Annotated in this window: 51 protein-coding genes (1 of these 51 running past the window's edge); 30 read left to right on the top strand and 21 right to left on the bottom strand. The window is 52.4% G+C overall.

Going from position 1 to position 57671, the window contains the following annotated elements:
- Positions 1–311: 311 nt before the first annotated feature.
- Entirely contained in the window at positions 312–1145 is an 834-nt protein-coding gene (locus ACTS3T_RS08365; RefSeq protein WP_377963667.1) for a GDSL-type esterase/lipase family protein, read from the bottom strand.
- A gap of 425 nt (positions 1146–1570) precedes the next feature.
- Here ACTS3T_RS08365 and ACTS3T_RS08370 point away from each other — a divergent pair, with 425 nt between their 5' ends.
- Positions 1571–1726 (top strand): hypothetical protein, encoded by a 156-nt coding sequence (locus ACTS3T_RS08370; RefSeq protein ID WP_377963665.1) that lies wholly within the window; start codon positions 1571–1573, stop codon positions 1724–1726.
- A gap of 251 nt (positions 1727–1977) precedes the next feature.
- Here ACTS3T_RS08370 and ACTS3T_RS08375 read toward each other — a convergent pair whose 3' ends face one another.
- Genes ACTS3T_RS08375 through ACTS3T_RS08400 form a run of 6 tightly spaced genes read right to left on the bottom strand, consistent with a single transcriptional unit; the run spans position 1978 to position 8477 of the window.
- Positions 1978–4080 carry an ATP-binding protein gene (locus ACTS3T_RS08375; protein WP_377963663.1) on the bottom strand — a complete coding sequence of 701 codons (2103 nt, stop codon included), beginning with the start codon at positions 4078–4080 and terminating at the stop codon, positions 1978–1980.
- A 4-nt stretch (positions 4081–4084) separates the two neighbouring features.
- Positions 4085–4312 carry a hypothetical protein gene (locus ACTS3T_RS08380; RefSeq protein WP_377963661.1) on the bottom strand — a complete coding sequence of 76 codons (228 nt, stop codon included), beginning with the start codon at positions 4310–4312 and terminating at the stop codon, positions 4085–4087.
- Positions 4313–4322: 10 nt separating this feature from the next.
- Positions 4323–5591 (bottom strand): Pvc16 family protein, encoded by a 1269-nt coding sequence (locus ACTS3T_RS08385; RefSeq protein ID WP_377963659.1) that lies wholly within the window; start codon positions 5589–5591, stop codon positions 4323–4325.
- Positions 5584–6582 (bottom strand): SEC-C metal-binding domain-containing protein, encoded by a 999-nt coding sequence (locus tag ACTS3T_RS08390; protein ID WP_377963657.1) that lies wholly within the window; start codon positions 6580–6582, stop codon positions 5584–5586. The genes ACTS3T_RS08385 and ACTS3T_RS08390 overlap by 8 nt, the downstream gene beginning before the upstream one ends.
- 25 nt (positions 6583–6607) lie before the next feature.
- Complete coding sequence (locus ACTS3T_RS08395) at positions 6608–7309, bottom strand: response regulator (RefSeq protein WP_377963655.1); 702 nt, start codon at positions 7307–7309, stop codon at positions 6608–6610.
- Positions 7310–7367: 58 nt separating this feature from the next.
- Positions 7368–8477 carry a sensor histidine kinase gene (locus ACTS3T_RS08400; RefSeq protein ID WP_377963654.1) on the bottom strand — a complete coding sequence of 370 codons (1110 nt, stop codon included), beginning with the start codon at positions 8475–8477 and terminating at the stop codon, positions 7368–7370.
- 430 nt (positions 8478–8907) lie between these two features.
- On the opposite strand from ACTS3T_RS08400, the gene ACTS3T_RS08405 reads away from it, so the two are divergent.
- From ACTS3T_RS08405 to ACTS3T_RS08475, 15 genes are all read left to right on the top strand, one after another.
- Positions 8908–9471 (top strand): Pvc16 family protein, encoded by a 564-nt coding sequence (locus ACTS3T_RS08405; RefSeq protein WP_377963652.1) that lies wholly within the window; start codon positions 8908–8910, stop codon positions 9469–9471.
- A gap of 62 nt (positions 9472–9533) precedes the next feature.
- Positions 9534–11243, top strand: coding sequence for a phage tail sheath family protein (locus tag ACTS3T_RS08410; RefSeq protein ID WP_377963650.1), 1710 nt, complete (start codon positions 9534–9536; stop codon positions 11241–11243).
- A gap of 134 nt (positions 11244–11377) precedes the next feature.
- Positions 11378–11851, top strand: coding sequence for a phage tail protein (locus ACTS3T_RS08415; protein ID WP_377963648.1), 474 nt, complete (start codon positions 11378–11380; stop codon positions 11849–11851).
- A gap of 44 nt (positions 11852–11895) precedes the next feature.
- On the top strand, positions 11896–12378 hold the full coding sequence (locus ACTS3T_RS08420) for a phage tail protein (RefSeq protein ID WP_377963646.1): 483 nt from the start codon (positions 11896–11898) through the stop codon (positions 12376–12378).
- Between the two features lie 82 nt (positions 12379–12460).
- Positions 12461–12952 (top strand): phage tail protein, encoded by a 492-nt coding sequence (locus tag ACTS3T_RS08425; protein WP_377963644.1) that lies wholly within the window; start codon positions 12461–12463, stop codon positions 12950–12952.
- Between the two features lie 10 nt (positions 12953–12962).
- Positions 12963–13307, top strand: a complete 345-nt coding sequence (locus ACTS3T_RS08430; RefSeq protein WP_377963642.1) for a hypothetical protein — start codon at positions 12963–12965, stop codon at positions 13305–13307.
- A gap of 50 nt (positions 13308–13357) precedes the next feature.
- Entirely contained in the window at positions 13358–13738 is a 381-nt protein-coding gene (locus tag ACTS3T_RS08435; RefSeq protein WP_377963640.1) for a phage tail assembly protein, read from the top strand.
- Positions 13735–13890 carry a DUF6760 family protein gene (locus ACTS3T_RS08440; protein WP_462934910.1) on the top strand — a complete coding sequence of 52 codons (156 nt, stop codon included), beginning with the start codon at positions 13735–13737 and terminating at the stop codon, positions 13888–13890. Before ACTS3T_RS08435 ends, ACTS3T_RS08440 begins: the two co-directional genes overlap by 4 nt.
- Before the next feature lie 22 nt (positions 13891–13912).
- The gene (locus tag ACTS3T_RS08445) at positions 13913–15616 is read left to right on the top strand and encodes a CHASE2 domain-containing protein (protein ID WP_377963638.1); all 1704 of its coding nucleotides are present in this window, start codon (positions 13913–13915) and stop codon (positions 15614–15616) included.
- Positions 15617–15731: 115 nt separating this feature from the next.
- Positions 15732–16010 (top strand): hypothetical protein, encoded by a 279-nt coding sequence (locus ACTS3T_RS08450; RefSeq protein WP_377963637.1) that lies wholly within the window; start codon positions 15732–15734, stop codon positions 16008–16010.
- Between the two features lie 5 nt (positions 16011–16015).
- Complete coding sequence (locus tag ACTS3T_RS08455) at positions 16016–16537, top strand: phage tail protein (protein WP_377963635.1); 522 nt, start codon at positions 16016–16018, stop codon at positions 16535–16537.
- Between the two features lie 54 nt (positions 16538–16591).
- Positions 16592–20692, top strand: coding sequence for a DNA polymerase III subunit gamma/tau domain-containing protein (locus ACTS3T_RS08460; RefSeq protein ID WP_462934907.1), 4101 nt, complete (start codon positions 16592–16594; stop codon positions 20690–20692).
- Between the two features lie 30 nt (positions 20693–20722).
- Positions 20723–21247 (top strand): CIS tube protein, encoded by a 525-nt coding sequence (locus ACTS3T_RS08465; RefSeq protein WP_377963631.1) that lies wholly within the window; start codon positions 20723–20725, stop codon positions 21245–21247.
- An 18-nt stretch (positions 21248–21265) separates the two neighbouring features.
- Complete coding sequence (locus ACTS3T_RS08470) at positions 21266–23125, top strand: VgrG-related protein (RefSeq protein WP_462934908.1); 1860 nt, start codon at positions 21266–21268, stop codon at positions 23123–23125.
- Positions 23126–23258: 133 nt separating this feature from the next.
- The gene (locus ACTS3T_RS08475) at positions 23259–23651 is read left to right on the top strand and encodes a DUF4280 domain-containing protein (RefSeq protein WP_377963627.1); all 393 of its coding nucleotides are present in this window, start codon (positions 23259–23261) and stop codon (positions 23649–23651) included.
- Here the strand turns inward: ACTS3T_RS08475 and ACTS3T_RS08480 are convergent, their stop codons facing one another.
- On the bottom strand, positions 23652–23975 hold the full coding sequence (locus ACTS3T_RS08480; RefSeq protein WP_377963625.1) for a hypothetical protein: 324 nt from the start codon (positions 23973–23975) through the stop codon (positions 23652–23654).
- A 170-nt stretch (positions 23976–24145) separates the two neighbouring features.
- Here ACTS3T_RS08480 and ACTS3T_RS08485 point away from each other — a divergent pair, with 170 nt between their 5' ends.
- From ACTS3T_RS08485 to ACTS3T_RS08520, 8 genes are all read left to right on the top strand, one after another.
- Complete coding sequence (locus ACTS3T_RS08485) at positions 24146–24565, top strand: GPW/gp25 family protein (protein ID WP_377963623.1); 420 nt, start codon at positions 24146–24148, stop codon at positions 24563–24565.
- Positions 24566–24591: 26 nt separating this feature from the next.
- Positions 24592–26787, top strand: coding sequence for a putative baseplate assembly protein (locus ACTS3T_RS08490; protein WP_377963621.1), 2196 nt, complete (start codon positions 24592–24594; stop codon positions 26785–26787).
- Between the two features lie 9 nt (positions 26788–26796).
- Positions 26797–27855, top strand: coding sequence for a phage tail protein (locus ACTS3T_RS08495; RefSeq protein WP_377963619.1), 1059 nt, complete (start codon positions 26797–26799; stop codon positions 27853–27855).
- Positions 27856–27912: 57 nt separating this feature from the next.
- A complete protein-coding gene (locus ACTS3T_RS08500) occupies positions 27913–29325 on the top strand; it encodes a DUF4159 domain-containing protein (RefSeq protein WP_377963617.1) in 1413 nt (470 codons plus the stop codon).
- A complete protein-coding gene (locus ACTS3T_RS08505; protein WP_377963615.1) occupies positions 29322–31571 on the top strand; it encodes a hypothetical protein in 2250 nt (749 codons plus the stop codon). Before ACTS3T_RS08500 ends, ACTS3T_RS08505 begins: the two co-directional genes overlap by 4 nt.
- A 46-nt stretch (positions 31572–31617) precedes the next feature.
- Entirely contained in the window at positions 31618–34416 is a 2799-nt protein-coding gene (locus tag ACTS3T_RS08510; protein ID WP_377963613.1) for a COG1470 family protein, read from the top strand.
- A gap of 171 nt (positions 34417–34587) precedes the next feature.
- Positions 34588–35013: a hypothetical protein gene (locus tag ACTS3T_RS08515; protein WP_462934909.1), complete on the top strand. Its 426-nt coding sequence runs from the start codon at positions 34588–34590 to the stop codon at positions 35011–35013.
- A gap of 34 nt (positions 35014–35047) precedes the next feature.
- Entirely contained in the window at positions 35048–35563 is a 516-nt protein-coding gene (locus ACTS3T_RS08520; RefSeq protein ID WP_377963052.1) for a hypothetical protein, read from the top strand.
- A gap of 224 nt (positions 35564–35787) precedes the next feature.
- On the opposite strand, the gene ACTS3T_RS08525 is transcribed toward ACTS3T_RS08520, so the two are convergent.
- Positions 35788–37248, bottom strand: a complete 1461-nt coding sequence (locus ACTS3T_RS08525; RefSeq protein ID WP_377963054.1) for a DUF697 domain-containing protein — start codon at positions 37246–37248, stop codon at positions 35788–35790.
- A complete protein-coding gene (locus ACTS3T_RS08530; RefSeq protein ID WP_377963056.1) occupies positions 37245–38759 on the bottom strand; it encodes a slr1306 family protein in 1515 nt (504 codons plus the stop codon). The genes ACTS3T_RS08525 and ACTS3T_RS08530 overlap by 4 nt, the downstream gene beginning before the upstream one ends.
- A gap of 213 nt (positions 38760–38972) precedes the next feature.
- Between ACTS3T_RS08530 and ACTS3T_RS08535 the strand changes: the two genes are divergently transcribed.
- Positions 38973–39629, top strand: a complete 657-nt coding sequence (locus tag ACTS3T_RS08535) for a ParA family protein (protein WP_377963058.1) — start codon at positions 38973–38975, stop codon at positions 39627–39629.
- Positions 39626–40261, top strand: coding sequence for a hypothetical protein (locus ACTS3T_RS08540; protein WP_377963060.1), 636 nt, complete (start codon positions 39626–39628; stop codon positions 40259–40261). The genes ACTS3T_RS08535 and ACTS3T_RS08540 overlap by 4 nt, the downstream gene beginning before the upstream one ends.
- 6 nt (positions 40262–40267) lie before the next feature.
- Here ACTS3T_RS08540 and ACTS3T_RS08545 read toward each other — a convergent pair whose 3' ends face one another.
- From ACTS3T_RS08545 to ACTS3T_RS08555, 3 genes are all read right to left on the bottom strand, one after another.
- On the bottom strand, positions 40268–41422 hold the full coding sequence (locus ACTS3T_RS08545) for a SpoIID/LytB domain-containing protein (protein WP_377963062.1): 1155 nt from the start codon (positions 41420–41422) through the stop codon (positions 40268–40270).
- A 214-nt stretch (positions 41423–41636) separates the two neighbouring features.
- On the bottom strand, positions 41637–42998 hold the full coding sequence (gene tftA / locus ACTS3T_RS08550; RefSeq protein WP_377963064.1) for a hormogonium tapered terminus morphoprotein TftA: 1362 nt from the start codon (positions 42996–42998) through the stop codon (positions 41637–41639).
- A gap of 426 nt (positions 42999–43424) precedes the next feature.
- Entirely contained in the window at positions 43425–45074 is a 1650-nt protein-coding gene (locus ACTS3T_RS08555; RefSeq protein ID WP_377963066.1) for a CAP domain-containing protein, read from the bottom strand.
- A 221-nt stretch (positions 45075–45295) separates the two neighbouring features.
- Here ACTS3T_RS08555 and ACTS3T_RS08560 point away from each other — a divergent pair, with 221 nt between their 5' ends.
- On the top strand, positions 45296–45469 hold the full coding sequence (locus ACTS3T_RS08560; RefSeq protein ID WP_377963068.1) for a hypothetical protein: 174 nt from the start codon (positions 45296–45298) through the stop codon (positions 45467–45469).
- A 104-nt stretch (positions 45470–45573) separates the two neighbouring features.
- Here ACTS3T_RS08560 and ACTS3T_RS08565 read toward each other — a convergent pair whose 3' ends face one another.
- Positions 45574–46806, bottom strand: coding sequence for a dihydroorotase (locus ACTS3T_RS08565; RefSeq protein ID WP_377963070.1), 1233 nt, complete (start codon positions 46804–46806; stop codon positions 45574–45576).
- A gap of 6 nt (positions 46807–46812) precedes the next feature.
- Positions 46813–48180 (bottom strand): histidine phosphatase family protein, encoded by a 1368-nt coding sequence (locus tag ACTS3T_RS08570; RefSeq protein WP_377963110.1) that lies wholly within the window; start codon positions 48178–48180, stop codon positions 46813–46815.
- A 170-nt stretch (positions 48181–48350) separates the two neighbouring features.
- Between ACTS3T_RS08570 and ACTS3T_RS08575 the strand changes: the two genes are divergently transcribed.
- The 3 genes from ACTS3T_RS08575 to ACTS3T_RS08585 all read left to right on the top strand — a co-directional run bounded on the left by ACTS3T_RS08575 (position 48351) and on the right by ACTS3T_RS08585 (position 52838).
- A complete protein-coding gene (locus ACTS3T_RS08575) occupies positions 48351–49880 on the top strand; it encodes a CPBP family intramembrane glutamic endopeptidase (RefSeq protein WP_377963072.1) in 1530 nt (509 codons plus the stop codon).
- An 86-nt stretch (positions 49881–49966) separates the two neighbouring features.
- Positions 49967–50284, top strand: coding sequence for a hypothetical protein (locus ACTS3T_RS08580; RefSeq protein ID WP_377963074.1), 318 nt, complete (start codon positions 49967–49969; stop codon positions 50282–50284).
- Positions 50285–50444: 160 nt separating this feature from the next.
- A complete protein-coding gene (locus ACTS3T_RS08585) occupies positions 50445–52838 on the top strand; it encodes a heavy metal translocating P-type ATPase (protein WP_377963076.1) in 2394 nt (797 codons plus the stop codon).
- On the opposite strand, the gene ACTS3T_RS08590 is transcribed toward ACTS3T_RS08585, so the two are convergent.
- The 6 genes from ACTS3T_RS08590 to ACTS3T_RS08615 form a co-directional block, all read right to left on the bottom strand.
- Positions 52835–54160, bottom strand: coding sequence for a PhoH family protein (locus ACTS3T_RS08590; RefSeq protein WP_377963078.1), 1326 nt, complete (start codon positions 54158–54160; stop codon positions 52835–52837). The genes ACTS3T_RS08585 and ACTS3T_RS08590 overlap by 4 nt on opposite strands.
- Before the next feature lie 90 nt (positions 54161–54250).
- Positions 54251–54736 (bottom strand): class I SAM-dependent methyltransferase, encoded by a 486-nt coding sequence (locus tag ACTS3T_RS08595; RefSeq protein ID WP_377963080.1) that lies wholly within the window; start codon positions 54734–54736, stop codon positions 54251–54253.
- Between the two features lies 1 nt (position 54737).
- A complete protein-coding gene (locus tag ACTS3T_RS08600; protein ID WP_377963082.1) occupies positions 54738–56783 on the bottom strand; it encodes a ribonuclease catalytic domain-containing protein in 2046 nt (681 codons plus the stop codon).
- Positions 56784–56825: 42 nt separating this feature from the next.
- On the bottom strand, positions 56826–57041 hold the full coding sequence (gene rpsR, locus ACTS3T_RS08605) for a 30S ribosomal protein S18 (protein WP_377963084.1): 216 nt from the start codon (positions 57039–57041) through the stop codon (positions 56826–56828).
- A 14-nt stretch (positions 57042–57055) separates the two neighbouring features.
- A complete protein-coding gene (rpmG, locus tag ACTS3T_RS08610) occupies positions 57056–57244 on the bottom strand; it encodes a 50S ribosomal protein L33 (RefSeq protein ID WP_377963086.1) in 189 nt (62 codons plus the stop codon).
- 43 nt (positions 57245–57287) lie between these two features.
- A protein-coding gene (locus ACTS3T_RS08615) for an RDD family protein (RefSeq protein WP_377963088.1) crosses the window boundary here: on the bottom strand, positions 57288–57671 show its 3' portion. 141 nt of this gene lie beyond the right edge of the window; the window shows 384 of its 525 coding nt (coding positions 142–525); its start codon lies off the right edge, out of view; the stop codon is at positions 57288–57290.

Here is a 57671-nt window from a genome sequence, read left to right on the forward strand (position 1 = left end):
GCCAGCGAGCGGGGGGGAGGGGGGGGGAGGAGGGGGTGGGGGAGAGAGGAGGGGGGGGGTGGGGGAGATAGGGGAGATAGGGGAAGGGTTTGGTTTTTAGGTAGTTCTGGTTTAATGTTTGAAGCGCTCTGGAGTCTGTGGCGGGACTTGGGCATATCCGAATTGTTGTGTGTCAGAGTGGGCAACTTATCCACGCATTCTCTTGAGCTTAAAACGCAACCCGAAGGATCACACTCAAAAACCCACTCCCCCCATCCTCCTATCTCCCCTCTCCCCCCCTTATCTCCCCTATCTCCCCGCACCCCCACTCCTCACTCTCGCAACTGCCCGTAGAGGGCGATCGCCGTACGCCACACTAAATAGCCCTGGTCGTTTAAATGCAGGCCATCGGTGGTCAAGTCGGGGCGTAGTCGGCCTTCGGTATCGGCAAAGAGGGGATAAAGATTGAGGTAGTCGGCATTGTTGTCAGCGGCGATTTCTGCCAGGTTTTGGTTCAGCTCTCGTATGCGGCTATTGGGTAACACCAAAAGGCGATCGCGTCCTTGCCAGGTGGATTGTTCGGCACTGTGCGGCAAAATCGACTGGACAATGATTTGCGTTTGCGGATGTGCCCAGCGCAGATACTCAACAAGCTGGCGATAATTGCTGAGGATTTCGGCGTCTTGTTTGCCCCAAATTAAGTCGTTGATGCCAATCATTAAAAAAATTACCTGGGGCTGAGTGCGATCGAGCAAATTAGCTCGCTCTAGCAAGCCTGCGGTCGTCTCGCCAGAAATGCCTTGGTTGAGCCAGGTTTGGTCAGAGGGCAGCAACTCTAAGGGAAACCAAAGACTGATCGAATCTCCTAGCAGCACCGCCAAGTTTTCTGGCTGTTGCAGGGCGATCGCATCTGCTTCTTGCGCCAGCAATGACACCCACTGCTGATAGTTAAGCTGTTGGCGTTCGCCAAGCTGTGGCTCAAAAGGTGTCTCAGCGGCAGTATCTACGACTGAGGCATTGGCTTGGGGTAAAACAGGTGGGCGATCGCTAGGCGGCGAGGAATGGCGCGATAACAGCAAGACAGCAACAAACAATAGCCCGTTTATCGACAAAGATAGAACGGCCCAAGCTGGCACGGCTGGCAATAGTCGAAAAAAATCCCGCACAGCGATCACGAAGGGGGGGACGGCTCAGATCTTAAACGGATTTAACCGATTCAGTACAGAGCCACTGCAAAAACTTTGGCAAAAATTTTGACACCCTGTCTTTTGAATTTGATTAGGCGATCGTGGTAACGTCCTGCTTATCACTGAAGCTGACTTCAGTGCTCTAAAGGTTGCGCCTCTGTCGGTTTCCGCAGAGGCTTTTTCGTGACGTCTATTAAGAAATCTCTTTTTTCAATCGGAGTAAATCAACTTATCCGAACAAGATTGAAGTTTAGCCGACTTCGCAAAATTCTTCGTTCAAAGTTTCTAAGCTTTAAACAGATACTGTTCTTGCTATTGAGTGTTCGCCGCTGAAAGGCCAGTTTTAACCTCAATTGGCACGCTCTAGCTAGGGCTGATAGCTTATCTTTTAGGAGCTAAGAATTATGAAAAATATGGTCTGGACACCCAACGCAGAAAAAGACCAAAAGGCTAACCAGTATTTAGAAGAAATCAATCACGCTCCTTACGAAGTTATTTTCGCAATGGGGATTGCCCTTTTTTGTCTATTTACATTGATCGTGTTAGTAGGTATTTTCTAGGCCGCTGTCAATCAAGCAATCCCCCTTTCCGGCGGCTAAGGCGGCGAGGTTTTGCCACTCTATAGCTGTAGCCATTAGGGTTAAGTCTCTTAAACTGCTGAAAGCCGCTAGCGGTGGAAGAAAAGGTCTTCTTGCCTTTTGCGGCAAGAGGATTGAGCGGCTGTAAGCATTCTGCTTCGATCAACTAACTCCGCACCTGTAGCGCCCCCTGCATGGCGGTTGGCATACATTATTCATCATGCAGAAAAAGATTAAGCCTCTGATTTGGGTAGCCAGCCTTTAATTTCAGCATCTGTTAAGGGGCGCTCTAACTTGATATATTCTGCCTGTGACGCTTGCAAAATATGATGCATCTGAACGGGTTCGTCAGCGTCCGCTGCTAAAAAAGCGGCGTTGAGGGCAATATTGCGGATATTACCGCCTGAGACGCTGAGTTTGGCCAACTTGTCATACAGCAAATCTTGCAACGGTGTTTGCGGCGGAAAGATGCGTCGCCAAATTTCGGCTCGCTGCTTGGCATCGGGAAAGGGAAACTGCACAATGAAGCGAATGCGACGCAGAAATGCTTGATCTAACGAGCTTTTGAGGTTAGTCGTGAGAATCGCTAAACCTCGATACGCTTCAATTCGCTGGAGTAAGTAGGCAACTTCCATATTGGCGTAGCGATCGTGCGAATCTTTGACCTCCGATCGCTTACCAAAAAGGGCATCAGCCTCATCAAACAGCAAAATAGCGCCTCCTGTTTCTGCCGCATCAAAAATCCGACGCAGATTTTTTTCGGTTTCACCAATGTATTTGCTAACAACGGTGCTGAGATCAACCCGGTAGAGATCTAGCTTTAGGTCATTGGCTAAAACTTCTGCTGCCAGCGTTTTGCCCGTGCCGCTAGGCCCTGCAAACAAGGTGCTAATCCCTAAACCCCGGCTCCCTTTGCGACCAAACCCCCAGTGTTCATAAACTTTAGTGCGTTGACGCACATGAGCTGCGATTGTGTGCAGCACTTGCAGTTCCTTTTCTGGCAGCACCAGATCTAGCCAGTCGGCGCTGGGGGGAATGGCCTGGGCTAGTTCGTCTAAGCGGGGACGCGCCTGGGTTAAACAGGCTTCCCAAAGCAGGGCAGGTAGCCGAGCGGGGTTGCTGTCTTCTGGGGGATGGGTGGCGGTGTCTGGGCTGGAAAGGGAGGCGATTTTGGTCGTTGCGGGCGGGTGTTTCCAGCCGTTTTCTGCTGCTTCTATGCGGCCAGCGCCGAGTAAGCGCTTTGTCCTTTCGCAGGCAGACTGAATGCTAGCAGGCGACAAATTGAAATAGGTCACCAGCATGTCAATATGACCGTTGAGTTCGGTGGCCGTTTTACCTAAATGGAGTTGCCAGAGGGCACGCTGCTCTTGATGGGTAGGGGCGGCGATGGAGAAGGTAATCAGCGATCGCTGACGCTGAGCACGGCGATCGCGGCTGAGCACAATGACCGGACACTGGAGGCTATCGATCAGACGATGAATGGCACTGTTTTGCTGGGTTGCCCCTGCTTCTACCGTACTATCGGCGCTGCTAAGGGCACTACAGTCAAGCACCAAAATGCTATCGGTCAAGAGGGCTTCTCGCTCACAAAGCACCTTAATCAGATTGAATTGCCCCAGTTCAGTCGGTAACACGTCTGCTGCAATCAACAGCCCTTGCCGTTGCATTTGGCGACAAGCCGCTAGGGCGATGGCGCGTTGGGTCGTCTCATCGCTACCGTAGAGCTGAATTGCTGGTGCCTGTTTATCGGTAGCTTGCCAGCCGACATAAGCCACTTGCTCGGCGATCGCCTGATAAGAAGGGGGCAAAGCTTCAAATTCTGTACCTATCGCTTCTAGCGGCGTCAAAATTCCCTTGAGCCGCATATCTGTATATTTGATGCCCAAAAGAAAATGCAAAATCCGTTCGTCGATGCGCAAGGGGCTGTAAGTGAGGGCATTGCCGCCGCCAACTTCAACGATGTGCCAATAGCGGAGAGCGCTTTCGGGAGTCAGCGCCCACCAATGGGGTGACGGAAAAATCGACAGTGCCAGACTGTAGGTGGGATAGCCTTGTTGAGGGTCACCTTGCACAGAAGCGCACAAGGGCATCACCACCGGATTTAGCTCAACCCCTGCGCAGAGCAAAAGAATATCTCGCTCGAAACGAGACAAGCCGAACAGGGAGCAAAGCTGATCGAGGGCAGTAGCTGGCTGTAGGGAAGGGGGATCCGCAGGAATCTCAGTGGCTTCAGCCGGACGAGCCTTACGTTCTAAATAGGCGATCACCTGAGCGATCGCTTGCATCAGGTAGCGGTGATTAGCTTCGCGCCAGCGCTCTAGTGAAGTGGCCGTCATTCACTTATCCCGCCACACCTCGAATTAAGTCTTGCAAATAAACCAGCGCTTCCGGCGGTGGCAACAGCACAACCTTACCCTGCCGCAAAATTTCATACTGGCCGCGATGGTAGCCATGCCCAGCAATTAACCCCATCTCTACAGCCTGATTGCCCAATTCAGTCAACTGGTTAACGCTCATCCCTTCTAGCTCTAGGTTGAGCCGCTGCTTAATGTAGTCATCTTGTACCATGTGTGCATCCTCAACGAATTGTAATTCTGGGGCCAATAAACCAATTTTCGGTGGGGCTACCGGGGGTGTTGTCAATTTCAAGCTGACTTTCAGCCCCGTCAATCTGCAAGCGAACCAGATAATCGCCCGCTTCTACTTCTTTAAAGGGAATCGCGATCGCCTGACTTTCTGTCGTTCGCGGATCGGCCTCAAAGGAATAGTCTCTAGGTGCTTCAGTAGACCACTCGTTGAGAAAAACAACCACTCGCTGCTCGGCTCCCACCGTCAAGTTCACCTCAATCCAAAGACGACCCGAACGCGGTTCATCAATAGGGTCTTCGACCACTTCTACCTCCACCTGCGTGACTACCGGGCGCAGCACAAAAGGAGCCGCATTAGACTCTACCCCCCGTCGAGGGCTTTGCCCACGCGTCGTTGCTGGCGGATGAAACACCTGGAGGCTCTGCACACCTGCTCGAATCGCAGCCATGGGTACATCTGCCAAAGCCAGTTGAATTTCGGTGGCGGTGACTTGAGTGGGCGTCACGTTGACACCGCACACTCTAACCTGAGTAGCCTCGTCACCCTTGAGATTTTTGCCACGCAGAATTAAATTGCTATCGAGCAAAATTGGGTCGTAGCGCCCGCTAGCAGCTAGCACCTGTTCTACGGCTGGCTGGTTGAAATAGGGAGCCAAACTACCCGTCCGGCGATCGCGCACGGGTAACGCCCGCCGCGCCGTTCTGTCGCCTTCAATCAGCACTACCATCACTTTGTAGGCAATTGATAGAACATAGGGCGTTTGGAAGAAAACGGTCCAGCTTTTAGACAAATCTTCCAGGTTGAGATCCAGCGGCATAACGGTAATTTGCTGGATCTGATCGGCCAAGCGCGAATCTTGTAAAAAGCTCAGGGTAGAATCTTCGCAAGCATCGCGGATAATTTCCGCCGGAATCATACGGTAATCATTGAGGGTGCTGACCACGCTGCCCAACAACCGTTGAGGCGCTAATTCAGTGTCGTTGCCATAAAAGCTCAGCATGTAATACAAATCTAGAGCCGCCTGCCGCTTTACCGGGTTTCCCCGACTGCGAAACGGAGTGGCATCAATATTGTTGAGGGCTGGATTGGTGATGATTTGATAGAGAAAAATATTAACACCCGTTTCCGGGGTGCCGTTGCCGATGTCGCTAGGACGCACGGTTGTTACCCGCGCACCTTCTACATCTAGCTGTACAGCCGCTTGCAGCGTTCTTTGTAGCGTTGCGGTAACGGTAGCGATCGCCAGATAATTACTCATAATCTCCAAAAGAACCGTGACAAGACTCAAACCTCCGCCCCGATCCGCAAGGGCAAGGCTGGTCTGAGGCAACCTGGGCGAACAGGGTATTAAAACGAGGCAGTCGATCAAAGTACCCGTGGGGCGGTGTCTTGTCTGTCAGTAAATGGGGGGGGTGGGCAAAACTGCATAACCAGGTATGGCTGGTCTGTAGCGTCGCGGCCAGTGGCTCGATCGCTGGGGCAAAAGGATACACCTGGCTTAACTGCTGGGCTTGGGCTTGCAGCTCTGATAGCGATCGCTCATCTGTCTGAAACCCTAGCAAAATTGTGTTGCCATTTGCCAAAGCGCAAACATAGCTTTGAGAAAATACCTGGCTAAACGTATAAACCTTGTCAGCCAAATAGGGATCGAGAGCGGGCAGGTTAACGGCGATCGCCCCCGCTGCGCTCAACCGTCTCTGGCAAAGCTGATAAAAGTCCGCTGTTGCTAGAGCATAGGGGGTATAGCCATTACCCAAAGCCACATTCACCAAAATTAAATCATAGGCATCTGTTGCTGCCGTTAAATAAGCCCGTCCATCTGCCAAATGCAGCCGCAGCCGCTCATCAGGCCGCAAGCCAAAAAACTGCTGGCTCACCTGCAAGAGCAAAGGTTCAATCTCAGCGCACTCAAGCGTCACCGTTGGCAAGCTCCGATGCAACACAAATGCCAATCGGCCTCCCCCTAGCCCAGCCAGATAGATCCGACGCGGCTGTGGAACGCCGACTAGCCCAAGCAGTAAAGCTTGGGTAGACACGGCGGTAAGCTGAAAAGGTTGCTCAAGATCCCACTCTGACTGCAGCAGTTGAGACGATAAACTGCTTTGATCCAGCAATACTAGCTGAATGCGCGACCCCCTTTTAATCACCTGCACCAAATGCACCCCGCTTGGCTCACACAGCAGCGTCCCCTGTGGCTGAGCTTGCAGCCATTTTAGGGTGTGATCCAGGTCAGAATGGGCGGCAAGCATGGGCAAACAGTCAAACCTCAACGTGTTAGGCGGCGACCAACCCAAGCTTTAGCGCTTTTACAATCGCCTGAGTCCGGCTGCTAACCTCAAGCTTTTCAAAAATTCCTGTGAGGTGGGCTTTAACGGTAGCGACTGTGATGTGTAGACGTTTAGCGATCGCGTCGTTAGAGGCACCTTGCACCAGCCAGTGCAGCACCTCTTGCTCACGCTCAGTCAGGTGAACAGTCGCTTTCGCCAGCATCGTCCGCCCGCTGTAAAAGTGAAATAGCCGAAAGAAGCGAGTAGCCACCTCAGCCGAAAGATAAATCTGATCCTGCATAACAGTGGCGATCGCCTGCGAGAGTTGGTGGGCCAGCCGATCCTTAAAAACATAACCACAAGCCCCAGCCTGCATCGCCCGAAACACCCACTCATCTTCTTGATGAGCCGACAAGACCAGCACCCGGCTGGGTTGTCTGAGCTGCCGCTGCTGCACCAGAAATGTAACCCCGTCATTTTGAGTCAGCTCCATGTCGAGCAAGACCAGTTGGGGCTGCTGCTCTTGTACCAGTTGCAAGCCTTGCTCAACCGACGCCGCGTGGCCGACTACGCAGCAAGAGAGGGAGCCGGTTGTGTGATAAAAACCCAACAGCGTTTCTAATCCATGTCGGAACTGATGATTATCATCAACCAGCAAAACAGAAATCTTCTGTGTGGCTGGCTTGGGCAAACACTCTACTGACATCATCCCCAATGGCTCCCAATGATCTGACTGTGTGTATAAGGGTCATCGTCGCAGGCAACATTTATGGTAGTCGTGGCAGGCTAATACAAAATTGTGCTCCTCCTGACGGTAAGTTATCAGCCCAAATACGTCCCTGGTGCTGTTGGACAATTTGACGCGCGATCGCAAGTCCTAGCCCAGTACCACCGCTGCGTCGCGAATAAAAGGGTTTAAATATTTCTTTCAAATCCAGCTCAGACAATCCCGTGCCTTGGTCACAAATCTCAATCAAAATTTCCCGCTGAAAGTCTGCCCAGCAGCAAGTGATCGTGCCTGAGCAAGGACTAAAGTAAATGGCATTACTCAATAAATTGTGAAAAACCTGCTTCATCTGCCAGGCGTCCATTTCAATTGCTAGCGCCGCTTCCGGATAAACAACGGCTAACTGCTTTTGCTCAATCCAGGGTTTTAGCCCTTCTAAGCTCTCTTCTAAAAGCTGCCGCACATCCTGCTCCTGCATCTCAAGCTGGGCGGCTCGACTATACTGCCGCATTTGCTTGAGGCTGTGGCCAATCTCAGCAATTGTGATCTGAATTTGCCGTACCTGCTGCTGCTGCTCTGGTTGGCTCAAACTTTGATAGAGCAAATCTGCATACAGCCCCACCAAAGCCAGCGGATTACGCAGTTGATGTTCAGTGCGCTGGAGCATCTCTTGCAAAAGCTGTAGCTGAGACGACTGAGGCGCTGGCTGGCGCTGTAAAGCCCAAGCCAGCAAACGAGTCTGCTGTTCGATACAAAACTGTTGCAACCCCGTCAATGGGTGCTTAGCCCAAACCAACAAATAGTGAGGCGAATCCGGTGCATAACCGCAGAAATAAGTGACCAGTTCAGTTTGCGGCAAATCTAACTGGCTAACCTGCATCGGCACAAATGGCATTTGCAGCCAATCTTCTGACTCCAGATAAGCTAGCGTTGCCGCGTCAAAACAGCATTCTCCTTGCCAGTAGCGAGCCACCGCTTGATAGTCACCAGCCACTCCTCCTCGAAAAATGCCCCATATCGCCACCACAGGAAGCTGATCAAACAGCTGATCCACAAATTGCTGACAGATAGTTTCTAAGTCGGCTGGCTCACGACTGAGATCGAGTAAGGGAAGGGCTGAAAGTAAAGTGTTTTTAACCTGAGACTGCATTGCGATCGCAAATTGTTAAGAAATGGAAAATTCTTGAAAAAATTGCCAGTTCAGCAGCTTGAGTCAGTGAAAAAGATTGATTGGGCTAGCAATGAAGAGAATGGCTTGCTATCAAGAAAAAATGCTAAACCTGCCTTTGCTAGAGAACTGAACGCTTCTTGGCTCCTGATTAAACGCTAAAAACATCCAGCATTTAACGAAATTTAAAGAGCCAGATAGAACCATAGATTAGTTACTTGAGATGAGCCTATTCTATTCACACCTCGTAATCTGCCACACGGACTTTATACAAAGACTTCACAATAAACAAGCGATAAAACCGGGAAAAACTCGGGATTTTTACCAAGCCTTGAAATCTCGACCAAAGTCTAATGACCAAGTTCTGGCCCGCTGCCTAAGGTTAGGATGTGTTTCGACGCCCTAACGCCTTATGATTCCGGCTGTCGCCCAGACACTTGCGGAGGTTCTTACCAGTCGAACTTCCCTCATCAGCAAGGAACAAATTTATTTCAACCATCCCCAGGTTAATCAAGACGCCTGCCCTGCTGTTAGTCTCTATTGCTATCACATTCAGCCGGGAGGCAGAGAATCTGCGGCTCAGTCTAGTTTGGCTGAATTCGAAGGGGGTCTTTATCAATGGCTTGACCTGCTTTTTCTGATCAGCGTTTCAGATTTTACGGCGTTAGGAGAGCAGCGGTTGCTCTCAGAGATTCTACTGCTGTTTTTAGACTGCCCATATTTACCAGAGGAGGCGTTAACGTCTCAACTGCGAGGGCGGGCTTCGATGCCAATCCAGGTATCGACTAAGAGCGTTCTGGATGCTATCACGCTGTGGAAAGCGCTTGGCGTGCCTTTGCGTCCGGCGGTTCATCTGACGGTTACTGTCCCTTTAGGGCAGCGATCACCCATCTCGTATAGCGCATCACAGGCGATCGCAGAGGTGACACCCCGCCCGGGTAGCCCCTTACCAGAACCTTTAATTCTGGTTCCTTAACCATTGCCAGCAATGGACTTGTACCGCTTATTAAACCCACTGGGTCAGGAGGATAGGAAAGCATGGCATTAGATTATTTTGCCCCTGGGGTCTACGTCGAAGAGGTTGATCGTGGTAGTCGCCCTATTGAAGGCGTCAGCATGAGTGTAGCCGGGTTTATCGGCTTCACCGAAGACGTTCGGGGTGATGCTGAACTCTTCAAACCCATGATGGTGACAAACTGGAGCCAGTACCTAGAGTATTTCTCCAGACCAGCCTCCGATGGATTTACCGATTTTGACGCTTACTTACCCTTTGCGGTACAAGGCTGGTTTCAAAATGGTGGCGGACGTTGCTGGGTCGTTAGTATCGGCACCAAGCTTCCGGGTTCGCAACCCCCTTCAGCCGAAGAAACCGCTACCAAGGTGCTGACGCCTGGTGGCAAGCCCTCTTTGAGCTTTAACCTACAATTGCCAGAAGGCGGTAGTGCGCCAGCTTTACCTGCAAGCAGCGACAGCCGCATCCTGATTCAGGTGACTGAAAGCACCCCCAAGCTTGAAGAAGATCCAGATGAAGACTCTGTGCTACCGCTAGATACAGGAGAATTTTTTACCGTTAGCGTGCAGCAGGGAGGCCAAGAAGTTGAACGCTACGAACACCTGACGATGAATCCTGAGGTCGATACCGCGATCGCTGACTATGCGATAACCGCACTAGAGGAATCAGAATATATTCAAATCGCTGATATCTCGCAAAACGGCCAGCCCCTCTCGCGACGACCTGCCAACGGTTATTACGAAGTCGCTCCACCGCCTTACATTGCCCCACCCGATCGCCTGCCCCGCGACGTGCAAGGCATGCGTGACGATCGCGAAGGGTTACAAGGTCTTTTTGAAATTGATGAAGTCGCCATGGTGGCTTGCCCTGACCTGATGCGAGCCTATCAAGAAGGGCTGCTCGACCTCGATCAGGTACACGGCATCATGGAAATGATGCTAACGCTGTGCGAAAACTCTTTCCCTGGCCCCGCCTACCGCATGGCTGTTTTAGATTTGCCCCCCGTTAAGCTCGGCAAAAATGACAATCAGGCAGTGCCCCCGCAAGAGCAAAAGCCCCAGCACGCTGCTCAATGGCTTAGAACCTTTAACCGTCGTTCCATGTTTGGGGCGCTTTACTATCCCTGGATCCAGGTTGCCAATCCCCGCAATGGCGGTCGCCCCCTGATGGTGCCTCCCTGCGGACATATGATGGGTATCTGGTGCCGCACCGATGAGTCGCGTGGCGTTTTCAAGGCTCCAGCCAACGAAACTCCTAGAGGGGTGACTGGTTTAGCCTACGAAACCAACATGCGAGAGCAAGAACTGCTCAACCCGTTGGGCATCAACTGTATCCGCAACTTTGCTAATTACAATCGGGGTATCAAAGTGTGGGGCGCTCGTACCCTGGTTGAACCCGACAATATTCAGTGGCGCTATATCAGTGTGCGCCGTTTGCTGAGCTACATTGAAAAATCCATCGAAATTGGTACCCAGTGGGTTGTCTTCGAACCCAACGACATGGATCTGTGGGAGCGGGTAAAGCGTACGGTTAGCAACTTCTTAGAGCGCTTATGGCGAGAAGGAGCTTTATTTGGCGGTGCCCCCTCCGAGGCGTTTTATGTGAAGTGTGACGGCGAACTCAACACCCATGAAACGATGATGATGGGTCGTCTATACGTTGAAGTAGGTGTTTGCCCTGTCCGTCCGGCTGAATTTGTCATCTTCCGCATTAGCCAGTGGGCACCCAACCAATAAGTAGCCAATTTGTCTAGCGGCTGTATCGCCCTTGGGCGTGATACACCAACCCCTTGATAACGGTGCGTTTGGCACCCGCCTGACGCACCTTACGACTCAATTTGACCTGTCGCTGTGCCTGAGGAGCAGTAACTATGGCTGAACTAAGACCGATCCCAACTAGTCGATTCTACGTAGAATTTGACGGCCTCACCGAAAAAATGATCAAAAGCGTCACTGAGGTTACTTTTACCGGGCAAACGGCTGGTCACGAAAAGCCGCTGGCCTCAACTAAAAGTGGCAAAACCATGTGGCAGTCTACTTCAGCAGGCTTTGAAGAGAATCCTAACTTCACGATTGAAACCTTTCTCTGTGAGGGTGACCTCGACTGGTATAACTGGATGAAGGCAACGATGCCCAAGAGTGAAGGGGGCGACGGTAAGTGGTCTGAAAACCGCAAAAATGGCTCCATTGTCGGTTACGACGCGGGTGACCAGGAAATTTTGCGCTGGAACATTACCAACGCCTGGATCAAATCCTATAAAGTTTCTGACCTCGCGGCTGATAGCAAAGACTTAGCGACTGAAACGTTTGAAATGGTTTGCGAACAAATCAACCGCACCAAGTAATTAAACGTTAGCCAAAAGCCTAAATCAATGATAGGAGCGCTGCCATGCCAGACAGTAATGATTTCAATGTATTAGCTTGCTCTAAGTTTTATGTATCTTTTGATGGCCTTGAAGATCTGTTAGTCAAAAAAGTTAGCGGCATCGAAATCAAATTGGCGACCGCCGGAGATACGAAGCCCTTTGGCGTTAGCAAAGGCGGCAAGAGCACCATGCAAGCTACCGTAACGGGTATCGAAAACGGCAAAATCACTATTGAATATGTGGATACCGTCGAAGACGATCGCCTGATGAAATGGTACGAAGACTTTCACTCTGAGCCGATTAAGGGAGGGGGGTCAGCCGCTAAAGGTCAGCTCAAAACAGGTTCAATTGTGCTTTATAACCAGGGGGGCGATGAAGCGGCTCGCTGGGACTTGACCGGCGTGGCTCCTGCTAGCTACAAGTCTTCTAAATTTGAAGCGGGGGCAACTGATCTGGCGACCGAAACCGTTGAGATTGTCTATCACTCTATCCACCGCGTTAAGTAAGCGTTTTTGGTCGCGCTGCTGGATGGGCACAGCTATGTGCGCCATCTAACAACCCAAAAGTAGTTGAGGTAGAGGTGTTGTTGTGGCTGAAGACAAATCCTACGAAGTAATTGCGTCTTCGCGCTTTTATCTTGAAATTCATCTAGATGGTAGTGACGATCGCATCGATGGCTACTTTATGGATTGTCAAGGCTTCAAGCGATCGCAAGAAGTCGTCGAACTCTGTGAAGTCACACCGCAGAAGTGGGGAAAAAATGGTACGCCGCGTGGACGCATGGTACGGGTAAAAATGCCCGGTAACATGAAGAGTGAAAACATCATCTTGAAACGGGGCATGACCCTTTCTAAGGCGATGTGGGATTGGTTTACAGCGGTTGAAGCCGGAAAGTGGTCAGAGCAGCGACGCGACGGCGATCTCACCCTTTACGATCAAGCGGCGGAAGAGTCGGTTCGTTTCCGTTTTAGCGGTGCTTGGCCCGTTAGTTATAAAATTTCGGATGTGAAGGCCGATAGCAAAGAGTTTGAAATTGAGGAAGTTGAGCTATCGGTAGACGAATTTAAGCGGGTAAAGTAGGGAGCCTACCATGCAGACGGAGTTTGAATTCATGCTGCCCAAGGGCTATCTGGATGCAGAGGGTAATGTGCATCGTAAAGGCATTATGCGGTTAGCCACAGCAATGGATGAAATTACACCGCTGCGAGATGTTCGCGTGAAGTCAAATCCAGCCTATGCCACCGTCATCATCTTAGCCCGTGTGATTACCCAGCTAGGTGCCCTTGAAGAGGTGAATCCCACCGTTATTGAGCGTTTGTTTGCCTGCGATCTTAACTATTTGCAGAAATTTTATCGCCACATTAACGAGTTAGAAGAATCCGATCCCCCTGAGGCGGCTTCCTCAGAAGCTGCTGCCCTCACTGTTGAAACGTGATGTTTCGGCATACTCTCTTTAACCAGCCGCTTTAGCCCAATTTTGCCAAGATGGTGTCATTTCCAGCGTTAGTCACTGAGTTTGAATTCACCCTGCCCAGAGGGCTAATAGATGAAACTGGGCAAGTCCATCGGCAGGGAAAAATGCGCTTAGCAACTGGACGAGATGAGCTAGCTGCACAACGCGATCGCCGCACGGTTGACTATCCCGGTTACCTGAGCTTGGTACTGCTCTCACAGGTGATTACTCAATTGGGCACCCTTACCCTGCTCGTGCCTGAGCAACTGGAAAATCTGTTTACTCAAGATTTGGCCTACTTAAAGGAGTTTTATAACCGCGTCAATCAACAGGGTAACGCTCAGATTCCGGCTCAGTGTCCGCAGTGTGGTACTGCATTTGAGGTGGAATTGGTTTTGTCGGGGGAGTCATAAGCTACCCCTCTAATCAGCTCTACGAGGAGGTAGCCTACATTGCCCTACACTTTCACTGGTCTTTGGCAGAAATTTTAAGTTTGGTCAACAGCGATCGCCGTCGTTGGGTCACTGAAATTCAGACCCTCCGGCAGCAGTTAGCCCAAGGGTAGCAGGGCCATAGAGGAGAGCACAATGGCGTTTCGATTTTTGCGACAGCAGGCCACCCAAGCCTTCAGCAGTCCTGTCATCATTACCAGCTTGGTGATTACGGGCGGGGTCATACTGATGCGCTTTTTTGGCGTCATTGAAGGAATTGAACTGGGTGCTTACGATCGCTTCATCCGTTGGAAACCGGATGAAGGTCTCGACGAGCGGTTACTGGTTGTTGGTATCACCGAAGAAGATATTCAACAGCGTCAGGAACTTCCCATTCACGACGGCACGCTAGCAGATTTGCTCGTGAAGCTAGAAAGCTATGAACCCCGTGTCATTGGGGTAGACGTTGGGCGCGATATTCCGCAAGGCCCTGCGGCAGGACGCGATCGCATGTTAGAAGTCATGCAAGGCAATGAAAATATTATTGTGGCGTGTCTTCTGAGCAATCCGGCTTTTCCGGGCGTTCCCCCCCCAGAGGGCATAGCTGATACCCAAGTGGGGTTTGCCGAACTACCGCAAGATCCGGGGGGCGTCGTCCGCCGCAGCATTTTACTGTCTGTTCCTTACGAACTCGAAGATTCGCCTGTCAAACCGCACTACTGCAATACGCCCAATATTCCTCTGGGTGAAGACTTTCCCCTACCGCAAGAATCTCTGGCCTTTTTGCTCTCGTTAATTTACCTCGAAGGCGAAGGCATTGTTGCTGACCAGACCGAGTATGGCGAAGTCCTTTTAGGCGATACCGTGCTATCGCCTATTAGCCTCACCTTTGGAGGATATGCGTACTCCGATGCTGGTTATGACTTAATGCTCAACTACCGTTCAGCCCGTAACGCGGTGGAGCAGGTAAGTTTATCTGACGTTTTAAACGATCAGGTGGATCCTGACTTAATTCGCGATCGCATTGTGCTGATTGGCTATACCTCCCAGGTCGAAAAAGACGTTTTTGTCACGCCTTATTTGGCGGCTCAAGAAAACCTGCGAGAAATGACTGGCGTTGTTATCCACGCCCAAGCCGCCAGCCAAATTATTAGCGCTGTTTTAGACGGTCGCCCTTTGATTTGGGCTTTACCAGAACTGGTGGAAATTTTATGGATTTGGGCTTGGGCGCTGCTGGGTGGTCTGATCGCTATCTGGACGCAGCGATCTTGGCAATTCTTTTTGGCTGAAGGGGCAGCCGTGGTGATCGGGGTTGGACTGGCCTACCTGCTGTTTTTACAAGGCGGTTGGCTACCCATCATTCCTTCAACGCTGGTGCTAGTGTGTACCGCTTTAGCCACTAAATTAGTCGAGCAAGCCACCAAAGGCGGCTATACCCAGGCGATTTATGAGCAAATTAAAGAGCAACTTCGCGGTCGCAGCGAAGATAGCCACAAACGCCGACGTATTGACTATTTAGAAGATTTGGTGCAGCGAGCTAGAGCCATTCGTCAAGGGGGCGATACGGCTGAACTAGCTGAAGCAGAGTCGGCCACTACTCTACCGCTAGACCTGCAAAATCCGCAGATGCAGGCAATCTACGAGCAAATTAAGGCTCAAGCTGAAGCTGATCTGCTGCAAGAGCAGCCCGTTACCCCAGCTACTGCCCCCAGCGTACTAAAAGAAAAGCGGATTCACGATTTGCTGAGCCGTGCCCAAGCGTTGCGGACACCTGCTTCGCCGCCGCCTTCAGCCCCCACTGAAGCAGCAGCCCCAGCCGCTGAATCGATGACCTCAACCGATGACAGAAACGAGATTTGAAGATCTTGGGCGAAGGGTTGATCGCCAATCGCTTCTAAGCTTTTGCTACAGCCCGATTTCCGGAATCTGGGCTTAGGCTAGGGTAGAAGTAGTCAAACTATGTAGGAAACGTGCAGTGCCCCAGGCTGACTTAGGCTCACTCAAGCACCAGATGCAATCGGCCAAACAGGAAGCGATGCCGACGACTTACTCTGCTTCAGGGCCGTCTGGTTTAGCGGTGCCGCTGTCTGTGCACAATTCCTTATCAGATTCTGATCAAAATGCGATCGCCCAGTTAGCGGCAGATTTGCTCGAAGATCCCTGGGCGATCGAGCAACTGAGCCAGCGAGTTTTTGAGCTACTGCAAACAGAGTTGTACTATGCCCAAGAACGGAGTCGGGGTTATGGGAGGTAACAGACATGTCATCAGATGATCCGATTTATGAGCTGAACTATGTCAGCGCCAATCGTTTCTATGTAGAGATGGACAGCAGCCTCAGCGCTTCTTTCAGCGAATGCTCCGGCTTGGATGTACAAGTCGATAAAGAAACCTACTTTGAAGGGGGCGTCAACGAACAGCAGCGCATCTTCCTCAAACAGGCGAAATTTGGCGATCTGACTTTGAAGCGGGGCATTACCGACGATCTAACCTTTTGGAACTGGATCAACTCAGTTTTGCAGCCTGGAAAAGCAGAACGGCGCAACATCAACATTTTGGTATTTAACCAGGCTGGGGAAACCATGCAGGCTTGGACGCTTATTGGGGCGATACCTGTCGGCTGGAAAACGCCGTCATTGCAGGCAAGCGGAAATTCTGTCGCCATTGAAGAACTAACGCTTGCTTACGAAGGGTTGAAGGTCGTTGCCAAATCGGGCGGGGGTGGCCCTCAAACGGGGATTAAACGTGATAACACTGGCTATTTTTCGGCTTCTAATTCTTAAGGTTGAAATCACAGTTCAACCTTGAACCTTGACGCGAACAACCTTGATTGAGCTATGGCTGATTCTGCCGCAACTCCCGAATATCCAACTGAGAACGAAGGGATACCCCAACCGCTGGGGAGTCAGCCGCTATTGCCTGCCGCACCGCTGGGTCAGTCTGCTCCTAATTTGCAGTTTATGGTGCCATTGGGAGCGCGATCGCTTTCTATTCTTGATCCGTCAATTTTTCAAATTACTGGCTTAGGGTCTAGTCGCTATTTGCAAGCCTACCGAGATTGGCCGTTCCAACCAACTCAGCCCTTAACGGCTAGTCCGGCTCCTACCTCGTCAGTTGCCGCATCAAGTGCTTTGCCGAAGCAGCATACGCCAGAACCCTTAGCGGCTCCGGTTTCAGAAAGTAGCGCTATTTCAGACGCCCTTGATGCCCTGGCAGGCAGCGAACCAACCTGGGCAGCAGAACCCCCCACCCCCGATTTGGCTGCACCAGCTACGTCAGACGCTCTGACCGCAGACGATAGCTCAGGTTTTCTCCCTCTACAGCGATCGCCTGCCACACCCTCTACAGGCAATGCCGCCGATCGCGTTGCTCAATCCCCGGCGATTTCTCCCCTTAATCCCCCGGTTGCCGCACCCCCGCCTGACCTACCAGCCGCGACGCAACCACCGCCAAAGCTGATGCAGCGATCGCCTCAGCCAGCCGCTAATCCCCCCCCGCCTGCCAGCGTCGTTAGCCGCTCTGAGCCTGTCGCTAGCTCCGCTCCCCAAAACAGCGAGCCTACCCATCAGCAACCGCGATCGCCTCAGCCCAGCCCCAACTTATCGTCAACACCCGCAACTCAATTGGCGGCTGAGTCTGCCGCTGTGCCCGCTGAGTCTTCCCCTTCGCCAGCCGCAGACCTGTTACGTCAGCCTGCCAACGCCCTTCAGCGACAGGTCACGTCAGCCTCAGCCAATGAAATTGAACCAGCCACTGCCATTGACGCTGAAACTCTACAACAACAGCAGACCGATCTACCCCAACCCTCAAGTTCACCCTCAGCCTCGCCCGCTGAAACAGCGCCAGTTTTATCTGGCAGTACTGGTGGGCAACCAGCGGACTCAAATCAGGCTTTGCCGCCTGCTTTAGAAACCACAGAAACTACAGCGGCTGGGTTCGTTGCTCAGGCAGAAGATGCGATCGCGGCTGACGGGCTCCAGCGCCAACCTTCAGAACCAAACGCCGCTTCTGACGCTACCGCTATTGCCCAACCTGCCAACCTGCCCGCCGATAGTGTCCAACCCAGCCGCCAAGCAACCTCGACTCAGCAGCCAGCTCAGCCAACTACGCCACCGCAGACCCTTGAGGCGAAGCCGTCTTTATCGCCAGCTTTAAGCACACCTGACTCAGCGATCGCCCCTGAACTGCCAACAGCCACCACCGTCAGCGACCATATTGCCCCTGCCACACAAGGGCGATCGCCTGCTCTAGCAGACGCCCCCTTATCACCAGAGGCACCGCCATCGCCCCCCGATTTATCTGCTCAAGCGGATCTACAACGCCAGGTAGAGCCTCCTACAGCTACCTCAGATGACCTAACACCATCGAGTAAAGCTAGCCCAGCCGCACCCGACGCTAAGGCTGAAACGGTGACGGCATCAGATGTGGCTAAACCTACAGCGCCAACCCAACCTCCGGCGAACTCTCCGGCTCCAGCGCCGCTGACCGCCTTACCCACTAGCTGGCTGGCAATGTCGGCCTCTACTCCAGCAGACACCGTTGCCGATACCGAAAGCAGCCGTGACAGTGAGCCTGATGATTCGGTGACAGATTTCTCGTCGGCTCAGCCACCTGAAATTCAAGCCGCCGCTGCTCCAACATTGGACACCCCCGCAACCAGCCAAGCATCGGCTTCATCCCCCTCCCGCCCCGAAGCAGCCACCGAACCCACGTCCCCTTCAGAGGCGATCGCCCCAGCAACTCCCTCAGCCCCATCTGACAACAAAGTTTCCCATTCTCTACAGACTCCCTCAGAGGCGATCGCCCCAGTAACCCCTTCAGCCGCTCCATCCGGTGCCCCCCCTCAAGCTGACACCACGGCTGAAACCATCCTGCAAGCTGCGCCCTCATCTGCTTTAGAGCCTGAGCCAAATGCTGATGCATCCTTCGCTTCGGCTTCTACGTCCCGGCTTCCCAGCCAGCCCCCTCTGCAAAACATCCATCGAGATCTAGAAACGCCAAAGCAGGAAACTGCTGAGATAACGCCTGCGGCTGATTTAGCAGTTCAAGCTAATTCTGATTCTGATCTTCAATCAGAACAGCACACCGACGTTCTCAAGCAAGCTAATTCTGCCGCTGCTTCGGCAACTGCAAACCTACAGCGTTCAGCTTCGCCAGTGGCCAAAACAACGGCGGCAGAAAAGACGGCTGTACCGCCTGAGGTTGCTCACGGCGGCGGATCGACCGTCCAACCAGACCCTGACGCCGCTGATGCCGTAGCGCCTGATTTAGAAAATCGCGCTAGCCTTGACCCTTCACCGTCCTCTGTGCCAGCCACCCCTCGTTGGGAAATCGAACAGCCTACCTTGCTACAACGAGCAGCCGCAAATCGGGCTTTAAGAGCCCACACGCTAGCCAAACAAGCAGGGGCTGAATCTTCAACGCCTAAACCTTTAACTCAAGCTGACGCCACCATCGTTCAGCCTTCGGCCTTTGGTGCAGCAAACCAGGGAGCGCGATCGCCCCTCCCAGCCGCCGCTGCAGCCGAATTGACAGATACAGGTGCAGATGTAAATGCAGAGGTAGATGCAGTTACAGAAGTCTCTTCCAAGCCAGCCGCAGAGAAAACACGCCCAGACATTAGCCGTAAAGCAGAACTTGAGGGAACCGCCGCTTCAGGGCTACCCGCCCCCCCGCCTGCCTCTACGCCCGCACCAGCCTCATTCACAGAGCAAGCAGATCGCCTCTCCTTGCCGCCCCAAGCTGACGCTGCCGATTCGCCCACGCGGGTAAACCCAACTCCCGCATCCTCCTTGGCTGAGCAATCATTGAGGACAGATTCGCCTGCTTCAGATTCGCCTGCGACCAAGGCGACTTCTGACTTGCCAGCCGCATTGCCCCATGGCACCAGCCCGTCGGAGACGATAGCAAACCCGACTTCAGATCTGCCCGCTTTGCAAGCCAAGGCCGATCCGATTGCTTCAGATTCGCCTGCGACCGAGGCGACTTCTGACTTGCCAGCCGCATTGCCCCGTAGCATCAGTCCGTCGGAGACGATAGCAAACCCGACTTCAGATCTGCCCGCTTTGCAAGCCAAGGCCGATCTGCCTGAAGCAGCAGACTTGGTAGCAGAGCCTGCCTCCCCTGTTTCTAACGACTCTACAGGTCTAACATCTCCCCCAGTCACTTCTCCCGCGATCGCGGCTCCACCCGCCGATCTGCAAACGGCTCCAGCGACCAAGGCTGAAACGAGCCACTTGCCTAAAGCCACCAACTCAGCCGCTACGACAGCCGCCCCCCCTCAGCCCAGCCCTTGGCCTCAACTGCCACAAGTGCTACAACCTTTGACCGCGCTAGATAACCTCAGCACCCTGGCGGTACCACCGTCTCCACCCCAGCCTCTACTACCAGAATCGGCGCAGACGCGATCGCCCTTGGCAGCAGGCTATACCCCTTTGCTCAGCTGTCAGTCAACTACAACCGATAGTTCAGCCAACAGTGCGACTTTGAGGCTACAGCCCCAATTAGAAAGCGAAGCGGCTTCCCTTGCCCAACCGTCAGACACAGCCACCGTTGCTGGAGACTGGAGCAGTATTGCTGAGCTACTGCAGATGAGTCGTCCTGCGCCTCAGCCGCAACCCGCAGCAGCGATCGCCAGTTCGGCTAATCTGCAAGCATCAGCCTACGCAGATTTGCGTCCTTTTGAAAATGAGCGATCGCAGTCTTCGGTTCAGGCTACCCCTGCCGCTATGCTTACAACTAGCCCGCCACAAACGATTCAAGCTTTTCAAGAACCCTCCTCAAACAGTCAAACCACTGCGGCTCCCGAAGGAACGCCATCTGACTCAACCTCAGCCGCTAATATCGAAAAGCTGGCTCAAGCCGTTTACCACCGACTGAGACAGCGCATCGCCCTAGAGCGAGAACGACGCGGTGGCCATTATTCAGGACGATTCTAATCACATTCAACGGGTAAGAGGCTTTCATCTATGACAACACTCTCTAAAGCCAAATTAATCGCTGTTGATGGCGGTGAAGATATCGAATTTATGTTCAATCCCAATCAGCTAGACTTCAGTCGTAGCATCAGCCTTGAACAAGCTGCTGGAGCGCGGACTGAACAGGGCGAAAACAAAACTAGCTTTAAGCACCCTAATCCTTACTCACTAAAAATCAGCAACATTATTCTTGATACTTACGAAAAAGGGACAAACGTGCTGGACTTGCTGCAAAAATTTACCAAAGCAGTTGAGTTTTCAGAAGGGGGTGAAGGTCAAAATAAGCGGCCTCCCATCTATCTATTTACCTGGGGTGACCAAAATTATCTGCGTTGCTTTGTCAAAGATTTGAGCTTTAAACTTTCCCTGTTTATGCCCGACGGCACCCCGGTTCGAGCAACGGTTGATCTTTCTCTAGAGCAGGTAGATTCGCCTACTCCCAGCCCAGGGCAAGGAACCCCTAGCCCTAATGCGAGCCAGCGCCAAGGAGCCAGTCGCAGTACATTCTTGAAGTAGCTTTATCAGGGAGTCCTTATGCCTGTCACTTATATTCCTGAAGTCAAACTTGAAATTGACGGTCAACTTGTCGAGCGATCGCTGCTCGAAGATGTGCTGCAGGTCAGTGTCGATCAAAGTCTGCACTTACCCAGTATGTTTACCTTAGTGATCAAAAACTCCTACTTTTCTGGCCAATCTGAAGAAGATCCTTGGCAGCATGAAAGACTTTTCCAAATTGGCAAAACTGTCAAAATTGGCTTTATCTCCAGCACAACCGAATCCAGCGAATTTGAAAACGCTACAGAAGACTGGGTTTTAGAAGGTGAAATTACAGGCATTGAAAGTCACTTCACATCTGGTTCGCAAGCCCCTATCGTTGTGCGTGGGTACGACATTTCCCACCGCCTGCACCGAGGTCGCTATAATCGCTCGTTCCAAAACATGACTGACACCGACATCGTCAACAAAATTGTCGGTGAAGTGGGGATTCCAACTGGAACGATTGATCAGACCCAAGGCCCTTTTGGCTATAGCGACGTCAATGAATCCAATGGCTATACCTTTCAGCACAATCAAACCAATATGGAATTTATGCGGCAGCTTGCCACTCGCAACGGGTTTGAGCTGTTTGTACAGGCAGGTAAACTAAACTTTCGCAAGCCTAAGGTAGATGCCTCCCTAGAACTCAAGTGGTTACGCAATCTTCATAGCTTTCGAGTCCGGGTCACCAGTGCCGAGCAGGTAAGTGGCGTTGAGGTGCGCGGCTGGGACTACTCCACCAAGCAGCCCATTATCTCATCTAAAAACAAAGGACAGGTCTTAACCCAAAATCAATACGGAGAAGGCAGGCAGACAAGTACCTCCTTTAAAGGCAAGCCACCCACACCAAAGATGGTTCTAGTCAATCAGCCTGTCAGTGTCTCTAAGCAGGCTGATTTGCTGGCTCAGGCTATCTGCGATGAACTCGCCAGCGAATTTGTTCATGCCGATGCCGAAGCTGAAGGGAACCCGGCCATTTGTCCCGGCAAAACAATAAAACTTTCAGATTTAGGCAAATATAGCGGCGAGTATTATGTAACTGAAGCCTGCCATACCTTTCAAGAAAGAACATATCTAACAGAATTTAGTATTCGCGGACTGCGCAGTGGTGATCTCTTCACGCTGCTATCAGGTGGAAATCAGGCTCCCCACCAAGGCCCACTAGTAGGTATTGTCACCGACAACAAAGATCCGCAAAATTGGGGCCGAGTCCGGGTCAAGTTTCCTACCCTAACCGAAGAACACGCCAGTTACTGGGCACGGGTGGTGGGCGCTGGAGCAGGTGCCAATCGCGGTTTTGATTGCTTGCCAGAAATTAATGATGAAGTGTTGGTTGCCTTTGAGAACGGCGACATTCATCGCCCCTATGTCATCGGCGGGGTTTGGAATGGCAGGGACAAGCCTCGTGAATCAGTCATCGATACGGTTCATGACGGCAAGGTGCGGCTGCGTACCTTTACGACCCGTACCGGACATCAACTACAGTTTGTTGAAGAAGACAAAGGTAGCAAAAAAGCAGGTGTTTACCTAGAAACTACAGGTGGGCATCAAGCCTTTTTCAACGATAGCGACAAACAGATCGAAGTCAAAAGCAATGGAGGACACCGAATCAGCTTGGACGATGCGAACAAGAAAATAACGATGTCGTCTACAGGCACGATTGAAATCACCGCGCCTACCAAAATCACCTTAACGGTTGGTAGTTCCAGTATTGAGCTGAGTCAAACTGGCGTTCAAATCAAGGGGGCAATGACCAATCTGCAAGCTACTACAAGCGCCTCTGTGAAAGGGATTAATGTCAATGTAGAGGCAACAGGCCCGCTGGTGGTGAAAGGTTTGCCAATTAAACTGAACTAGTTTTTGCTAAGGGTGCATAACTGATAGTCTCTAACCCCTACAGTGACTAAATGACTGAGCAATTTAACAACATTTGCCAACTGCAACCAAAAATATTCGCCAGAAGTGGGCATCGCTTGGGAGAAAGACTGTTATGGCACTATTAGTCTGCCAAGGGGCCACCTTACAATGCAGTTTTGGCGTGGCTCCGAGTGTTTTACAAGTGATTCCGAAGGGGCAACCCGTTCAAGTCAGTGTACCGACGGCTGCCACTATTATGGATCACCTACCAATGACAAATATTTTGCCGTTTGGCATGTGTACGTCGTTGGCTAATCCAGCCGTTGCGGCGGCAACAACAGCAGCCTTTGGCGTGCTGACTCCTCAGCCCTGTGTACCCGTGACTTTAACCCCGTGGATACCGGGATCGCCGATGGTACCGATTAATAACTTCCCGGCTTTGAACAATACCTCCACCTGCCTGTGTAGCTGGGCAGGGGTGATTTCGATCACAAATCCTGGGCAGTTTACGGTTAATGTGCCTTAGTTAAGCAGATTGAGCAGTAGCTTCTAGCGGATCTGCGGTCATATTGTCGGCATAGCAAAGGCGGAGAATCGCTCTGGCTTTAGCCTCAGAACGTACATCAACCCAAACATAGTAAGCATCAACGGCTGCTGTAACTAGCGACTGCATACCATTTTCACAAAGATCGCAAGCAGTGAGATAAGCCCCTTGTCGATCTGAAAACTTGAAATCAGAAATTAGCTTGTAGATAACGTTTTGATAAACGGTGGCCTGATAGATGATGCCACTTTGATAAAAGTTAAAGCTCTTGATTTCTGAGTCCGCCACCACTTGGGGCAAGAACATGGGGATTATTTCCTTAAGTTTTGTGAGCTGTTACTTTAAATAAAGCAATTGTGGCGCTTGAGTGTCCTGCGCTAAATTGCGGATTTCACGATGTATTGAATCTCGACCTTTGTCCAATGGCAGCTTTGAGGTAGCTTAACTAGAGTAGCCTTGTATTGTGTGAGACGATTATGCCTGAGCAGTCATCGCAATTACCCGATGCTTTTCTGGGTCAAGGCTTGTCTTTTCCTCTGCAGGTGAGCGTTCAGGGCGGTCTACAGCTGAACGCAACTTATCGCAATATTGAAGACTCGATAGGCATCATATTACGCACGAGTTTAGGAGAGCGAATTTATCGACCGGATTTTGGTTCGCGCTTGTCGGAGCTGGTGTTTGCGCCGCTGAATACGCAAACCCTGTTGTTAATTCGGCTCTATGTAGAAGAAGCGTTGAAAAAGTGGGAGCCTCGTATTGTCTTAGATGGCGTTCTGACAGAACCTGATCCGCTCAATGGCCGGGTTGATATCACAATTGAGTATCATCCTAAAGGTCATCACGATAGTCGGAGCTTAGTTTATCCGTTTTATTTACTCCCACCGGGGGAAGTTTAATTGTCATTTTTGGAGGGTAAGTTGCTGTGGAATTTGACTTTTTACCCAACCTACCCAAATCAAACTTAGACGATCGCACGTTTAAGGAATTGGTAGATGAATGCGTCTTGCGAATTCCGCGCTATTGTCCTGAATGGACCAATTACAATCCGTCTGATCCAGGGATTACGCTGATTGAGCTATTCGCCTGGTTAACCGATCAAATGCTGTTGCGGTTTAACCAGGTTCCTCGTCGCAACTATGTAACGTTTTTAGAAATGCTGGGGATGCGATTGCAGCCTCCGGTGCCAGCCCATACCGAAGTGACGCTGTACCTGTCGGCGGCTTTGGCAAATCGCTATCAAATTCCGTCGGGGGCTGAGGTCGCCACAGAGCGAACTGAAGCCGAGGAAGCCATCATTTTTAGTACGGATAGTCCTTTGCTGATTGGGGTACCGCGAGTCAGACATTTCCTCACTTCAGAAACGTTAGAGGTGCAGCCACGACTGTTGCGCGATCGCTTTGCGAACTTATGGACTCAAGATGATAGCGGCTATTGGAGTGGTCGAGAACAGTATGTTTTTGAAGAACTGCCGCAAGTGGGTAATTGTTTCTACTTCGTCTTTGAACCGGGAGAACCCCTCGACGGCAATGTTATTTCGTTAATGTTACAGGGCGAACCCGCAGGTTCAACTGGGATTAATCCTGACCATCCGCCCCGCCGTTGGGAGGCGTGGGATGGCCAGACCTGGCAGCCAGTGCTGCTACGAGAGAGTGACGATGGTACCCGTGGGTTTAGCTTTGAAGAGGTAGCCCAACAGCAGGAAACGGGTGGGGTTCGCGAGGCCAGCGTTGTTTTGCATATGCCTTTGCAATGGCCCTCAACTTATTTTTCTACTTATCAAGGGCGCTGGTTGCGCTGTGTGTATACCCAACCGTTAGTTGGGCAATCGGGCTATCAGCGATCGCCTGAACTGATGGGCATTTCAGCGCGTGCTATTGGCGGTACGGTGAGGGCTAGTCAGTGTACTCAAATTCGAGATGAGCTACTAGGAGAAAGTAGCGGCACGCCGGGACAAATCTTTAAGCTACAGTCAGAGTCTATTTTGCCTCGCCAGGAAGGGGAACATATCGTCGTTACACCGCCTATGGGGCTACCCCAGATTTGGCAAGAAGTGAATGATTTTTCTGCTTCTGGGCCAGAAGATCGCCATTACACGATCGATTCATTGACAGGCGAAGTTCAGTTTGGCCCAGTGGTGCGAGAGTCTTCTCAACTACGGCAACAAATAGAACTGCGATCGCAGGTACAGATGCAAGGGCATACCCCTGATCCCTTAGAACTAGCGGCAGTAGAAACCTTAGAGCGGCAATATGGCATGGTACCACCGCGCGGCGCGGTCATTCGTATGGCCGCCTATCGTACCGGAGGGGGCCAGCGTGGTAATGTTCAAGCTCACGCCATTCGAATTCTCAAAACGGCCATTCCCTACGTGGTTAGCGTCATCAACCATCGACCAGCGCTCAACGGAGCTAACGCCGAATCTTTAGAAGAAGCTGTGATTCGTGTTCCCAAGCTGCTGCGTACCCGCAATCGAGCCGTAACGCCAGAAGACTTTGAAACGCTGACCCTACAAGCGAGTCGAGGGGTTGCTCGAGCCTATTGTCCAGTTGCGCATGGAGCCGCTAGTGAAGCAGGTGTGGTCAATTTGCTGGTTGTTCCCAAAGCCGATACGCGACAAATTGCCCGGGGTGAAGGCATTGATCCTTATCAGCTCGCGCTCAGCGATGGCCTCAGACAGGAGGTTATGACCTACCTCAATGAGCGACGGCTTTTGGGGATTCAAATTCGCCTCCAGGCACCTGAGTATGTGGGCGTTGCCGTTCAAACTGAGGTGGGATTAGAGCCAGCGTACAACAACCCCCAAGCCCAGCAAGAAATTTTAAGTGGCTTACAGGTCAAGCTCTATCGTTTTCTAAATCCGCTGACAGGGGGGCCAGAAGGCACAGGTTGGGGCTTTGGTGCCCCGGTTTATCGTTCAGATATTATTGGCTTGTTCCAGCAAACCCCTGGCGTTCGCTATTTGGGTACCGTCTTGCTATTTGAACTGCGACGCCAAGGGCAAAATTGGACGCGCACATTAGCGACTGACGGCATGATTGATCCAGGGCCTTTAGGTTTGATTTGTTCTTGGTCTAACCGCTATCTGCGATCTAGTCATGCTATTAGCCTGGTCACTTAGGGAGGCATTATGAGTCAGGCTCGCTCCAGTCAGCTCCTTGCTTTAACGCTTACCCCCATGCAAACGCCAGAAGCCTATCCGGCTCAAGGAGTGGCAACTTGGTTGGCCGATGCCCCAACCAGTTTAGGGGGGGCACCTCAGTTGCGCTTATGCCCTGGCGAACCCAGTGAGATTGTGGTGCAGTTGAAAAACCAAAGCGATCGCCCGCTCCAGATCAGCTTACAAACCACAGGCGACTTTCCAGCTCATTGGTGCCAAATTGGTACTGAAGGGGCAGAACTCCCCGCAGGTCAGCAAATGGATGCGGTGCTCTACTTTGAAATTGCCCCTAACTTTTTTGAAGACTCGCTCTCGCTTGGCCCCCAAGAGCAAATCAAAATTGACTATCAAGGACAGCTTTACGTCTATTCGGTACATCCTGAAAACGGCCAGCGCCAGCAAATTGGTAGTGCAGCTTTTCAAATCTTTGTCCGCCCTCACCTGCTCTATCCTCAGTTTTTGCCAGCCCTGTACCGCGAGGTAGACTTTATTGGGCGATTCCTCAAAATCTTTGAGCAAGCCTTTGAGCCAGCCGTTGAAGCGCTTGATAGTCTTTGGGCCTACCTCAACCCCTTGATGGCACCTGAAAATTTGCTGCCCTTTTTAGCTTACTGGGTTGGCTGGCCGAGTAAGGGGCCTTGGGAGACTGCCAAGCAGCGGCGGCTGATTTATCACGCTATGGAGATCTATCGCTGGCGGGGCACACGGCGAGGGTTGCAACTTTATTTACATCTCTACACGGGCTTGCCGTTAGATGATCCTGAAACGCCATCGGCGCAGCAGCATATTTGTATTGAAGAGCAGTTTACTCAGGGCTTCATCTTGGGATCGGCTTCACTGGGTCAGGAAGCCCTGTTAGGGGGCGGACGGCCTTTTCACTTCATTGTGCGCTTGCGATCGCCCGATCCGCGTCAAATTGATCCGGGGCTGGTTCACACAATTATTCGCCAAGAAAAGCCCGCCTTTTGCACCTACGAACTCTATATAGACCCGTTAGAAAATTCTCTTCCCCGCTTAGAACCCAGTTAGAATTTCGCATCAGCCCCACCTGTTTCTATAATGACGCCAACCCGCAGACTAGACGCTATGTCCGAACCCTTATCATTGCCCCCCATTCAAGCGTTCGAGCGCCTACAAATTGCCGACGGCCTACTGATTACGGCAGAGCGTTGGCAGCAGGCTCACAATTACCATCGTCAGCGGCAAAATTTTCATTTTCAGTCTCTCAGTCAAGCGGGTATTGTCTGTGGCTTGGGCGTGGCGGTTATTCCGGCTCCTGCCAGCATTGAAGCCCGCTATCGCGATCAGCGTTGGGTGCAGGTACAGGCCGGGGTAGCGATTGACCCTGCTGGTAATCCTATTGTGGTTCCGCAGGCAGAAGCGTTTCGAATTGAGCTAGATCCACCGACTGGTCGTTTGCAAACGGTTTACCTGGTGATTAGCTATGTTGACCCAGATGAGTTACGGCAAATACCTGGACAAGCTCAGGTTAAAGAGCAATTTCGGATTGTTGAGACAACTGAACCAGGCCCGCTAGATGTCGAGCTATGCCGAATTCGCCTCACCAACGGTACGGTGCAGTTACGTAACGCCCTCAATGTCTTTAGCCCGCAGCCGAATGAGGTTGATTTGGGGCATCGGCGGCAAGCTCAACCTCGCCCTCTTTATGCGGCTCAGGTTGCCTATCTCCAAACAGGCACGCCTTTAGATCAGTCGCTGTCGTTGGGGCTGAGCTGTTTGCTACAAGCGACAGAAGCCTTATTCCCCAAGCTGCAAGCGGTGGCTCCCCTAGCTGAGCTATCGGCAGCAGCGATCGCCACTGCCGATCTTTCTCCCTTTGATCTGCTCTATGCTCCCCGGCTAGCGCTGCAAAACTTGACCCTAGAAGCCACCAAAGCGCTCAAAGCTTACCTGGCTCAAGGCGGACTACTGCTAATTACGGTTGACTTCGACGAAACCAAGATCGATGAACTGAGTGCCCTGCGTCAAGAACTACAAGCCGCCCTTGAAGGACTGGAAAGCGATGCTGAAATTAGCGGCATGCGGCAGCAACTCCTGTCTGAAATTCAGGCGATAGAGGCTGATATTGAGCAGCAGCTACAAAACGTCGTGCAATCGTTACAGCCTTTTGCGCAAATGGTGGGTAATCCGTTGGCTGGGGCTGGTCAAATTCATGCCCAGCATCCGCTGCGGTTGCAGCCTTTCTTATTTGCTCAACTGCCTACTTTAACCAGCCGCCCCATTACGCTGCGACATTGGCAAAACATTGTACTGATGATTGGTAATTTAGCGATCGCCTGGGGGCCAGATCCCGCAGGGCAGCAAACCCGTGAGAGCCTGCGCACCGCTCACGAACTCGGTATTAACCTGTTATATTTTGCGACGCGACGGCGGCACCTGCTGGGTTTACAGCGTCCCGCCTCCACCGTAGGCAGTAGCAGCAGCTCACAAGCGAGTTTGACCGATCAAGCGGGGCAAGCAGGGGCGAGAGAATCATGAGTAAGCAGATTAGCACCGAAGTTTCGACTCAGGTTCTCCACTACGAACCCAGCGGCCCGCCAGTCAATTTTGAAGTTGTTGTTTATAACGACAGCTCTCAATTTGCCACGTTTCAGCTAGAACTATCAGCAGCCGGAGCCGACGGACAGCCTCAGCAGGAGTGGTACCGAATTGCACCTTCGGTTTCTTCTAAACTACCCAGTGGCGATCGCGCCCGATTTACCGTTGAAATTTTTGCCATTCCGCCCATTCCAGGTGGCTTTACTGGCACCATGAACCTGACGGTGCGGGTGTTCTCACTAGAACTACGCGATGAAGATCGCCAGGTGCTACGGCTGGTGATCGAAGGCTCAGGCATTTTGTCGCCAAAGTTAACCATGCCGACCCGGCAGTTTAAGGTTTATCCCGATAGCCAAGTAGAACTGTCGGTAGATGTCTACAATCCCAACCGCCAGTCTGCTGATGTCACCGTCTCCATTGATGGGATTCGCCCCACCTGGTTCCCCGATGGGGCTGAGAAGCGGCTGCATTTGCGAGCAGGCGAAACCGCCAACACCGTTTTCCTCTGTCGCATTCCGGTTCCGGTTCAAGCGCCCAGTCAGGTTTATCCATTTACGGTGCAGGCCGCCCAGCCGATGGCTATGCCGGGGCAACTGCAAGGAAGCCTCACCGTTTTGCCAACGGGCTTTGTGGCGTTTCAGTACAAACCACTGCGGCAGCAAATTCCCAGCCAGCCAGGACGCTGGCGTAACCCCCGCGCCAGCCTCACCAGCTACCAAATTCTTTGCTTAAACCAGAGCAACGTCGTACAGCAGATAGCGGTTGAGGCCGTTTACCAAGATCCCCGCGAAGAACGCCGCCGCCAGCTTGCCCTGGCCGAGCAGACAGCCCCTACGGCTACCGCAGTAGATACAGCAGATACGCCTGAGGCGGCTACCGCGCCAGCCGAAAGGCCACTGCCACCGCCCAAAAACGCTTTGGTGGTGCAGCCCAATCCCGCGCAAGTACCAGTAGGCGATCGCCACGAACTGCGCCTCGACGTTTATCGTCGCTTGCCCTGGCTGGGCTGGCCTCGCCGCAAACGCCTACAAATTCAGGCAAAAGCTGATTCTGAACTAGAACTGCGCCAAAATAAGCAGGTCTTAGAGCTAGACGTGTTTCCGGTGCTGCCGTTTTGGCTGCAATTGTTGACAGGTTTGGCCGGACTGTTGCTGCTAGGGCTAATCTGGTGGCTAGTGACGCATCAGGGGCATAGCGGCCCTGTTAACTCGGTGCAAATGAGTGGCCGTGCCAACGAAGCAGTTAGCGCTTCAGACGATCAAACTTTACGCCTTTGGCAAATTCAAGGCCGTAAGCTCAGCGCTGGCGAAGTGCTATATAGAGGCGATAAAGCGATTCGTGTTGTGCGCTATCGCCCAGTAGACAACAACTGGGTGTGGGCAGGCTTTGAAAATGGCGATATTCAAGGCTGGAATTTACTGAGCGATCAGCAGTTTTTCTATTCTTATCGCCAAGACGATCGCGTGTTTGACCTTGCCCTAACTCGCGATGCCCGTTCCCTCTTTAGCGGTCACGGTAGCGGCTTGGTGTTGCAGTGGGATACCTCACCAGCCGATTTGAGGGCAACTCGCACTGAACCCGATCGCGGCTTTGAAGTAGATTTTGCTGTTCAGTCTTTGGCTTTAGTTGGCTCTAGCGAAACTCATCTGGCGATCGCAGGCCGTTATAACCAACTGGTACTGCTCAATCTAGCCACAGAATCGTTCCGCAGCGTCGATTATCGGGCTGGTAGCAGTAACGACTATATTTTTAGCGTAGCCACTGCCCTAGAAAAGCCAAATTTGCTTGCCACGGCTGACAATCGCGGCTACATTACCCTCTGGAACCTCAGCGCCTGCCTATCTACTGAAAGTCCCTGCGAAATTGTCGATGAATGGTCTACCGGACACAACGGCGAAGCCGTTAGAGCGGTTGCGCTTTCAGATGATGGCTGCTATTTAGCTAGCGTTGGCGATGACGGCAGGGCTATGCTGTGGCCGTTGACTAGCAATGGCACTCGACAGCCCAATCAAGCAGAGGGAGAGGTGCTGCGCCGCTCTGAAGAACCCCTCAACGCAGTGGATGTGCTTCAAAATCAGAACCGAGTTTTACTGATTAGCGGTGGCAACGACGCAGGTGTGAGGTTGAGAGCTGTTAAGGTGAGCAATAGTCAATTACCGCCTGGGCAGTGCAGCATTGGCAATTAAGGCTTAGCAGTCAGCAAGCGACGAAGAACAGCGAAACAGAACGGCAATGACAGATGAGCAGGCCAATCTAAATCCCGGTGCCACTGGCGCTATTAGCCTTCCAGCCGACCCTGAAAGCATGGCTGAAATCATAGCGCTGCCTGAGGAGCAGCGGCAGCTAATGTTCTGGATGGTGCGGCAAGAAGTTGTGCAGTTTGAGCAGGTGATGACGGTGCTCAATCGGCCTGCCGACGAAGTGCGCGGCATTCTTTCAAGTTTGATCCAGCAGGGATTGGTCACACCCATCAGCGAAGACACCTATCGCGCGTTGTCGGCTGGGCGTCCTACCGCCCAACTGGCCGACAATATGTTACAAACGCTGACCCCTGGTAAGCCATTAGCCGTCATCCTCAACTCTTCTGGGCGCGACACCATCACCCCAGGAGACACGTTTGAGCTGGGGGTAACTGTTAGCAATCAGGGGCACCGGAGTGCTGTCATTAACGTCTTTTTAGACGACCTTTCACCCGTACTGCGACCCTGGTGCAAAACTGTTCAGGAGTATTTAGCCCTTGCCCCCGACCAAAGTAGCGAAGTCCTTTTTCATTTTCAAGTTCCGCCTGAAGCCCTGCCGGGGTTGCTTAGCTATGTTCTAATCGTCGATTCGCCTCAGCATTATCCAGAGTATCCGCCTGCTCGCTACAACCAGCAGCTTCAGGTTTTACCGCCCGATACCGCCAGCATTGAGGCCAACGATCCTACCTTTGCGGTTGAACCTGCCACAGATCCAGACTCCCCCGCCGAGATTCCACCGGGGGGTATTTTACAGGTACAGGTACAGGTTTATAACCGCTCAGAGCGAGTCGATCGCTTTCGCTTGGCCTGTACAGACTTACCAGATGATTGGTTTAACATTACCTACCCGCAAGATAGCAAAGGCTTGGGGCTGGTTGTACAAGCCGATAGCTTAGGGTTAAACCCTGGCGATCGCGGCGATATTTTACTCACCATTACGCCGCCTGCCGATGCGATCGCTGGCAGTTATGTGCCAACCCTGCGACTCTATGCTGAGAACAGCCCTGATTTGGGCTTGCTAGCGATGGTCTACTTGCAGGTTCTGCCAATTTATCTGCTGCAGATGGAGATGAAATCGTTGGTGGGTCAAGTTCGCCATCAGCCTGCTTTGTTTGAACTGCAATTTGTCAACAACGGCAACCTAGAGCGAGATTTACTGCTACAAGCCCATAGTCTCGACGAGGCTGGTTTATGCAACTACGCCCTCAGCGCTGACGCTGTTACGCTGGCTCCTTGGCAAACCGCCTATATCGAACTGCGAGGGCAACCACAGCGTTGGTGGCGACGTCCCTTTATTGGCTTGGGTCGCATTCTCAACTTTCGGGTTGATATTAGCGATCGCCAGCAGCTCCCTCTACCCCAGAGTTCGCTCCAGGGCTATTTAACCTGGCTACCTCGACCCTGGTGGCAGCTTTTGCTGTTAATTCTGGCAGGCTTAGGCGTTTTAGCCACCTTGATCTGGCTCATCTGGTGGTTATTCTTTCGCCCACCCACGACGCCTAAAATTCTGGAGTTTTTGGCCGAAGATGCCCGCTATGCCGCTCTTAATCAAGACATTGCTCGAGTGGGCTGGGAAATTGAACATCCCGAACGGGTGCGAACGCTAAAAATCACAGGCTATTCTCCCGACGGAACCGTGATTAGCGGGCCGCTGACCTATGACTTATCTCAAGGATTGCCAATTACGCTAGAAGCCTTTTGCGATCAAGATGAGGTGATTCTCACGTGCCGCAACGTTCGCACTGATGCTCGCCAAGCGGGAGAATACGTTTTTGAGCTGACTATTGTGCCCAAAGGACGGCTGCGACGACAAATTGAATCGCAGCGCACCAGTACGGTGGTGATCGACCCGGTACCGCTGCCGACCGTAACAGAGCTAATTCCAGGACAAACTCTTTACCGCGAACTGGGTAGCCAGCCAGTTGCTAACGACCCCCGGCCAGAGCAGCAAGCCCCTGCCGTCACTCCAGAAGGGGTTCAGCTTAACTGGGTCGTGGCTCATCCTAAACAGCTACAGGCTCTCATCCTGACGGTACGTAATAGCGAAAACACTATTTTAGGTGGACGGCGCTATCCCCTGCGTAATCCTGAAACGGGCGAACTGGCCTTGCCGGAAATTTTGCAGAGTCGCTGTCAGCTCGGCAATATCTTGGTTTGTCGCAATGTGCCAACCGGCATTTTTCAGGTCGGAGAGTATACCTTTGAATTAGCCACAGTCCCGCTGGTAGCAGATGCCAGCCAAGCACCAGAGCCACAGCAAAGTGATCCAGTCAAAATCGTACCGCGATCGCCTAGCATCGCCACTTTTCAAATTAACGGCCAAGAAGCTCAGCCCAAATATTTGCTCCCGGTTGACCAAGGACAGCCCATTCCTGTGATTACGCTAGCTTGGCAAGTCCAGGGAGGAGAAACCACCACGGTTGAACTGCTGCCTTCTCCTGGCACCGTACCGCTACAAGGCGTTATGCGCTATCCCTTAGGGGCTGAACCCGGCACAACCATGCTGACGTTACAGGTGAGCAACGGGGTTGATGAACCGCTAAAGCGTTCAGTGGTGATTCAAACCTATGACCCCACCCCTAGCGACCCAGCAGCAGCGGCAGCGGCAGCAGCAGCCGAAGCCGCCGCCGCGATCGCTGGTAGTCAATCTCAACCGGCGGCAAGTCCTGGTTCAGCAGGCAGCAGCGGTGCGGCTGGGGCTGGGGCACCCTCCCCCCCTGCCTTAGGGGCACCCACACCTGTGGATCCGGGGCGACCTTCCCCAGCGGAAACCCCTCCTCAATTTGACTAAGTATCGCTCACTACAGATACGTCTTTTGAAAGAGGATGCTAAAGCTTAGAACGCCTAAGCTTTAGACAGGCAAAAATCATTAAATCTAGACAAATAGGCTTTGATAAAAATCTATTTGTCTAAAAAAATATAGTATTTGCTTCTTCTTTTAAAAGAAAAATGGAGGCTTCCGTGAAGTTTTTTCAATCGGTGCGGGCTGCACTTATTAGTCTTTGTCTAGTAGTTGTTTTGCTGACAACTTCAGCCTGTGGAACAGGGGCTAATCAGGCAACCAATCCTAACACTTTACCCACTAACGCTTATAGCCAAATTGAGCGTGGCAACACAGCAACCGGACAAAACTTTGGTGAATGGGTTGTGCAAACCGCTCAGGGTTTAGTTCAAGATGCTTACGTTCGGGATAATGACAAACTCGGTGTGGTTATTACTCCCCAGGTACGGCCTAACGAAGTGCGTTCTTTAGCTAAGTCTTTAGTGCAGGGATTTGAAAAGAATTTTCCCAATCGCGACTTAATGGTGCTGATGTATGCACCTGACAAAAAGCTGATTTTAACCGCTAAATACAACGATTCGAATCGACTGATTGAATATCAGTAAACGAAGATTTGAATTTACAAAAACAGGAGTTTTTATGCCCAGTAGTAACGAATATCGTCGCCAGGTCATGAATGATTTGGCTCAAGGCAATGTCGATTCTTTAGACAATTCTAGTGAACCGACTCATCAATACGATAACTTTGACGACTTTGCTCAGCGATCTTCTCGTAGTGAACGGCGGCAGTTATTTGGTCGGGCGTTTCACCCCGATCGGGTACCCTCTAGCCAAATGGAGCCTGAACTACAAAAGGCGATCGCTCAAATTAAGCCCAACGAGCGCGACGATGTGGCCAAAGATTTTCTCAAGCACCTCAAGCAAAGAGGACTCAGCGATCGCGACTTAGAACGGCAGCTAGGACTGTCTACTCATCATGCTAGCCGCATGAACGCCGACGACGTGGCCAAGCTAGCAGGCTTTACCTATCACAACCATCCCGATATTTTCCAAGAGGTGATGGCTGATCAACCCGCGATCGTCAAGTTTCTCAGCAACCCGCTGGTGGGAGCTGCCCTCGGCGCGGTAGCGGCAAAGTGGTTTGGCCGTCGCTAAGCGGTTAACGATAGAACCAAGCCGCTGCTGACTAAGGCGATACAGTCATCCCGATTGTGTCGCCTTTTGGCTAGCCTATGGAGGTGACTACTCGTAAAGGTACAGCTAAAGGCAGCGGGCAGAAGCAAAGCTTTTGTGCCAACGGTTTCTAGCTACTGAGGTGTCTTGATCCCAGCGGCTAAAAGGCTAAGGCCATCTCGGAGCGGAAGACGGATGGTGACCTGTCACTCAGCGGTTTTGTGGAGTAACTCGCGCAGTTCGGTTTGCAGGAGTGACCAGTGAGTTTCGGTTTCAAGCTGCTGTAAAATTTCTTGCATTACGGTACCGACACCCTGAGGCCCCCAGCTACAGCCTTGAGCCAAGTAGCGTTTAGCGGCCTGTCCTATGGCATAGGTACCATAGCCAGCCGCCCCGGCCTGTGCTGTCATAGCTCCTGTATAAGCTACCAAGCCAGAAGGGCTATCTAAAACGCTAAAAGCCGCTGCCGCGCTTTTTCCTAAGCCTAGCAAAAGGCCACTCCCCAGTTCGCTCAAGATTAAAGCACCTGAACTGCGAACAATGGTTCGCCAGAGCCGATTAGCTTCGTGTCCGGTCATCGGCAAGCCATAGAGGTGAGCCAGCGAGCGAATTAGCCAGAGATCGGCGGCAACACCACCCATGAGATCCAGTACGGCAACCGGGTTAAGCGCAACGGCTAAAGCTTTGTACTTGGCAAAACGCAAAATCAGCTGATCGGCTTCTTCCGCTTGAAGTTCAACCGTGGTTTGCGCCAGGGTAGCGTCAATTTGACGGGCTTGAGAGAGGGCATTGAGCATCATCAGCGATCGCCCTTGATGCTGAGCCACACCGAGGAGTGCTTGGTTAAGCTCGGTAATTTGTGAACCTGGGGTTTCCCACTCTTCGCGGATCTGGCCGTCGGGCCATTCTACTCGAACTTTGTAGGGAGCAGGCTCCGCTGCCACCCGGACAATTTCATCTGGTAGCAGCGCCTCGATGGAACCATTAGCCCCTGATTTTTGCCAGAAATGTCGCAAACTGCGATACAGAGATTCGCGATCGCAATCTGGATACAGGTCAATTTTGTTGAAAACCAGCAGCAGCGGCTTCTGAAGCTGGCGCAGCTCTACTAAAGCTGTATATTCAGTTTGTGTAATATCGCCAGCAACTACAAACAAAATTAAATCGGCTGATTGGGCAATGGTTTGCGCCATTTCGCCACGTACCTGCCCTTCAACTTCATCTAATCCAGGTGTATCAATCAGTTCGAGTTGTAGCGGCAGGCTGCTATCGTGAATATCTTCAATTGCAGGTTTCCAGTAAACTGAACGAGGCCACTGGGTGACGCCATTTAGCGGCCCGGTTGGCAAAATCTTTTCGCCAAGTAGGGCGTTGAGAACAGCCGATTTGCCCCGGCTAACCAGGCCAAAAACGGCCACGCGCAACACGGCTGTTTCTAACCGACAGGCGATCGCCGTGAGCTGATCTACCCCTGCTTTAATCGTAGCTTGGCGCTGCAAATCCTGACTTTCTAGACGCGGCAAGTGCAGCTTGGCTCGATAGCGGTCAATTGTTCGCCGCAAGCTCAGACGCGTCTGCTTGAACAGCAATGAAGCCCGATCAGCTGCGACAACGCTCAGGCGAGAATCTTCTGAAGAGGCCACTGAGGGAGAAGAGGCTGTACTCAAGATGCTGACAGTTCAACTGAAGAGGCCAGAGAATTTGGTTCGACTCTAGCGTTGGGGGCAAATGCCAAAGCAGAGCGGTTAGGAAAACGCGCGATCGCTTGCTGTATGAAACTGCCTAAAAGCGCAGGTTGCCCGGTTCGTTGAAAGACCGCTTTGAGCGTCTCGCCGATTTTATCCCAGGCAGGCGTCGCTGTAGAGGGTTGCAAACTTTGGGCTTCAAAAAATTCAATCAAACTCAATCCGGCTAGCCGCGTCAAATAAGCGGCACTGACACCTTGCAAAAAGCCCCCCGCCACATAGGTCATCGTGCTGCTTTTGAGCAACGTACTTAGAGCTTGCGTCGATAATTCTACTAGTCCTAGCTTTACCATCACCCCGGCTAACGCTGCTGCCGCCGCCTTGCCCTGCTCTAGCGAAAAAGTTTGCCCATAGATAGCGCCCAAATCAACTACTAACTGAGCGTTAATCGCCCCTGTAGCCAGTAAATCTAGCGTTGGCAGAGGATTAGCAAAGGCTGTCGCCGCCGCCAGCCACTGCATTTGTTCAATCACGGGCTGAGCTTGGGTGCGACGCATTTGATTCAGCAAAGCCTGAACTGATCGCTGTAGGGTTCGAGCCTGCCGCAGGGTCGTTGCTAAAATAAGCTGGCGGCTTTGCTGGCTGAGACACGTTTCTAAGGCTACAGTCAGCGCTGCTACGTCGGGGGCAACGGCTTCCCAATGCTCGGTTGCAGTACCTTCAGCCTGATGCTGGCGAACTTTGATCGGCTGAGGACAGGTGGCGATCGCAGCGAGTTGAGCGGTTGGGGCGATCGCCTGGAGGCGAGTGGCTAAATTTTGTAAGATAACCGCCCGTTCTACTGGTGGATACTGGTCTTGCTTGTTAAACACCAGCATCAGGGGGTGGGTTTGAGCCAAAGGTTGCAGCGTTTTTAGCTCAGACTCGGTCAAATCATTAGCCGTTACAAACAGCAGCCAGTCTTGTGCTTCGATCTGGCTTTGATCTCCTATAGTCCAACCTGCAGCAGGCATCAAGTCGCCAACTTCGGTAACGGTTGTAGCGAGGGCTGAGGGGGGCTGCCACTGGCTACGCAAATACTCAGCTAGCGCCGTTTTGCCTGTGCCGCTATTGCCAACAATGCCAATTTGCAACACCGCTCGGCTGAGCGCTTGCTCTAAAGATTGCCGCTGCGATCGCAACGGATCTAATTGAGCCAATACAGTTGAGGCGATCGCGGTGTCAGCAACCGTCTCCATTTCGCTAGCTAGGGCATCAATGGCTACGTCAATTTGCGCCAAAACAGCCCGAACAGCCGTTTCGTCCACTACTGTTGGCTCAGTCGCCAGCGCTAGCGGCGGATGCTGCCGCTGCCACCACCACAAACCCGACCCCACCGCGATCGCACTCAGTAGCGTGGTGGGGTTGAAGACAGAATGCTGCATCCAGTCGATCATCCAGGCACCAGCGGTTAGCCCCAAACCACCGACTAAGAGGGGACGTTTGATTTTCATACCCATCGCCATATTGACAGAGCAAGCCACTTGAAAACGGCTGTTGCGCCTAAACCAGCGCTTTCTATATTCTACAGAGTGGCCACCCTAATCCTGACGTGGGAGAAGCCGAACTCTCTGCCTAGAGATACAAATATTTAGAGTTTCTTTATGCGGCAGCGCTTCTGGCTAAGATGACAAGGTATAGTCAATCTGAAGTTCTGTGAGTCAACGGTGGCGCAATCCTCGCCTAAATCTGCTAGAGTCTTGGCCATCCTCAATGGCAAAGGTGGGGTCGGGAAAACCACAACTGCTATAAACCTAGCCGCTATTTTTGCCCAGCGCATGTCTGTTCTGCTGGTCGATGCCGATCCTCAAGGATCGGCGACTTGGTGGTTTGAGCGAGGAGACAACCAGCTAGGATTCGACTGCACGCAAGAAACCAACCCAGCACTGCTTTCTCAGCTACGGGGAATTTCTAATTACGAACTGATTGTAGTTGATACCCCCCCGGCTCTTAGCTCAGAAGCGCTGCGGGCTGTGATTCCTACAGCAGATTATTTGCTGTTGCCGACGCCGCCTGCCCCCATCGACTTAGCCGCTTTAATTACGACAGTTAAAGATACCGTCATGCCAACTGGTATTCGCCATCGAGTGTTGCTCACCAAGGTAGACGCTCGCAGTTTGGGAGAAGCTCAAGAAGCTCAAAGTACGCTAACTGAGCTAAAAATTCCTGCCTGCCAGACTGTCGTACGGGCTTACAAAGCTCATGAACGAGCAGCCCTAGAGGGGGTTGCAATTACCCAATGGCGCGGTCGGCAAGCCCAGGCGGCTCAAACTGATTACCGCGGCGTTGCCGACGAAGTCCAGCACGATTGGAGAGAAGTATGACTAAAAAACGCCTGTCTGACCTACTGCGAGAAGAAGTAGACAAGCCCGAAGAGACTGCCGCCGCTCAGTCCGCTGAAGCAGCAACTTCATCGGCAGAGTCTCAACCCCCCCCTGCGCAACCTGCTTCTCAGGCGGCTGGCGAAACCCAGGCGACTAGTCGCAGCAGCCGCAGTCGCGGCCCCACTAAGGCTGACTTAGAAAAGCGAGTAAGCGAACTAGAAACCGCTCTAGCAGAGGCTCGCGATCGCGAAACCGATATTACGCAGCGAACCGAAGGACTCAAAAGCGATCTCAGTAAGCAGCAAACGCTTATCTTTCAACTCAAAGAAAAGCTAGAAAAAAGCGAAGCTGCCGCCAAAGAAACCACTCAGCAACTAGACGAAACCACTCAGGCTCTCAGCGAAGCCAAAAAAACAATTTTGCACCTGACAGAAGCGGCGAAGGCTCCGCCCACTCAAGTTAAAACGTCACCTGCGGCTCCGGAATTGCAGCCTGCTGCCGCCCCTACCCCTGCAAAGCAGCGACAACCCTTAGCCTTGAGTTCGCGCCCACCCGCCGCCCTGCCGCGCTATGTGGCTCCTTCAGCCCAGCCCAAAATGCTGACAGATGACGAAATTGGCTGGGTGGATTAAATCCACCTACTGCACCTGAATTCTGGCGAGTGCCGTATCGCGGTAATAATGAGCCAGAATTTGGCGGTAGTCGTAGCCTTGAGCCGCTAGGTTATAAGCTCCCCACTGACTCAGGCCGATGCCGTGGCCAAATCCCCGGCCATAGACCTGAACGCCACCTCCCTCAACAATGTTTAGGGAAAAGAGCGTGCTTCTTAGCCCCAGGGCGCTGCGCAGTTCGTCACCACTGAGAACGCGCGTACCCGCGTCGCCTTGAAGCCGCATGGTTACAACTCGACCGCGTGGGGTTGTGCGCTCAGGAACGGCAGCAACCAAATTGCCGACTCCCGGTATCCGTTGGCGAAACTGGGCGGCAGTGAAAGTTTCTACCCATTCGTAAACGGGGGCACCTTCATCGAAGTCTTTCACCCCCCGCAGATAGGGGAGCGGCTGAGTCCAGACATCTTCAACGTTTTCGGTATAGCCGCCGGAAGAAGAGTGAAAAACAGCCTCAATAATTTGGCCACCATAAGTCAGGACTTGCCCAGTGGTGGCATCGACAGCCGCGTGGGTAGATTCCGTTTCGTCTATTAAGCCCCGGTAAACCTGCCAGGAGGTTGTGCCCCCTACGTCATAAAGGGTGTTGCTTGCATTTTGTCGCTTGTACAAAGCATAGGAACGAGCCGCTACAGCTTGGGCTTGCAGGGCTTGCAAAGGCCAGCTAGTAGGCATTTCGCCGCCTAAAACGCTATATAAATAAGCTTCTAAATCAACGTAGTTAATCGCTAACAAACCCGCCTCAGCCGGGATGACTAAGACGCGCCCTCGATACCAGCGATCGCCAATATACACATAGCCATCTTCCGACGGCTCTACCCAAAATGCGTCGCCTTTCCAGTCGCCAAAGGCAACCTGTCCGCTTGTGTAGTTGGCCTGCATAGCTTGCTGCCCTGGTAGCTGCCAAAGCGCTTGACCCGCGACATCGCGAATAACGGCGTTGGTCGAACTTCCCAGCGTTACCTGGTCAACGCCGTTGCGAATTGCGACGCGCAGTTCTAGCTGGGCGCGGGCGGGCAAAACGACTAAAAGCCATATAAAGAAAGCTCCCCACCAGGGAGAACTTTTGTGCAGGAGGGATTTGAATTGAAAAGTTAGCAGTTTGGATAAACGTTCAGCAGCCATAGGGACAGTTTGTCGCTTGCTGTAAAGTGGGTTGTTAAGCATCAGTTGGGCATTCGTTCGTAGAAGCATTTGCCCTAGATGGATTATGAAGGACAAGGCAACCTCAAAGTTCCGCAATTTCTCGGAAACTGGTGACCGGATTTTTAACTTAAAGCTATTGTCTCTTCACCTCAAACAACTGTCTACTGCTTCAAACCGGAAACTTTAGCAGACCTTAAAAGAAGCCTGCCGTTTCATAAAGTCGCCTTAAAAGCGCCAAAATTTTATCGCCGTAGTTAACATCAGCCGCCCAGCGACCGCTGAGTTGCTGCACCAGGGGCGCAATGCCTCGCGGCACGAAGCGAAAGCGTGGATCAACCAGTTCTTGTACCAAAGGTTCAATGCTGGCATAGGCTTTGAGGTGCTGAATTTGTGCCCGTACCCCTAGTCGGGCACTGGTAAAGCTCGCGCCGCTGGGTTCACCCCCTGCCGCCCCTAAGCCGCCAAAATTGTTGCTAGTGGCGCTCAGGTTGCCCGTAAACCGTAAGAATTCTGTTTCGACGCACATTTGACAAAAGGCAATGTCGTAGTTGACCCCTTCGATAGTGGCTTCTTCTCGATACAGTTTGGGCAAATCAGCAAAGGTGTCTAAGGCTCTTTCGTTGTTGCCTTTGAGAAACATCATTAGCTGCACTTCTGAGGTGTTGCCATGCCCCATGATGCTGTCAATCAGACCGGGACAGATTTTTAAGGTCACCAGCGATCGCAGCAGCAGCGTGCGGGTGGCCGCTTCCCAACCGACTGAAATATTAAAGTTGCGCAAATCAACCGCTTTGACATAAACGACATTGCCGTAGCGCACCCGGCGAACGTTGGGATCGCTGGCTAAATCAACGCCTAGCTGATCGACGACATCAATGGGAATAAAGGCGTTGTCATTGATGATGATGCCTTTTTCACCATAGAGTCCCCCATTGATGCTGATGTTGACTTCTGGGTAAACGACTGGGCCTTCAATCGGGGTAGCATTGCCAGAAACGGCTCGGCTCCAGGCGGCTAACCCGTCGGCAATTCCCAGAGCAATTTCACGGCGGCGATTTTGCAGCAGGTTCAGGTCTTCGGAATTGGTTAAAAAGGCAATCTCCATCAGCAGAGACGGCCCTACAATCTGCCGACAAAAGGCTAAGCTACCCAAAGCAGAAGCCGTATCAGGCTTAGCGCCACGACTGGGAAGCTGAGGCACTCGGCGCAGCAGCGCTAACAGTAATAGCTCAGCCTGATTGCGGCGCGTTTCGTTGTTGGCAATGTAAAAAACAGTGGCTCCGCGAGCCACCGAGTCGGGTGAATTGCTAGCGTGAATTTCTAAGGCCACATCCTCGGCGCTGTAGCGGGCGTTGATCCAGGCAATGCTCTGGGCGGCACTGAGATCGTCGGGGACAGAAAGCGTGGTAAATCCACGCGATCGCAGTTCAGGCACGACTAAATCCCGAATTTGAATCATCTCTTTGGCTTCATTGGTGGCTCCTAAGACAACACCGGGATCAAACACCCCTCCTTCTAGCCCACCGTGGCCTGCTGAAACAAAAATTTTCCCCATCTGAGTCCCCTCACGTCAGACATTGCAGCCGCAATTGAGTGTAGTTGATGCTGCGCTCTGTCTGGCAAGGATACCTTAATCAGCGACGGACTCTACATCGAGTAACGATTAAATACAGGTAAAGATTACGTCTGGTTTTGCTGCGGCTCTCTTCTCTTCCCTTCACAACCAACAAGCTTTGAGCCATCGCTAAAGGTAGAAGACCGAATGAAAGCCGCTGACAGCAACCCTTCCATTCGCAGATTCCAGCGTTCTTAGCCCGCCAACGCTCGCCGTCAAAACGCTGGAACCTGCTAGCAGCGATCGCTTTTAAGTGGCGCTGTTATATCAATTCTCGATTTTGGATTTTCGATTTTGAATTCAACAGTCTTTGCTTTGCAGACGTTTCGTCAGTCTCATCTGTACCTTTACTTTGAAGAATCGGTGTTAAACGCTCAAGCCGCTCAGTACGCCTGCCTTACCCGCTAAAGCCAAAAAAGCAACCGTCTCTTGGGTGTGCGAAAGTTCAGCATCCAGCGATTGTTCTTCGTAAACGCCAACCCCAAAGCTAGTGCTAGTAATGGCTTCTAGCCGCAGATTGGCCGTATCAGAGCCATAATAAGACCCCAACTTGGCAATCAGTGCCGGAGCTGTGTCAAATCCTGATGCTAAACTCACGGTGGCTCGGTTGTGGTCGTAAGCACGCCCCGTCGTGCCGCCTTGCAGCAAAGTATCGCCATCAGAAGCTATACCCTGTTCAATCGCTAGCCAGCCAATGGTTTCTGCCGGATGCAGACTTTTGTTCAAAGCCTCTTCTTTTTGCATGGCTAGCTGAAAGCCCGTTGCCGACTGAGCGGTGGTGCGAGTGGTTATCCAGTCGTTGCCGTTAAAAGTTTGTACCTGAGCCAGTACCGTTGGTGCCGTGTCAAACCCTGTCAGATCAACCGAGTCAAAGCGTTGAGAGGTCAAGCGATCAGAGGCGTAGGTACCCGCAGAAATACGGGTGCCATCAGCCAGCATCCAGTCCCCCGCTTCCATAACCAGGTAAGAAACCGATTCGTTCGTGTGCCGACCGTCTTTGTACTGAGGTTCTTGCAACCGGATCTGGAAAGAACCGCTAGTAACGTTGCGGAGACGGATAGCCACCGGATCCACCCCTTTCAGGGTGGGATCAGAAACGATAACGACAGGGTTTACGTAAGTTTTATCAAGGGTTACGGTTTGCCACTGGTGGTTAAGTGCTAGCGTGCCATACTCGCCGATATCTGTTGCAGCGGTAGTTGAACCGTTGCTTCCGCCGTTGGTGGGCAGTTGATCGGTGGCCAGATCAAGTTTGACGTTTTGATTGGCAAGCGTAATCGTCTGGTTTACGGCCTGAGCCAACTCACCCCCTGAAAACGTTATCTGGTAGGTACCAGGGGCGAGTGCAACCTGATAGCCACCTGAATCAAACGTTGCCGTGCTAAACACAGCATTATCAGACTGGCGCGTTGCCGTAATTTGAATCCCCCCTAGCCCTTCACCTACCGTATAGAAATCGTCATCAATCACGCTGTCGTCAAAAGCGACGCCAGTTAGAAAAACAGACGACCCAGATTTGGCAAAATTCTGAGTCGTCATTACCGCGTTGTATCCACTAAATTCACCTGTCAGGATACCTACGCCAACTTCTCTAAAGTTTTCGTTTAAGAGATTTGTCCGATGCCCCACACTCTTAAACAAATCGCCGTGTTGAGTTGCGACAAACGCGCCAATGTTTGGGGTTGCCGTCGTTCCTCGCCAAGCAATATTTTCGCCCCAAGTCCAGCTACCCGTGAAACGGTAGCCAGCGGTGCGCATGCGATCGCCAGCACTGCTACCGCCAACGCCTGTATGCGAAAAGGTATCGGTATTGAGCATCCATTGACTGTGATCGCGGGCAGCGTCAATGAGATTCAAATTAAAAGCCAAGGGCTGTTTAGCACTGCTAGAAAGTGTGCCCGGTGCCAATCCCTGGTTAAGGTCAATGCCGTATTGAGCGGCTTCAGCGCTGGGATCAAACCGCGCGCGGTTGATCATTTCCAACATAAACTGCTCGTATGCGGTGGGTTGAGCCATGTTTCTGTAAACCGTAGAGAAAACAAAAATGTCAGCAGCACCCGATGAGCTGAGTTAGCTCTCCCCAGTAGACCTCCTTTGAAACCTGACAAGTTCCCGCTGTAGCTTGACAGAAAATGCTGCAGCTTTCGCTGAAAAAATAGTTAATGCTACGGTTGTAAAGAAGCGCTTTAACAGAAACTTCAACCCGGATTGCAGCCGCCTAGCCATGAGATGGTCGTTTGAAAACGGGCAATCTCAGGCTTGAGCCATTCAAATTCCCCAAAAGCGATCGCGATCGCCCCCTTACCGTTGTTATCTGCGGTGGCTTTAAGTCAGTAATTTTGCTAGCTAGGCAAAGGCTAGAAAGCTTAAACAAACTTAGCGATCGCGGGGGGCTGGCAAAGTACAGTTAAAGGCAGAAATCAGCGGCACAAGGCAGCGTGAAAGGGGGGTAGTCAAAGGCTTTTGGCCGTTTAAGGATTTGAACTTTAGTGGCTACGGCTATCGTTTTTTGGCGTTAGGCTACCCAGGTTTGTAAAACCCGACCCTGAAGCGTTTGCGCCAGCCAGGGGGTATTCTCCGAACGCGACTTTAAAGTGTTTGTAGTTACCTGCCAACTGGCTTGTGGGTCAAACAAAATCGCTTCTAGCGGCTGATCAAGCTTCAAGGTCGGCGGCGCTTGCTTGAGGCAGTCGGCTGGTTGCTGGCTGAGATATTGCCACAACTGTAAAGCTGACCAGCGCTTAGAAGCGACAAACCGCTGCCAGAGAACGGGCAAAGCCAGTTCTAAGCCAATCACCCCGGCAGGGGCTAGACCAAAGGGAACCGTTTTTTCTTCGTAGGTGTAGGGGGTATGGTCGATCGCGATCGCCGCAAGCGTGCCTGTTTCTAACCCGGCAATCAATGCTTGCTGGTCAGTCGGTGTGCCCAACGGGGGGTCGAGGCGCAGGTTAGGGTCATAGGTTTCTAGGTCGGCGGTATTAAATAACAGGTGCATCCAGGTGGTGCTGGCTGTTACGGGTAGCCCTGCTGCTTGGGCTTGGGCAATCAGCGCCACGCTGCGAGCCGTTGAAACCCGCATAATGTGGACGGCGGTGCCCGTGGCAGCAACGCATTCTAGTAAGGTTGCCAGGGCAGTTGTTTCGGCGATCGCAGGTAGCCCTGGCAAACCCAAACGCAAAGCATCTTCGCCTTCGCGAGCGGTACCGCCCGCCAGCGTTTGGCGACAGGGCCATAGCGCTATCGGCTTTTGTAGGGGTTGTGCATAGGTTAGCAGTCGCCACAGCAGCAACTCGTGGTCAATGGGAAAATCATCTGTAAAGCCAGCAATTTCAGCCGTAGCCAGTTCTGCTAGATCACTCATTTGCTGCCCTTTTGCTCCCAGGGTCAACGCCCCCCAAGGCAAAAGACCGGGTAACTGAAGCGGGGTCACAGCCGCTAAATGATCGGCTACTGGATCGGTCGTCGGCAAAATGCCCACCCGCGTAAAGCCACCAGCGCTGGCGGCTTGCTGTAGCGAGTCTAGGGTTTCACGCGATTCAAACCCTGGTTCACCGCTGTGGCTGTAGAGATCTACCAGACCTGGGGCAAAAATTTTACCCTGCCCGTCTATGATCTCGGCTGCTGCGGGTACCGCTAGCTGAGGCGCGATCGCCCACAGTTTACCCGCTTCGATCAACACATCTGCCGTCTGATCCGTTTGATTAGCCGGATCTAAAACTCGCACTTGCTGAATCAGCGTTGGCGTCATAGCTGCTTAAAGCGCCCCTGCAGCCGTGCGATCAAAAATGCTGTCGGACAGGTGAGTTGTAATGTTAGAGGCACTCAATACTGGGCGGCTATGGACACCTGCTGGGTAGTCAATCACGCTGACGGCACCGTTGCCCTGCTTAAAGCACCAAAAGTGGGCTGGGCCTAGCCCAACCACATGGCACAAAATCGCCTTGTTGACGGCATCGTGAGCCGAAACCATAACCGTCACCGGGGTTGACCGATCGCTGTAGTCAGCCACAATTTTTTGCCAGCCTGCGATCGCGCGTTCCCAAACCTGATCTAGCGTTTCGCCTGCTTCACCAGGCATTTTCACCGTTTCAGGGGCGCTTTGCCACTGGGCTAGCAACCCTGGGTAGCTGGCTTCAATTTCGGCTTCGAGCTTGCCTTCCCAGTCGCCGTGACCAATTTCTTTGAGCCGATCTTCAACCTCCAGTTTTAAGTGAGGATGATATTTGAGAATGGCTTCTGCCGTCGCTTTGGGGCGCAGCAACGGGCTGGTTACTGCCGCGTCGATTTGCACCGTTTTAAGAAATTCAGCCGCTTTCTCGGCTTGAACCTGACCATTGGCATTGAGCGGAATATCAATCTGCCCTTGAAAGCGCTTTTGCCGATTCCATTCAGTTTCGCCGTGGCGTACTAGCAACAGACGAGGCCCTTGGTGTCGCGATCGCATTTCTGGCAGCGCCTCGCCCATGTGGCTGGTAATATTCATCGACTCTAGCTGCACCGCCTCACCCCACCCCCCGGCAAAATTCAAAATGCTAATGCCGCAGTTGGCCTGATGCAGCGCGTTTTGCTGTTCTGGCCCCAGACTGAGAGCCGTACCAATTAAAGCGCGGTTGATGGCACTGTGGGCAACCAGCAAAAGCGTTTGCCCTCGGTGCTTGTCTAGCAAAAACTGCCAGAAGCGCTGAGCTTGCTCAAACAGCGATCGCACTGGGTAAAAATCTGTTTCTGCTCCGTTCGCATCGCTCACCCGCATTTTTAAGGTTTCAGGCTGCGATCGCCATGCCTTAAACTCGGCGGGATATTGATTTTCTGCTGCCTTAAATGAAATCCCTTCCCACAGGGGCAGGCTAATCTCACGTAAGTCGGCATCTAGAATGGGGGTCGGAATCTGCGGTATTTGCGATCGCAAGACCTCCACAATTAGCGTAGCTGTGCGGCTAGCCCGCTGTAGCGGACTGCTGTAGACAGCCTCAAAGGGGATGCCAACTAGAGCCGCACCCACCTTACGCGCTTGCTGTTCACCTAGCTCAGTCAGGCCAGAGTCGTCACAGTGGCCTTGAATCAGTTTTTGGGCGTTGTAGGTACTTTGACCATGACGGACAAGAACGACACGGGTTTTCAGGGGTCTATCCTCTCGGTTGCTCAGCCGTCAAGATTTTACCGTGATGTGGACGCTTGCCATTGCCTGATCAGACACAATCCCTCAGCCTACTTAAAGCAACAGACGGTGTCATAATGCCTAGAGAAATATGCCGTCAAAACGGTTTTGTCTGGGGTTTTAAAGCAGTGGCTATGACTTTGATCAAACGGATTGTGCTGATCTTACTGAGCGTAGTCGTCGCGATCGCGATCGCGTCTTCTTTGCTCAACAGTCTTAGCGAACCTCAAGTTACGACTCGGCTACAGCTTTATCAAACCGATTTGCTGCTGCAAGCAAGCGAATGGCAGGGGGAAGAATTGGGCGTTGATCCGGCTGAGGTAAAAACGCTGCGGCAAGCCCTTTTAGGCAAAGACCCAATCGAAACAACGATCAACCAGTACAACGAGGTCAAAGAAGAGGCTGAACACAATCTTTCTCAGTCTCGTTCTCAGCTTTCTGAACTGCTCCCTAACGAAATCGCCAACGCCAGCGAAACCCGGCCCACTCGGCTGCAAGCGGCTATTCAGCAACAAACACAGCTTTTACAACAGCTCAATTTGCGGCTAGGACTACTCAAAGCCAAAGCCGATGACCCTGAAGCAGCGATCGCCACCTGGCAAACATTAGCCTCTGCCAACGACGCAACAGGCCAGACAGCCACCGCTTTAATGGGTCTATGGCAGCAACCTGCCAATTTCCAAAGCAATGCTGAATCTCTATTTCAGGCCAACTTAGACGGCTGGTTTCGTCATCAGGCGCTGAGTCGCCTCTATCAACTGCAAGATCAAGAAACTGCGCTGCGCCAACTCCAGGCAGACGTGCAAGCAACGGCTCAAAAAACAATTGTCAAGCTAGCTTTGATTGGCACTGCGCCCGTGCTGGGCTGTATTTTGGGGGTAGCTTTGCTCCTGTTTGTCGTCATTCAGCGCTTTGTCAGCGGCAAAACAGCCGTTTTGGCACAAAATTCGGGATTAGGCTGGGAAACGCCGTGGACGGCTGAAACCATCTGGCAGGTGTTGATTGTTGGCTTTTTCTTTACCGGGCAAATTTTGTTGCCGTTGCTGCTAGGCGGTTTAGGCATTAATGCCTTAGCCTTGGGTAGCCGAGGACGAGCGCTCTACGCCATGAGCTACTACCTGCTGATGGCAGCCATCGGCATTGGGGTGCTCTATGGCTCTATTCGAACCTATCGACCGCTGCCAGCCGATTGGTTTCGCTTTCGTCAAGATGGCAACTGGTGGAAATGGGGCCTCGGTGGCTACCTAGTCGCTTTGCCTCTGATGATTGGCGTTTCGGTGCTTAATCAGCAGCTCTGGCAAGGTCAGGGGGGATCTAATCCTTTGCTGCAAACTGTTTTAGAAGAAAGCGATCAGCTTTCGCTGCTGGTCTTTTTTCTGACCGCTTCCGTGGCCGCGCCTTTGTTTGAAGAAGTGCTGTTTCGTGGCTTTTTGCTGCCGTCATTGACGCGCTATATGCCTGTTTGGGGCGCGATCGCCCTCAGCAGTTTTATTTTTGCCGCCGCTCATCTCAGCCTGTCTGAAGTGTTGCCCTTGATGGTGCTGGGCGCAATTTTAGGATTTGTCTACACGCGATCGCGCAGTCTATTAGCGCCGATGCTGCTCCACAGTATTTGGAATGGGGCGACAATGTTGGGCTTACTGCTGCTAGGCAGCGCAACGTAAAAGAAACATTGCAATTTTGCCTGCAGCGTTCAGTCGGTGCCTAAACTGGGTGACTGATGCAACCCCTAGTCTGAGGAGCAACGGCAATGGCCAGTCGCAAAGTCATGATTAAAAAACTAGATATCTTGTCTGTGGGCAAGATTCAGGCGCTTGTCTTGGCGGTACTGGGGCTAATCATAGGTGTTTTTATTGCGCTGATGTCTCTGTCGATGGGAACGGCAATGGGCAACAACAGCCCAATGGCGGGGCTAGTAGGGGGTATCGGTGCCATTATTTTTATCCCTCTTTTTTATGCAGTTATCGGTTTTATTGGCGGCATCATTACGGCAGTGGTTTACAACCTAGCCGCCTCTGCCATTGGCGGTATTGAGATGGAGTTTGACTACACCAACGATCAGCTCTAAGCAAATCGGCAGTAGCCAGCTACTTTTGGGTTGGCGCTTTTTATCGGTGGCGCTGGAGAAATCTGTAGATCGCGCAAAATTCGTGCCGCTTACCAGCGTTTTACCTTCAAAATATATAAAGCTTTAGCTTTTAACTGCCTTTAATCGAGCGCTATCGTCTGTGACCTCAACCACCAATCCTCAAGCTTTGCCAGCAACCGCGATCGCATCTACGCCCCCCACCGAAACCATCGTGCTTGATGTTAGCGGCATGAAGTGTGCTGGCTGCGTTCGGTTGGTGGAGCAAAAGCTGCTGCAATGCGAAGGCGTTGTCTCAGCCACCGTCAATCTGGTGACTGAGGTAGCGGCTGTCCACTGCTATCTAGAGCAAACCGACCCCCAAGTATTAGCTCAGCAAATTACTGAGGCGGGGTTTCCAACTCAGCCTCGGCAGACTGAAGCAGCGGACTCAGATCGGGCGATGATTTGGCAAGCTCGGCAGCAGCAGGCCAACCGCCAGCAAACCCAGCAGCTGGTGTTGGCGGGGCTGTTGCTGGCATTGTCTACGCTGGGGCATCTCAAGCACTTTGGTGTTAACTTAGCGCTGCTGAGTAATATCTGGGTACACGCCGGACTGGCTACGCTAGCTTTGGCGCTACCGGGGCGATCGCTGCTGATTGATGGCTGGCAAGGGTTACGCCACGGCGCTGCCAATATGAACACTTTGGTCGGCTTAGGCACCCTCAGCGCCTACGTGACCAGCCTTATTGCTCTGTTGTTTCCGCAACTCGGCTGGGAGTGCTTCTTTGACGAGCCTGTCATGCTGTTGAGTTTTATCTTGCTGGGGCGAACTCTAGAGCAGCGGGCGCGTTACCGGGCGACTGATTCTCTGCAATCGCTCATTGCGCTTCAGCCCCAGGTTGCTCGTTTAGTCACCAATCCAGAGGCGGCTGAGGCAGAGCAAAGCGGACTAGAAATTCCAGCCGCACAGGTACAGCCGGGAGATTGGCTGAGAGTGCTGCCGGGAGAAAAAATTCCGGTAGACGGCGTTTTAGAAACTGGAAAAACGACGGTTGACGAGTCAATGCTAACGGGTGAGTCGCTGCCTGTTTTTAAGCAACCTGGCGATAAAGCGATCGCCGGAACTCTAAACCAAACAGGTGCAATTGTCTTAAAAGTCAGCGAAACCGGGCAAAACACAGTGCTGGCTCGGATGATTGACCTGGTAGAAACGGCGCAGACCCGCAAAGCGCCGATCCAAGGATTAGCCGATGTCATTTCTGGTTACTTCACCTATGGGGTTTTAACCCTGGCAACGCTGACCTTTTTGTTTTGGTACTTTGTGGGGCTACCACTGTGGCCGCAGGTGTTGCCTGCGGTTTTAGGCCACGCCCATACTGCCGAACCGATTGCTTTAGGGTCGGCGGCGGCTTTGCTCATGAGTCTGAAGCTGGCGATCGCGGTGCTGGTGGTGGCCTGTCCGTGTGCCTTGGGCTTAGCTACCCCCACTGCGATCCTGGTGGGTTCAGGCATTGGCGCAGACCACGGCTTGCTCATTCGCGGCGGCGATGTTTTAGAAACGGTTCACCGTCTAGATACGCTCGTCTTTGACAAAACAGGCACCCTTACCCAAGGGCAACCTGAAATTACCGATTGTTTGCCGTTGCAATTTGGCTGGGAGGCTAAGACACTGCTGCAACTGGCGGCAACGGTTGAACAGGGCACGCGCCATCCGCTGGCGATCGCCATTGCCCGCAAAGCGCAGCAGCTTAATCTTCAAAGTCTACCAGCCCAAGATTTTCAAACCGAAGCAGGTTCTGGGGTGGCTGCTATGGTTACCTGGCAGGGAACCCCGCAGTCTGTGCTGTTAGGCAATGCAGCCTGGCTAGCGCAGCAGGGTATTGACCTAGCCTCTGCCCGCGATCGCGCTAGTGAACTTCAGCAACAGGGTAAGACAGTCGTTTATGTCGCCATGAATCAGCACTTGGTTGGCTTGCTAGCGGCTGCCGATCAGCTTCGACCCGAAGCCGCCCCAACCCTGACAGCGCTGCGACAGTTGGGCTTGCAAATCCACATCCTATCTGGCGATCAGCCAGCCGCCGCCCAGGCGATCGCCCAAACCTTAGACCTTGACCCTGAGCGGGTACGCGCAGAAATGACCCCCGAAGCCAAAATGAGGGCGATCGCTGCGTGGCAAGCGCAAGGCCACACGGTTGCTCTTGTCGGTGACGGCATTAACGATGCCCCGGCTCTCGCCCGCGCCGATGTCGGTATTGCTCTCACCTCCGGGACTGATGCGGCTCTAGAAGCGGCTGATATTGTGCTGATGCGCGATCGCCTCAGCGACGTGCTAGAAGCGATTCGCCTGAGTCGAGCCACGTTTAACAAAATTCGCCAAAACCTGGGCTGGGCCTTTACCTACAACTTAGTCGGCATTCCTCTGGCAGCAGGTGTTTTGCTACCCGCTTACGGTATCAGCCTTAGCCCTGCCTTAGCGGGAGGGCTGATGGCGTTTAGTTCCGTTAGCGTTGTCTTGAACTCGCTGCTGCTACGCTGGCAGTTTCAGCAAGGCTAAAGCAAAATTGAAGCGCGATCGGCTAAGGGCGATCGCTCACCTCGCTGTAGCAAAATATGGCCAGCCAGGGGTTCAGTCTTAAATCGCTCAACCACATAGCTGAGGCCATTACTGGCCGCATCCACGTAGGGGTTGTCGATTTGGTTAACGTCGCCTGTTAAGACAATTTTGGTACCTTCACCTGCCCGCGTCAAAATCGTTTTGACTTCGTGGGGCGTCAGGTTTTGGGCTTCGTCCACCACAAAAAACTGCTGGGGTAATGTCCGCCCACGAATATAGGTCAGCGGTTCAATTTGCAACAGCCCCCGCTCGATCAGCTCTTCATGGCCGCGTCGCCAATAGCTAGGGCGATCGCTGGTCACCTGGGTGCCAAAAATTAAATCAAAATTGTCATAGAGCGGCTGCATCCAGGGCGTCAGCTTTTCTCCCACATCTCCTGGTAAATAGCCCAGATCTTTCCCCATCGGCACAATCGGTCGAGCAATTAGCAAACGGCTGTACTGTCCTTCGTCGGCTACTTTTTGCAAACCAGCGGCGATCGCCAGCAAAGTCTTGCCTGTTCCCGCCTTGCCAACCAGCGTTACCAGTGGGATAGCATCATTGAGCAACAAATTCAGCGCAAACTGCTGTTCCCGATTACGGGGCTGAATCCGAGAAACCCCTCCTTTAGGCAGCTTCGAGAGCGGAATAACCTTATGGCTAGTTGGCTCGACTGTGGCCAGTGCCGTTTGAGTTGAATTCTCCGTCGCCGTCAGCACTACCGCTTGATTGGGAGCCAGCGGCTGAGCTAGCTCAGTAACGCCAATTTTCTGTAGTTCCTCAATGACAGCGGCTTCGACCGTGACTTCCAGAATACCTGTATAAAAGTCAGAAACGTCAATTTTGTCGGTGGTATAGTCTTCGGCAATCAGCCCTAGCGTATCAGCCTTGATCCGCAAATTGGTGTCTTTGCTAACCAGTACAACCGGGCAATCACAATGATGCTTTAGCTCTAAAGCCACCGCCAAAATAGCGTTATCGTCACTATCGCCTTCCAGTTCAGGCGGCAGTTTGAGGAGCGTCTCCCGGTGGCAAAGCGCAACTCGCAGCGTTCCCCCCGAATCTAAATCAATTCCTTGGGTCAGGCTACCGCGCTGCCGCAAATCGTCCAGCATGCGAGAAGCCTGACGGGCATTGCGCCCTGTTTCTTCCATCCGCTTTTTGAAGCGATCGAGTTCTTCAATGATGGTGATGGGCAACACCACATCATTGTCCTGAAATCCCAACATTGCAGCGGGTTCGTGCAATAAGACATTGGTATCCAAGACAAAAGTTTTTTTCATGCTGGCGGAGAAAGTTGCAAACAAGGCGTAAACTTGTATCCTACACCAGTGAGATAACGAATTGCCCCGCCGTTGCCAACCCACGAGCGGTTAAGCAGAAACGACCCAAGCATACAGGGTAGACGCCTCCACCGAATCGGGCAAATGCAAAACCCGGTCGGGCACCCAGGCACCAAAGTCGAACTGATGTGAGATAATTCGGGTTCCTGGCTGCAACTGTTTGCGCAAATGGGGCAATAGCTTGAGGTTGAGGTGAGGCAGCAGGTAAACAATGACGACGGTTGCTTCCTGCACGTTGGCAGTAAAGAGATCTTGTTGCCAAAAGGTTAGGCGATCGCTGAACCCTGCTTTCTCAGACGCTGCTTGAGCCTGCTGTAGACACTCTTTATTGACGTCATAGCCAACCCCTTTAGCTTTCCGCTGAGCCGCCGCTATCAAAAGACGGCCATCCCCACAGCCCAAATCGTAAACCACATCGGCAGGCGTAATTTGGGCAAAATCAACGAGCGCCATCACCACGTCTTCAGGCGTGGGAATAAAACCTATGTGAGGATTCGGTAAGGAAGCCTCAGCCATGCTAAAGCTGTAGCGCCGAAGAGGTGGAAGCAGCCGACTCACCCGCCGAGCTAGCTTCTATGACCTCGCTCAGGTGAATCACATCTTCGCGCGGATTAACGTAAGCAACCCGTACCTGCAAATGTTCTCCTAAATCGGCTGGGCGATCGAAGCGCATAGGCAACTCTACACCTAGATCTTCTAAAATCACCAAACCTAGCCCTTCATGTTCTCTCAACCAGCGCAGCAGCATGGCTGGCCACACCTCATCAGAACGTCGTCGCAGGTACTCTAATGACCAATATCGCTTGGTCTGACGCTCTACTAAAACCGCTTCATAAGCCGCCGTTGAAGCGCCCTGCGTGAGTTCAGTGATCTCCATCGTCGAAAAGGGTAATGGCTCTCCTCTGAGATGCGCTTTGAGCTGAAAGTGGGCTAACAAGTCTGTGTAGCGGCGAATGGGCGACGTTACTTGACTGTAGCGATCTAAGCCCAAGGTAGCGTGACGAGCCGGGGTGGTTCCCATTTCGCTGCGGGGCATGCAGCGGCGTAACGCACAGTCTCGTACCCAACCATACGGTAGCTGTAGCAGTTCTTGCTCAGAGGGCAGTTCGGGTTGAGGTTGACTGCGAAACGGCATTGCCAGGTTGTGCGCTTCGCCGTAACGGGCTGCAACTTCTCCCGCTAAGATCATCATCTCAGCGACCAACTGCCGAGCTAGAGAAATATCTAAAACCTCAACGCTAATGTCATCGTCGCGCACCTTGACCGATGACTCTGGCATGTTGATATTGATTGCTCCCTGGGACTGTCGCCAAGCTTGACGCACTTTGGCCCACTGAGCGATCGCCGTAATTTCTGGCTCAGCTTCCACCCCTAGATCCAAAATTTCGTCTACGTCTTCGTAAGTCAGACGGTAGGTAGGCTTGATCAAGCTGGTGTGAATATCGTAACTTTCAACTTCGCCCGCTTCACTCAAACAAATACCAAAACTCAGCGCGCAGCAGGTTTGCCCTTGTACCAGACTCATTGGCCCGGTTGCTAACTCTGACGGAAACATAGGCACCATTCCCGTCGGCAAATAGACGGTTGTGCAGCGGCGGCGAGCTTCTAGCTCTAGCTCATCGCCAGGAATTAGCCAGCGAGTTGGATCGGCAATGTGAACCCAAATTTTATGCTGACCGTTGGCGAGAATTTCTAGGCTGAGGCCATCGTCAATTTCACAGGTACTTTCATCGTCAATGGTGTAAACCTTAAGATGAGTGAGTTCAAGCCGCTCTATGTCGGGATCAGACGGCGGGTTACTCAGGCGCTGCTCCACCATTGCAAGGATCTTCTCCGGGAACTGAGTCGGGATCTGACTGCGTTTGAGCGCCAAGTTCTCATGCACACTCCATAAGCCCAGATCGACAAGGAGCTGAAAAGCTGATTCTGCGGTGGCAGATCGTTCTAAAGCTTCTAGAGTCTCTGTCGCTAAAGCTCGTTGGCTAGCTTCCTCTCCAAACAGCGCTAGCCGCTCTACGGCTTCTAGGCGCGGGCGATCGCTTTTCTGCCATTCTAGCGGTTCGCCTGCCAAAACCTGCTGCACCCGGTCTAAAAAACCCTGCCATTCTTGTAAGCGCTGGGCTTCCCGGTTTAACTGGTGTTGAATTTCTTCTACTTGAGAAGCCGGACGGGGTTCGTAGCGATCGCCCTTTTGCTTAAAGTAAATTTTGTCTTCTGAGAGGAGGCGATGAGCAGCATAACAAAGCGGCAACTGTTGGTCGGAAAACAACAGTTGCGCCAGCGAAACCGGATCAGCCGCTTCCCCCAGTTCACTCAAAAGCTCCCACGCCACCTCAAGACTCGACGGATCGATAAAAGCTTCCGCTTCGGCTCGAAACTGCCCTAAGTCTTCTGGTGCATAGCTGGCCTGTGAGCTTTGAAACGTTACTTGCCGGGGATGAAGACTATGAGACTGACCTTGCTCGTCAATCACAACCCAGTTTTTCTTACCATCCGGGCGATCGACGACAGCAAGCCGGGGCGCTCCTTGATACTTAAATTCAATTAGCTTGCCCTTTTCCACCGCAGCCTGCCTTTACCTGTCTACATCCCAGTCAAGCGAAACCTAGCCCTCACGATTGACATAAGGAAGCAGAGCCAATGCCCGTGCCCGCTTGATAGCAGTCGTCAAATCGCGCTGCTGCTTAGCCGTTAACCCCGTAATCCGGCGGGGCAGGATTTTACCGCGCTCTGTAATAAACTTGCGCAGCAAATCGACATCTTTGTAGTCAATGATTTCGTTAGGCTTGATGGGAGAAACCCGGCGACGAAAATAGGCCATAGTTCGAGTCGTGCTTACTTAATCTCTTTGTGAACAGTGTGTTTGTTGCAGTGGGTGCAGAACTTCTTAAGTTCTAAACGCCCAGTGGTGTTACGACGGTTTTTGGTCGTGGTGTAACGAGAAACCCCAGCCGATCGCTTGTCGGTATTGGTGCGACACTCGGTGCATTCTAGGGTGATGATAATGCGAACGCCTTTAGCCATAATTAGCAGACTGCAGCTTTAGCAGAAGATTAGACACAAATTACTATTTTTTCACACTTTGCCGAATAATGGCAAACCATTTTTTAAGTCTTAGGTCTAAATCATAGCCGCGCCGACTGGGAATGACGACTGTACCTGCAATTCGATCGTGAAAAGTTTGTTTGTTAACGGGATCAGCTAGCGCCAAAGCACAGTCTCCCAGCAAAGGCAGTAACAAAATTACAGCCCAAGCCGCCATTGGCCCAAGCTGCATCATACCAAAAACTGCTAGCGCACATTCCAGTCCAACGACAGCCTCGCGTTTTAGCAAGTCAGGCAGCAGCGGCATTTTACCCTGGTGCAGTTTAGCAACCCGCAGGTTGAAAGCCCAGCGACCTAAGCTTTGCCCTTGACGGTTAAGCCCAACTGCCACCCGCAACCCCAGCCA

Origin of the sequence: Almyronema sp. (assembly GCF_052168255.1) — a bacterium.
GTDB classification, from domain to species: domain Bacteria; phylum Cyanobacteriota; class Cyanobacteriia; order Phormidesmidales; family Phormidesmidaceae; genus Sphaerothrix; species Sphaerothrix epifaneia.

What these genes read in the sequence shown, in the direction of transcription:
- ACTS3T_RS08370 (WP_377963665.1), top strand. Translation starts at nt 1,571, where the DNA reads ATGAAAAATATGGTCTGGACACCCAACGCAGAAAAAGACCAAAAGGCT.
- ACTS3T_RS08375 (WP_377963663.1), bottom strand. Translation starts at nt 4,080, where the DNA reads ATGACGGCCACTTCACTAGAGCGCTGGCGCGAAGCTAATCACCGCTAC.
- ACTS3T_RS08380 (WP_377963661.1), bottom strand. Translation starts at nt 4,312, where the DNA reads ATGGTACAAGATGACTACATTAAGCAGCGGCTCAACCTAGAGCTAGAA.
- ACTS3T_RS08385 (WP_377963659.1), bottom strand. Translation starts at nt 5,591, where the DNA reads ATGAGTAATTATCTGGCGATCGCTACCGTTACCGCAACGCTACAAAGA.
- ACTS3T_RS08390 (WP_377963657.1), bottom strand. Translation starts at nt 6,582, where the DNA reads ATGCTTGCCGCCCATTCTGACCTGGATCACACCCTAAAATGGCTGCAA.
- ACTS3T_RS08395 (WP_377963655.1), bottom strand. Translation starts at nt 7,309, where the DNA reads ATGATGTCAGTAGAGTGTTTGCCCAAGCCAGCCACACAGAAGATTTCT.
- ACTS3T_RS08400 (WP_377963654.1), bottom strand. Translation starts at nt 8,477, where the DNA reads ATGCAGTCTCAGGTTAAAAACACTTTACTTTCAGCCCTTCCCTTACTC.
- ACTS3T_RS08405 (WP_377963652.1), top strand. Translation starts at nt 8,908, where the DNA reads ATGATTCCGGCTGTCGCCCAGACACTTGCGGAGGTTCTTACCAGTCGA.
- ACTS3T_RS08410 (WP_377963650.1), top strand. Translation starts at nt 9,534, where the DNA reads ATGGCATTAGATTATTTTGCCCCTGGGGTCTACGTCGAAGAGGTTGAT.
- ACTS3T_RS08415 (WP_377963648.1), top strand. Translation starts at nt 11,378, where the DNA reads ATGGCTGAACTAAGACCGATCCCAACTAGTCGATTCTACGTAGAATTT.
- ACTS3T_RS08420 (WP_377963646.1), top strand. Translation starts at nt 11,896, where the DNA reads ATGCCAGACAGTAATGATTTCAATGTATTAGCTTGCTCTAAGTTTTAT.
- ACTS3T_RS08430 (WP_377963642.1), top strand. Translation starts at nt 12,963, where the DNA reads ATGCAGACGGAGTTTGAATTCATGCTGCCCAAGGGCTATCTGGATGCA.
- ACTS3T_RS08435 (WP_377963640.1), top strand. Translation starts at nt 13,358, where the DNA reads ATGGTGTCATTTCCAGCGTTAGTCACTGAGTTTGAATTCACCCTGCCC.
- ACTS3T_RS08445 (WP_377963638.1), top strand. Translation starts at nt 13,913, where the DNA reads ATGGCGTTTCGATTTTTGCGACAGCAGGCCACCCAAGCCTTCAGCAGT.
- ACTS3T_RS08455 (WP_377963635.1), top strand. Translation starts at nt 16,016, where the DNA reads ATGTCATCAGATGATCCGATTTATGAGCTGAACTATGTCAGCGCCAAT.
- ACTS3T_RS08460 (WP_462934907.1), top strand. Translation starts at nt 16,592, where the DNA reads ATGGCTGATTCTGCCGCAACTCCCGAATATCCAACTGAGAACGAAGGG.
- ACTS3T_RS08465 (WP_377963631.1), top strand. Translation starts at nt 20,723, where the DNA reads ATGACAACACTCTCTAAAGCCAAATTAATCGCTGTTGATGGCGGTGAA.
- ACTS3T_RS08470 (WP_462934908.1), top strand. Translation starts at nt 21,266, where the DNA reads ATGCCTGTCACTTATATTCCTGAAGTCAAACTTGAAATTGACGGTCAA.
- ACTS3T_RS08475 (WP_377963627.1), top strand. Translation starts at nt 23,259, where the DNA reads ATGGCACTATTAGTCTGCCAAGGGGCCACCTTACAATGCAGTTTTGGC.
- ACTS3T_RS08480 (WP_377963625.1), bottom strand. Translation starts at nt 23,975, where the DNA reads ATGTTCTTGCCCCAAGTGGTGGCGGACTCAGAAATCAAGAGCTTTAAC.
- ACTS3T_RS08485 (WP_377963623.1), top strand. Translation starts at nt 24,146, where the DNA reads ATGCCTGAGCAGTCATCGCAATTACCCGATGCTTTTCTGGGTCAAGGC.
- ACTS3T_RS08495 (WP_377963619.1), top strand. Translation starts at nt 26,797, where the DNA reads ATGAGTCAGGCTCGCTCCAGTCAGCTCCTTGCTTTAACGCTTACCCCC.
- ACTS3T_RS08500 (WP_377963617.1), top strand. Translation starts at nt 27,913, where the DNA reads ATGTCCGAACCCTTATCATTGCCCCCCATTCAAGCGTTCGAGCGCCTA.
- ACTS3T_RS08505 (WP_377963615.1), top strand. Translation starts at nt 29,322, where the DNA reads ATGAGTAAGCAGATTAGCACCGAAGTTTCGACTCAGGTTCTCCACTAC.
- ACTS3T_RS08510 (WP_377963613.1), top strand. Translation starts at nt 31,618, where the DNA reads ATGACAGATGAGCAGGCCAATCTAAATCCCGGTGCCACTGGCGCTATT.
- ACTS3T_RS08520 (WP_377963052.1), top strand. Translation starts at nt 35,048, where the DNA reads ATGCCCAGTAGTAACGAATATCGTCGCCAGGTCATGAATGATTTGGCT.
- ACTS3T_RS08530 (WP_377963056.1), bottom strand. Translation starts at nt 38,759, where the DNA reads ATGAAAATCAAACGTCCCCTCTTAGTCGGTGGTTTGGGGCTAACCGCT.
- ACTS3T_RS08540 (WP_377963060.1), top strand. Translation starts at nt 39,626, where the DNA reads ATGACTAAAAAACGCCTGTCTGACCTACTGCGAGAAGAAGTAGACAAG.
- ACTS3T_RS08545 (WP_377963062.1), bottom strand. Translation starts at nt 41,422, where the DNA reads ATGGCTGCTGAACGTTTATCCAAACTGCTAACTTTTCAATTCAAATCC.
- tftA (WP_377963064.1), bottom strand. Translation starts at nt 42,998, where the DNA reads ATGGGGAAAATTTTTGTTTCAGCAGGCCACGGTGGGCTAGAAGGAGGG.
- ACTS3T_RS08555 (WP_377963066.1), bottom strand. Translation starts at nt 45,074, where the DNA reads ATGGCTCAACCCACCGCATACGAGCAGTTTATGTTGGAAATGATCAAC.
- ACTS3T_RS08565 (WP_377963070.1), bottom strand. Translation starts at nt 46,806, where the DNA reads ATGACGCCAACGCTGATTCAGCAAGTGCGAGTTTTAGATCCGGCTAAT.
- ACTS3T_RS08575 (WP_377963072.1), top strand. Translation starts at nt 48,351, where the DNA reads ATGACTTTGATCAAACGGATTGTGCTGATCTTACTGAGCGTAGTCGTC.
- ACTS3T_RS08580 (WP_377963074.1), top strand. Translation starts at nt 49,967, where the DNA reads ATGGCCAGTCGCAAAGTCATGATTAAAAAACTAGATATCTTGTCTGTG.
- ACTS3T_RS08590 (WP_377963078.1), bottom strand. Translation starts at nt 54,160, where the DNA reads ATGAAAAAAACTTTTGTCTTGGATACCAATGTCTTATTGCACGAACCC.
- ACTS3T_RS08595 (WP_377963080.1), bottom strand. Translation starts at nt 54,736, where the DNA reads ATGGCTGAGGCTTCCTTACCGAATCCTCACATAGGTTTTATTCCCACG.
- rpsR (WP_377963084.1), bottom strand. Translation starts at nt 57,041, where the DNA reads ATGGCCTATTTTCGTCGCCGGGTTTCTCCCATCAAGCCTAACGAAATC.
- rpmG (WP_377963086.1), bottom strand. Translation starts at nt 57,244, where the DNA reads ATGGCTAAAGGCGTTCGCATTATCATCACCCTAGAATGCACCGAGTGT.